Consider the following 57,671-nt stretch of genomic DNA (forward strand, 5'->3'; position numbering starts at 1 on the left):
GCGATCATCCATGGTACAAAGTAAAAGAGAAAAAGCACAGAAAACATAGAATATCTAAACGTGAAAAGCATGATAAAAATGCAACAGCAAAACGCAGTGAACGACATCAACGTTCTGAATCCTCTAATGACTAAGCCTTGCGCATAATACATATTACTAGCCCTAAAAACACAAAACTAAATTAACCAACCAATGAAAAGGACGTTATACATTGTATAACGTCCTTTTGTGTTATCCCCTATATAATTTTTCCCAAGGCTATATGAGTTATTATGTTATGCGCCAGCCTTTAGAACAGCTTGTTTCATGGATTGTACGTAATCATACAATGCTTGGTCCGCATGTTCACCGTGTTCTGCCACGATTTTAACGATAGCAGAGCCTACGATGGCTCCATCGGATACGCGCGCCATAGCTTCCGCTTGTTCTGGCTTGGAAATACCGAAACCAACAGCGACAGGAATATCCGTATATTTGCGAATCGTTTCAACAATGGATTTAATATCCGTCTTGATTTCACTGCGCATACCTGTAACGCCAAGGGAAGATACACAGTATACAAAGCCTTCTGCGTCTTTGGCAATCATTTCGATGCGGTTTTCAGATGTTGGCGCAATTAAGGATACCACTTCAACACCATGCTTATGAGCCACACTAGCGAGCTCGCCTTTTTCTTCAAATGGCATATCTGGCACGATAACACCAGAAATGCCGACCTCTTCACAGAGGGTAAAGAATTTTTCACGACCGAATACGTAAATAGGATTCAAATAGGTCATGAATACGAGCGGTATAGTCACTGCATCATCGCCTGTACGCAGACGACGCACCATATCAAAGATATCATTGATTTTTACGCCTGTGGAGAGAGCACGCGTGCTCGCCTCTTGAATAACTGGGCCTTCCGCTGTTGGGTCAGAGAAGGGAATACCAATCTCTACCATGTCCGCACCGGCTTTCACCATAATACGAATATAACGTTCTGTATTCTCAATACCGTGATCACCAGCACTAATGAACGGGATGAATGCCTTGCCCTTTGTGAAAGCGTCTTTAATTTTACTCATGAAGATCCACCCCTCTGTATTTCGCCATAGCCGCCACGTCTTTGTCGCCACGACCGGATAAACAAATAATAATGATGTCGTCCTTGCTCATGGTAGGAGCAATTTTACGTGCATGTGCCACCGCATGAGCACTTTCAATGGCTGGAATAATACCTTCCAAGCGAGATAAGTATTCAAAGGCATCGACTGCTTCGTCATCTGTAACCGGCACATATTCAGCACGACCGCTATCGTGCAAGTACGCATGTTCAGGACCGATGCCAGGATAATCAAGACCTGCAGAGATAGAATATACTGGAGCAATTTGGCCGTCTTCGTCTTGGCAGAAGTACGATTTCATGCCGTGGAAGATACCAACGGAACCCTTTGCGATTGTCGCAGCATGTTCTTCTGTATCGATGCCACGACCTGCCGCTTCACAACCGATAAGACGAACACCTTCGTCTGGAATGAAGTGATAGAACATGCCCATCGCATTGGAGCCGCCGCCTACACAAGCCATAACAGCTGTTGGCAATTTACCTTCTGCTTCAAGGATTTGCTCACGCGCTTCACGGCTGATGATGGATTGGAAGTCACGAACGATCATAGGGAATGGATGAGCCCCCATAACAGAGCCCAATACATAGTGCGTATCGGACATGCGATTTGTCCATTCGCGCAATGCTTCGGAAACCGCATCTTTCAATGTGCTAGTCCCTGTTGTTACAGGATGCACCTTAGCGCCTAGTAATTTCATACGATATACGTTAAGTGCTTGACGTTCACAGTCCTCTGCACCCATGTATACTTCGCATTCCATGCCCATCAACGCAGCGATAGTAGCCGTTGCCACACCGTGTTGACCTGCGCCGGTTTCAGCAATAACACGAGTCTTACCCATTCGTTTTGCCAATAACATTTGGCCGATTACGTTATTCAACTTGTGAGAACCAGTATGATTTAAGTCCTCACGTTTTAAATAGATTTTGGCACCTCCAAGGTCCTTTGTCATGCGATCTGCATAGTATAAAAGAGATGGACGACCTGTATATTTTTTATGTAAATCCTCAAGTTCGTGTACGAAATCAGGATCATCTTTGTACTTGTTGTACGCCTCTTCCAATTCGATGACTGCATTCATCAATGTTTCTGGCATAAATTGACCCCCAAAGGAGCCAAAATAACCATGTCTTTGTTCACTCATATAACTTACCTTTCTATATTCCATTCCTGCTAGCACGCCATATTATGGCATTGCTATTGTTCTCACAATGTTGGTGAAAGCTGTAATCTTCTCATCGTCTTTCACGCCATCTGTTTCAATACCACTACTGATATCAATGCCGTACGGTCGAACCGTACGAATGGCACGCGCCACATTGGTGCTATCGATACCACCAGCCAGCATAAATGGTCGTTCAAACTCGTCTAAGCAAGACCAGTCGAATACTTCGCCTGTACCGCCGCGCTCGTCTTTGTGGTACGCATCAAATAATAGCATATCCGCACTGCTATCAATCCACGCCTCTGCATCTGCAGCACTACGGATTTGAACAGCCTTCCAAATCTCTACATTAGTACGTCCTTTTAAGGATTGGATGAAAGCTTCATCTTCATCGCCATGCAATTGCACCACATCAAGATTGATTCCTTTAGCAATTGTAACGAGATTATCTAGCGTTTCATTGACAAAAACGCCGACAGTTTTAATCTCATCATTATTAGACTGTTCAGTACCATTGTTATATCTTTTAGTATATTGCTTATGTAGTGCTTCAACCAATGTTTTAGCTTGGTCTACAGTAACTTGTCGTTTGCTAGGAGCAAATACAAGGCCCATGTAGTCTGGTTTTGCTTCTACTACAGCAGGGATTGTTTCCACCTTTGAGATTCCGCACATCTTAACCTTTGGTGTGTAGTAGGTTGAACCATAAAGATATGCTAATTTCTCCACCTTGTTAGGAGAACGCATGAAGGTTTCCCCCATCAAAGCTACTCCGATATTGTTATCACGCAATACTTGGATGTCCTCTGGCGTTTCAAGGCCGCTTTCAGATACGAAAATCACATCGTCTTGTACGAGATTGCGCAAACGCACACTGTTTTGTACGTCTACGGTGAAGTCTTTCAAGTTGCGATTGTTAACACCGATAATACGTGCACCGCAATCAATGGCCATTTGTACTTCGTTCTCATCATGAGCCTCTACCAAGGAAGATAAGCCAAGAGAATCTGCTAGCTCACGGAACTTTGTCAGCGTCGGCATATCAAGGCATGCACAGATTAAAAGGATGGCACTAGCGCCCCAAACCTTCGCTTGGTAGATTTGGTATTCATCGATGATGAAATCTTTACGTAGTACAGGGATTTTTACGGTGCTAGCGATTTCTTGTAAATATTTTTTATCACCCTTAAAAAAGTCTGGCTCCGTCAATACAGAGATAGCCGCTGCACCAGCAACCTCATATTCTTTAGCGATGTCTAAATATGGGAAGTCCTCAGCAATGATTCCCTTAGATGGAGATGCCTTCTTTACTTCGCAAATAAAGTTGAAGTCTTGCTGACGAAGGGCTGCTTCAAAAGGAAATCCTGTATCAGATGGTAACGCTAAAGCCGCTGCTTTCACAGCCTCAGGAGACTCCACCTGTTTTTCTTGAGCTACCCGAATTTTGGTAGCCTCTATAATCTTATCTAAAATCAATGGTTACACCTCTTGGGTTGCTTTCACAAACTGTTCTAGTGTAGCAAGTGCCTTGCCAGAATCGATCATGTGTTTCGCCTCTTCGATGCCCTCTGCCAATGTAATGCCGTCTTTCGCAAGGTAAATCGCCATGCCCGCGTTAAGAACAACCGCAGTGCGTTTACCACCTTGTTCACCACCGAGAACGCGACGTGTAATCTCAGCATTCACCGTAGCATCACCACCTTCAAGCTCGGTTTTATCAGCATATTCGAAACCATATTCCTTAGGATCGAATTCGTAGTTTGTGAAGGTACCATTATTAATTTCGCATACGTACGTTTTGTTGGTAGCCGTAATCTCATCAAGGCCGTCAAAGCCGTGTACCACAGCACCGCGTTTAACGCCAAGATTAGCCAATACACGAGCCAATGGTTCTACTAAAGATTTATCGTAAACGCCCATCAACTCAACCGTAGCACCTGCTGGATTTGCCAAAGGTCCAAGGATGTTAAACACAGTACGAACGCCCAACGCCTTACGTACAGGGCCCGCATATTTCATGGCTTGGTGATATACAGGCGCAAACATGAAGCACATATTCGCTTTGTTCAACACCGCCTCGTTTTGTTCACCGTTAAGCTCTAATTTAGCGCCCAACGCTTCAATTAAGTCAGCAGCACCACATTTACTAGATACACTACGGTTACCATGTTTTGCTACAGGAATACCTGCGGCGGAAATGATAAAGCCAGATGTAGTAGAAATGTTGAACGTATTAGCCTCGTCACCACCAGTACCTACGATTTCCACAACAGTACCTTCATGAGGCACGGAGCCAGCCTTCTCGCGCATAACCTCAGCGAACGCCGTAACCTCATCTACAGTAGGGCCCTTTGCGGCAAGAGCACACAAGAAACCAGCCATAGGAACCTCTGGTACATCGCCGCTCATAATTTTGTTCATTGTATCTTTAGCAAGGTCGTAGGATAAGTCCTGACCATGCGTTACTGCATATAATGCGTCTTTAATCATTTTATATCTCCTTACTTGTTGTTCATTTTACTTCGGTTCAACGATAATAGGGCATATACCGGCGTTAATGCTACATGTGATTCACATGGACCTATGCCCTCCACTGGCCGGGTCTGACTACGGCCTGTGGCCTTCGCAGGGCCAAAGTCGGGCCTAGAACCCCGTGAACTCACATAAACACCATGACATTTAATCTTTTATATGCCCTGCTCCCTATCACACGCGCAATAAAATGAACAACAATTCAATATCTTTCAAATGATCCTGCGCATTATATGGAGTAATGCACAGGTCATTTCTTTATAAGGGGTGGGAATGGTGGTGCTTTGCACCACCTTTTCCTATATTAGGGGTTCTGATTCGCATATTTCTTTAGAAAATATAGCTACAATTCGATATATGTATTATAGAGGGGCTATTAAGTAGGTACTGCCAAGGTTGAGTTGGCAGGAAATAAGGTCTTAAGGAACGACTTGGCGGCCCCACGTAGTGGGGTTGGTGTCCATCGGAGTTCCGAGAGCCCTTATTTTTGCCTAACGTGTTAATGCTTAAGAATAGCCCCTCGAATACCTAAATTAGACAGTAGCTATTTTTCTAAGAAATTACGAATCATTTGTTCCCCGTCCGGTGTCATGATGGATTCCGGATGGAATTGGACGCCATATATCGGATAGTCTTTGTGTTCCACGCTCATTACTTCGCCGTCGTCTGTAATAGATGTGACAATGAGTTCGCTTGGCATGGTTTCGTCAATAATTGCCAAGGAGTGGTATCTAGCAACTTCGAATTGTTCAGGCAAGCCCTTAAGGATTTTGGATGGGTGTACTTGCTTCGCCACACTTTGTTTGCCGTGCATTACTTGTTTAGCGTAGGAAACGGTGCCGCCGAATACTTCTCCGATGGCTTGGTGACCGAGGCATACGCCGAGGATTGGGAATTCCCCTTTGCATTCACGCAAAAGGTCTTCGTATACGCCCGCATCAGCTGGTCTGCCAGGTCCTGGTGAAAGTATCACATAGTCTGGTTTCAAAGCGCGGATTTCTTCAACTGTTAATTCATCGCTGCGGATAACTTTAATATCTGGATTGATAGATCCTACTAATTGGTATAAATTAAAGGAGAAACTATCGTAATTATCTATAAGGAGTACCATTATTCTACCTCCTGTGCATCTGTAATTGCGGAAATCATGGATTGGCCTTTGATCAAGGTTTCATTAAACTCGCTTTCAGGAACGCTATCTCGAACGATGCCTGCACCAGCACGAACATAGACCTTACCGCCTTTATTCATAGCCATGCGAATGCCGATACATACGTCCATGTTACCAGAAAAATCGATATAACCTACGGCGCCACCATATACACCACGTGGGCTTTTTTCAAGTTCGTGTAAAATTTCTATAGCACGAATCTTAGGCGCCCCAGACAACGTGCCTGCTGGCAGTGTAGCACCGATTGCATCGAGTGCATCTTTGCCGTCTTGCATGTCACCGCTTACAGTAGATGTAATATGGATAACATGCGAGAAACGTTGCAACATATGTAACGCCTCTACTTTTACGGAACCAAATTTAGAAATTTTACCTAAATCGTTACGGCCAAGGTCAACAAGCATATTATGTTCAGCCAACTCTTTTTCGTCATTGATTAGTTTTTCTTCAATAGCAAGGTCCTCTGCTTCATTTTTGCCGCGGCGCATGGTGCCTGCAATTGGGAAGGTGTACATCTTGCCATCTGTTAATTTTACCAATGTCTCTGGAGAAGCACCTGTGAGCTCTACATCGCCACCAGATAGGTAGAACATGTATGGAGATGGATTCAAGGTTCGCAATACGCGGTATGCGTTTAACAAACTCCCCTCAAACTCGGCTTCGCGGCGGTTAGATACAACACATTGGAAGATATCCCCTTCCTTGATATAGTGCTGCGTCTTTTTAACAACTGCTTCAAACTCATCCTTTGTAAATTCAGAGGTAAACTCTGTTTTAAGGATGCCTTTTGGCACATCCGCCTCTTTGCCGTTTATAACGAGATCAGCAAGAGTTTTCAATTCAAGCTCAGCTTTGTTATAGTTGCGTTCTAAATCATTTGTGCTGATGTTGGCAATCAAGTAAATTTTATTTTTGTAGTGGTCAAAAGCGATAACCTTATCAAAGAGCATAAGGTCTACATCGTTTACCATCGCAGAGTCGTCATCTGGCGTTGGGAAATCCAATGTTGGCTCGATGTAGCGAATATATTCACATGCGAAGTACCCTACAAATCCACCTGTAAAAGTTGGTAACTCTTCTAAACGAGGACTTTTATATTGGCTCAAAATATTGCGAATTTCTGCGGCAGGATCAGAGCACTCAAAGGTACGTGTAGTACCGTCTTTGATGGTCATTGTATGGTTTTTACAGAATAGCTCAATCTTAGGATCGTAACCCAAGAAGGAGTAACGGCCCCAATGATTACTATTATCCGCACTTTCAAGCAAGTACGTATGACTGCTCACTTGTTTTAACGCTTTCAACACACTAATCGGCGTACGTACGTCGGATAAAATTTCCATATATACAGGCACGATATCGTAGCCCGGTGCGATAGCTTTCACACGGTCAAGACTAGGGAAAATCATGAGAACCTCCATCTGGCATTTGCCAATAAAAAAACTCGCCCATGACAATATAACGTCAAGGACGAGTTTATAGTTCTATTATTACAATATGATTGTATGTGCTATAAATCGCGGTACCACCTTGTTTGAATGCAGTGCATTCCCCTTTCGCAGGATACTAACATATCCCTCACGACTAACGCTCGTGTGACGTCGCACCATACTAGGAATGACTGTGAAAGTTCATTCTGTTCCATGCGCCCTCGGTGGTCCATTTAATAAGCTGCGTACTACGGGTTCTCAGCTAATCCCGCTCTCTGTGAGTGCATTTCCTATTTTTATCTCCACCTCATCGGTTTCTTTCAGGCGAGTATAAAATTATAATCTGATTATAATGTTTCTATAGAATGAAAGTCAAGAAGTTTTAATTTCTGATTGTTGTTCTATTATGGAAAAATTATTAGCATACATTCCTATATATTGCTAATTATTGCTAATAACTCATCAAAACAAGGATGATTTCTTCGCTTTATCCTTACCTTGCTCAATAATTTCTTTGACAATGGAATAGTCATCACTATCTAATTCTTCTAAGCGATTTAAAACAATAAAATCATTCCCATAGATGTTAGATAATTCTTCTAATGAGTTAGCATATTTATTAGTTCTTCCATATTTACGCACAGACTCATAATATTCATCATTTGGAATCTTTATAATTTTAGGATTTATGACATTCATCGTAATAATAGTTATCCCAGATTCTCCATAAGTGTACAATTTATTATCTACCTTTCTATAGCTATAAATAAGTCGCTCAAATCCATTATCACGCCATGTATCTTCAAATGAATAGTTAGCATGCAATTTATATCTTCCAAAAGCATAGTATTTATTATAATCATAGTTAATGAAGATTAATAAAGACTGTGAGACTATTATACCTAACAAAAAAAGTATAGCAATATATTTATACATTATATTTACTCCAATAAAAAAACTAACTTACAGAAAAATCATATGTAGTTTTGTATGCAAACGTTCGTCTATAACCTGATTGTTGTAAAATATAGGCCGCTTCATAAATTCTTGGGTATTTAATCCATTCAGCTAAAATTTTACCATGATCCCAATTATCAATTATAGTAATAACTGCTCCATTATATGCATTACCATTTTTAAATGTTGTTATTGTTGAAGCACTGCCTAATGCTAAGGCTGCATCAGCTCCATATCCATAAAAACTATGAGAATTAGTATATGTTGGCATATTCTCTGTGGTGTTGCGAGACTCATATACCGCATCTGATACTATATCTAAATTCATAGAACTATATTGTTGTGATCTAAAAATCTGATTTATTACCGAGTCGGAGCCAAATGTATAAATTGGATAACCGTGCTCAGTATAATCTACAGCAACAATACCATGTGCATTAGGATCTTCATCTAAGAAAAACCCAAGTAAGTCTCTGGCTACTGGCGTGATCTCAAATTTCTCAGCATTATTATATGCATATACCAAATCATTATAAGCTTTTTGTATATCTTCTTCACTATAAGGATTCCCTTGAGCAATCTGATCTAAATATTGTCTATCAAATAAATTTTTAAAAGCATTATATTCATTTAATCTAACATCTTTTGCATGTTCTGTTAACTCTAGATTCCACTTAGTCCCATATTGTGCCTCAGCAGCCCCAGTAATAACAGGTTTTCCTAATCCCGCATTTACTACTGCCCCTACACCGGCACTGAGCCATTGCGCCACAGCAGGATTAGTCTTGGCCACTTTTTGAATGTCACCAATTAATGCCTCATTGGTAACTCCAGCATAAAAACCGCTGCCCGCTTTATTACCGGCAACTCGAGCAGACACTTCCGCCACTACACCATGAGCAATCGCTTTAGCCACTTTCTCTTCTTTAGTTTTCGGTTCCCAATAATGCAATTGTTCAAATGCATCTTTAGCAAAAAGTCGGGCTAATTCCTGGCGTTCCTCTACTTTCTTCTTATCAAAAATCTTGTCCAGTTTATTTAGACTATTAGCGGTATCTCTAGAGATCGAACGTATATCTACAGATTCATCATGTACAGTTATTGTACCATCAGCAATAGCAGATTTGGTAGTGCTATGTGCGGAATCCTTAGATTCCGGTAATAATTTTGGTAAAAGTCCTAACGAATTATATACCGCATCTTGTCCCGCTTGACTCAGCGACTTAAAGTTTCCTATATGGTTATAACTCACACCGGTATTCTTCGAAGAGTACTCAGCCGTATTTTCTATATCTTTCATAACTAAGCGACCGGTAGATACTGTATTCTTTTCTGCAGCAGCTTTACTATCTATAATGGCCCCTTCTAATGTGGTAGTGCCTTTTGTAGTAATTGTATAACCATCCTTACCGGCAAAGATACCGGCTTGTTCTGTTACACTGGCATAGTTACTACGCGTATCTCCTTTAGAATGCTCACCGGAGATACTACCTAATTGAGTCCCATTTGTAGAAACACTAAATCCCGTATTTTTCTGTTTTCCTACATAAGTCTCTTTATCTTGTAAACTTTGAATATATAAATTACCGCCTACGTTAGCAATAACTCTATCACCTTTGACTGTAGAGCCGATTACATTCGTATCGTTACCGGAAGTCATATTAACCGTATTAGCTGTTATTCGAGAAGGCGCGTATGATACTTTCTCGGTATTTTCTCGTTGCATACCTTTATTATAGTTAGCATCAAATCCTAACACACCGCCACCATTCACACTTATATTCGCTCCTACGGACCAGCTTTTTGTATCATTATTTTCTGTTTTACGACTTGTATTAGTTGCGGCTTGTAGATTAATCGTATTATCAGCTATTACATCAACCGTCTTACCTTGTATCGTTTCACCTATAGCGGTTATCGTTCCTGTATTCGGTACATTAGATTTAGCCAACAAGGAAGTAGTATTATTGGATATAATCTTACCACCTGCATAGTCTCGATTGTGTAATTCAGTAACACTCTTGCTGTAACTGGAGCCAATACCGACATGAATATTAGCCAGCCCATCCTTCTTAGCACGCTTTTGTGCTTTATATTGAGACTGATCCCCCTGTATATCAGCCATTTCATTAAAACCTGCCTGATACTCCTGGGCACCTTCTACAGCGAACTTGTCACGCATTCCTGTTACAGTCTTAAGTTGTTTTTCAGTTAACTGTCCGGATGATGCCAACCGATCGAGTCTCGCACTGAAATCCATTTTTTGCAGTCCGGAATCCATTAAACTATCTGCATGATTAACAACATTAGCCGGCGTATACGCCCTATATTCGTTAACATTAGTAAGACCTTTACGTAGTTCTTTACCGGCCTCTACATATTCTAAGGCTGCCAATCGTTTGTCATGTCGATCTTTTCCTTTTTGTTGCAACGCATACGCACCATTAAGCGCCGATGCGATAGAGCCCCCTAGGCTTACAGTTAAACCGGATGTTTTAACTTCATGTGTCTGTTTTATATCAGCCGTATTATGTTTACCGTCAAGGATCATCTCCGGCGCCTGTACCGTTGCATCTGTACCTGCTAATATAGAAGCGCTTGTCAAATGAGCGGCCTTATTCGCATGAATCGCAACCTGTCCTTTAGCTGCCCCAATTAACGTTTCCACCTGATTCGTATATTTTCCATCCAGTGTATCCGTTACTTTTTTACTGCCTATGGTAAAGCCTATACCGGCACTCATTAAACCTGTTTTCTTGCTGTGTTCATAGATATCATCGCGCTGTCTTTCTTCACCGGAATCTGTGCGTACATCATGTCCTGCCGTAATATTTACATCCTTCGTCCCTAATACATTGGCCCCTGTTAAGGACACATCATGGTTGGCTTTCATATCGACAGCATTGCCACCGATGGTTGAAGATAGAACACCCGTATGCTCATGGTCAGTACGTAGTGTACGCACTGTTTTAGATAATAAACTCTTTTCCTTATACTTAATACCATATTCATCACGGCTATAGCTTTCACCGGCTGTCACATTCACATCATGACCGGCCGCAATAGTCGTTGTGCCTTGCTCACTATTCACGACACCGTTGCGAACAGATACATCATGTCCAGCACGAATAGCCACATCACCGTCACCTAGAATTGTTGTCCCCAATTCAGTACGACGTTCCGTACGGTTATAATTATCGCTGTTAACGGTCATATCTTTTTTCGCAGCCAGCTGTTCCGTACCAAGATTCACATCATGGCCGGCCGTAATATCCATCGTTGTATGAGAGCCACCATGAACCAACGCACCTTTGAGATGTACATCACGATTCGCGGCGATAGATAGTTGTCCTCCCGGTTCAGATACGCCGACCGTACCTTGACGAATGACCACATCCTGATTCAACAACGCCTTGACACGAGCGCCCACATTCACATCTCGGCCTGCACGAACTGCTACATTGGAATTCCCATGTATAGCTCCGGTAGTATTCACATCCTGCTTCGCTGCAACCGCCACAGTACGTCCGTCAATCGTACCGGTATTATGGATATTCTGTCCATTCAATACAATGGTATCGGCGGTCATCACACCTTGATTGTGTATATCCGCATCTGTATCGCTTACAATCGCCCTACCGCTGATGAGACCTCCCATAGCATCCAAACTCTTGGCGGATTGTTTTGCTAAATATACTTTTGGATAGAGGACTTGCTGTTCTTTACCATTGACAAGAATCGTTTTCGTTTCGAGCCATACCATATCTGTTGTTATGGCTTGCATTTGTGCATCAGACAAGGTAATGCCCGGCGTTAAATTAAATTGTTTACCATACGCAATCCCCTCCTCAAGAAGGGCTTTGTACTCCACCTCATTATCTGAGTAACCGGTCAAATATTGACGACCGGTAGCAGCGAGTATCTGCTGATTCACCAATTGTTGTTCATAAAGCCCGTCGCCTAAGCGCTTAAGACGACGTTCAGGATCCTGAATAAGGGCATCAATCATATATTGAGAGGATAAAAATTGTTTACGGTCTGTGAAAGCCGGATCAGTCTCTACCAATGCATTGGCGGTAATCTCCGGATGAATTCTGTATAGTGACTCCGTAGGTAATGACAGCCCGTCAATCATACCACTACGCTTACCATTTCCTTTTCCTAAACCATACGGATCTAAACTATCATTCACCTTAGCAATGGTTGAAGTCGACAATACATCCTCCGCATGGTCTTTGATAACACCAATAGGTTTAACATTCTGTTCGGTAATAGACGGAGTCATAAACACTTCGGCATTCCAAGCGCGACGACGTTTATGACCTATACCATGCGACTTTCTTACCCGCCTAGTATAACTTTCCTGCGTTGTACCTGTAGAAATCGTTTTCTCACTGACTTCATCAGATTGATTATCTATCGCACCGCTAGTATGTACAGTTCCCCCGGCTACGATACGACTATTTGTATTATGGATAGCTCCGGATACAGTCATATCACCTCCACTGCTGATAACTCCAGGATCATCATGAGTAATATCTGTATGCGTATGTTCAGTTTGACTACGAATAATGGTGAACTTATGAACACGATTTTCCCCTTTATTCAGTTCTTTGTTATACGCTTCATCCTTTTCACTATGTACCGGTATAACACGAGGTGTACCGTATCCACTGCTATCATCGGCATATGGGAACTCCGATTTATCAAATACTTGCCCTTCCAGTTTATGATTCGGATCATTCACTTTAAGCTTATCCGGATTCTTAGTCACATCGTCAGAAACTCTTTTAGCCCCAAACGCCGCATTCTCATTCTTTACCACAGGCGCATCAATTGTCATGGCCCCTGCGGACTTAATGGTAGCACCGGTATTCGTCAAGTCCTTTTTAGCTGTCACACGCATGGAGCCACCGCTATATATAAGCCCTCGGCCTTCATTTGTTACATGCTTCGCTTCAACATCGACTGCTTTACGTCCTGCTATAGTAGCTGACTTATGTGTTGCAAACTCTGTTTCGATAGTGTTCAACTGTATTTGTGCATCATCATATGCTTTTGTAAGATTTTGAATGCGTTGTTTGTGAGCCTCTAACTCTTCTTGCGTTTTGTACCCGGTTATATCCGCATTCCATTCATCATCAAGTGCTTTCTTTGCCGCTTTTAATGCGTCTCCAGCTGTATGATAGCGTACTTCTAATTCACGATTTGTATGGTTATTCACCTGATTCGCTTTAATAGATACAACATCCCCATACACACGTCCACCAGCATGATTATCTACCGTACTCGCTTGCACACGTGTAGTATCGCCAGAGTTAATAAGACCTGCATTATCTACCGTCGTTTGACTCTCTACGGTAGCGTTTGAATCACCTTGTATAATTCCAGATTTCCCTACTGTAACAGCTTGTCCTGATATAGCTGTATTACCATTACTCGTCACGCCACCACTAACAACAATACGTCCATCACTGGTAATATTCGTAGCTTTTGCAGCACTGACGACACCTTTCACATTCACACCCAGTCCGGTATTACTACCCTTCATGGTAATAGCATTGGCATACATGCCACCGATAGCCGCCACATCCAAGCCAACTTGATTGGATGTGCCTATACGTTGTGTATCTAACGTATTCGCATCCACAACATTCTTACCGGTACGGATATCCGCCTCATTGGCCCATACACCGGCATTAATGTGGGCCGCTTCCGTTAGAATTTGTAATGCATTAGCCCCTTTAGCGTTTAACCCTTTTCCATTAACCGATACGGCACCTTGTTCTACACGATAAGTTTGAATATTACCGTCCGCAGTAAGCTCCGGTTTCCCCGTCGTCAATACAGCACGATCGGTATTAATAAAACCGCCACCATCAACACTGATGCCATTCGGATTCGCTACCACAACAGATGCCTTTTGTCCAGCTACCTCAAGAAAGCCTTTCATAGCAGTTGGATTTGTAGATGTTACCTCATTAAGAATCACACGTGCCGCACCACGAGCCATATTAGCATTACCCGGTACATAACCGGCGAGCACAGTGTTGGACATGCCATATGAATTATTTAAAATAGTCCCGGACTCAGGAACATTAAACTTCGTATAATCGTTGCGCGATACACCGCCGGCCGTGGGCCCTGTTACATTAACTAACGTCACCCCATTAGCGGCTTGAGTAACTTGAGCCTGCCGATCTTGAGGGGCCTGGCGGTCCACTTCAATCGGATGTTCAGCATATGAAAAAGGCATCACAAGAGGATCGACAACCAACAATCCCATCGTGAGCCATATAGCAATTTTATATTGTAATGATTTCTGTTTCATACAGTTCTCTTCTCCACACATAATAACACACTATACGTTATATATCATGGCGGCATACACTATAGCATACCGCCAGTTCAAAACACATAACAACTACTGAACAAGTACAATTGCATTCACACATATACAACTATATTGTCAATGCTTAGAATCGAATACCGGCTTGGAACCCAGTCGTTACATGATCAGTTACATATCCGCTCGGTTTATATAAAGGGACTCCAACAAAAGCATCATAAAACAAACCGGACTTAAATTGACCGCGTATACCTAATGCTGTACCGGCTATAAATCGTCCTGTTAATATATCCGTACTAGGCCCATATACTGCACCGAAATCTAAATTAACATATACACTGGAATGAATACGAGGAATATAGCTAGCCACTTCATTCCGTACATACCAACCGCTTTCACCTAAAAGCGTTCGTTCCCCATCAAAACCTTGTACTGTATAGCGATTCCCAATACTCATCATATCTCGAGAAAACAACCGCTTACCGCCTAAGGTCCATTGTCCGTGAAAGGATGTAGTAATGCTGGCCGGACGATGTCCCCACCGACGTGGTATTTGATAATCTACATCGGCAAGAATTTGGGTAAATCGAGTGCTAGGTGCACCGCCGCCAAAATCAGGCTGGGAACCGAACCAACCTACACCTTGCTTTACACCTACACGAGAATATAATGTATTTTGCTTTATATAGCGCCGTTCCGACACCCCCACTTCCACAGCGGCCGTATCAGCTCGTTGTACAGCAATATCCACATCATTAATGTAATTATGTGAATTACGTTTGCTGATACTTATATCCCAACTCCGTTTAGTCGTTCGAGCACGATGGAATACATGCTGCCAAGTACCTCTAACAGATTTCACTCGACTGGAACTAATCACAGGCCCCACTATAGACTGAATCGATTGATGATACGATAAGTTACTATATCCGATACTAAAGGTATCCTTACCACGTGGAATAGAATAGCTGATGCTATGGTTTTTCGTCCCCTTTACATACCCTTCATTGGCACCATCATGATTCGCACTGATACGCAATACATCGTTTGCATTAAAAAGTCGATCAATACTAATCGCCGCATTCCATTGCAGTTTACCCGTATCCTTCATCCCCGAGTCATCCACAGAAATAACACCATGAATCGGTGGGCGTTTCGTTGTTTGTAAAACAATACGGGACGATAGCGGTCTCATTCCCGGCTCCAACTCAATCGCCACATCTTGAGAGCCGATTCGTTTCATCTGTTCCAGCCCTTGTTCAATATCCCGAATATTCAATATATCTCCTGGGCGTAATGGAAACGCATTTTCCCATGGTAAATGGGGACTCTTTTCTTTATATACGACAGATTCGATACGACCTACCTGCAAATTAAACTGTAACTGCCCTGATGCTAACGACTGTGCAGGAATGCCAATTCGTGACGTGATATACCCATGAGAAACTAATGCCATATTTAACCGTTCTGCTAATGTATTAATATCCTCAACAGTCATTTTCTGATTGACAAATGGACGTGCCGTTTTACTCAGAAATGAAAACTCCTTAGGTACATCCAGAACTAACGATGTACGCTGCGCTTCATAAAATAAAGGACCTTTAATCATGCGCGTACTTGCTGGGACACTGTTATCCAGGAAAGTTGTGGTCTCCATTGTGGAGGCCGTAATAGAATCACTTGATATAACGGTTTCCTCATGTATCGGCTCCTTCACAATACGAATATGAGACACAAAAAAAGATGGTCTTACCTGTACTGGCTGCTCTGCCGGTATAGTATGACCATCTAATGATGTACTTGATGCTGCTATAGTATGCATAGCATCTTCTTGTACATGTATACGTTCTTCTCCTAGCCGCGCCTCTCTCGCTATCTGTTCTTCTTTTGCCCGTTCCAACGGTTCCATTTGGTCCATAGTTTGTGCTTGTATGGATAATGGAAAACTCATTACAGCTGTAATTCCCAGCAATAGTTGTCTATATTTCATAAACACGCTCTTTCTATAATTACTGTATACACATTCTGTACTTATTATATGGTGATTATTTCATGAAATCAAATGAGATATACATGAAGTTACATTTATATAAATCTCATCCATTGATATTGTTTTCTCTTAAAAGATAGTAGTATACTGACAATAAATGTATCATGAAGATATTTCAATACATCCACACATATTTACCATTCAATACTAAAGGAGGATCCGCATGGAAACGTGGAAACGTACGGTGTATATAAGTTTAATATGTGTATTCTGTACATCCTTTGGGGTGAGCCAATTAGCACCTATTCTCCCTCTATATTTTCATGATTTAGGTGTGCAAACTCCAGAGGCTATGTCTCTCTGGTCAGGTTTAGCTACAGGTGCAACGTATTTGATTGTTTGCTTAGTCGCACCATTTTGGGGTCGAATAGCAGACAAAAAAGGTCGGAAAATTACATTAATCCGTTCAAGTTTTGGTATGGCCTTATGTAATCTATTAATCGCCTTTCAGACAATACCAGAAGGAGTTGTTCTCATACGTCTCATTCAAGGCCTTGTTAGTGGCTTTTATAGTGCAACTATTACACTTATAGCCTCTGAAACGCCTATTGATCGCACTGGATGGGCTTTAGGTTTATTAGCATCTGCGAATCTAGCAGGCTCACTAATTGGACCTCTGATTGGTGGCTATTTAGCAGATAGTATTGGCATACGAAACGACTTTATCCTTGTAGGCATTCTAATGGGTATATCAGGTGTACTAGCTACCGTATTTATTCACGAAAATTACAAACCTAAAGCAACTGTAGAAAAATTAACGCTTTCAAAGTTAAAAGAAAAAATACCAGAATTCAACAGCATTGTAGCATTATGTATTGCATCCTTTATTTATGCTATATGCATCATGTCCTTACAACCTGTTATCTCCGTATATATCAAAGGTATTGTTCCGAGCAACACTGAAAATCTGGCATTTATTGCAGGCGCTGTCTTCTCAGCTATGGGTATTGCTCAATTGATAAGTAGTTCACCGCTCGGTAAATTAGTTGATAAAATTGGGCCTCGCAAGGTATTAGTCGTATCTCTTATTTATGTAGGCTTATTTAACATCCCTCAAGCCTATGTTACTGATGTTTACCAACTAGCACTTATTCGATTTTTACAGGGCTTCGGCCTAGGTGGTATGTTACCGGCATTAAACACCTATCTCTCTTCAAAAACGCCTCGTGAGTTTACGGGACAAGTATTCTCCTACAACCAATCAAGTTTATTTCTTGGCTATTTCTTAGGTGCTGTCGGTGGTGCAAGCCTAATGGCTTGGCTAGGTTTTACTACCTTATTCTGGGTAAGTGGTGGTCTATTTGTAATCTCTGCCCTTTGGATTGGTTTAAAACTTAAATAATACATACATAAAGCAAAAGAAAACCCTTCTATGTATCTGATTGGTAAAAGTTATATGCTCACGCATATGACTCAATCTAATCAGTACTAGAAGGGTTTTATTTTACAATATAGTTTTATTAGACTAGAGTAACAATAGCATAATGACTACTGTCGCAATAATACAAGGCACGGCATTGCGTTTCGCCATTTCCATAGGGTTAATACCTGCCAGTCCTGCGATGATGATACCTGCACCCGCAACAGGACTCATACTACGACCGATACCAGCACCGATTTGAGCCATGGATCCAAGTTGCATAATACCATAACCAAAGTCTGCAGCATGAGGTGTGACAGCACCGTTAAAGGCAAGAGCTGCTGCATTACCAGAACCAGAGATAACAGCCAATAAGAACGGACCAAAGGCTGCTCCGATTTGAGCGATTTGTTGAGAGTTCTTCATACCATCGATGAGCGCACTTGTAAGTCCAATAAGTTGCATCCCTGCTGTAAAGCATGCTGCTGCAGCCATAAGGCCCACTACATCACACATACCATCTCCAGTACCGCGGAAGAACTTCTTAACAGCTTCTGCCACATTAGGACGCACGGCAATGATGCCAATAGCAGTACCGATGAGCATGGATACAGGAACAGAGATTTCTGGGATCACCGCCACTTGTTTACTACCTAATACAAGTAATACAAGAGGAATAATAGGAATGATTGCATAGAAATAATTTACTTTGAATTCTTTGCCTTCCTCTACAGTATCGTTTTTCATTACATACCCTGTATGCTCCTTCTTAACCATAGCTACAATATTAAGCAAAATAGCGGCTACTACGATACCGATAATTGCTTGCATGGAGAAGCTCGCAATAACTGTCATTACGTCTACCCCCGCCAGTTGTGCCACTTGAGGGTTGAACATAAGGCCTGGACTCAAGGAGCTACCCCATGTACCTAAGAAGATAGCAGAACCAGCCATCGCTGGATGTACTCCAGAACGAATGAGGGCAGGAATCAATAGCGCACCTACGGCCGCCGCACAGCCTGCCGCTGTAGGTAGTGCAATGTTGATTAAGAATGTAATAATAACGGCACCTGGGATGATGATTTTAGTCATCTTTTTGAGGCCTGCAGAAATGAAATACACCATATGCTCCGTACATTTTGTATATTCCATAACATAGCTAAAACCTAACACCGTACAGATTGTAGGCACAAGGCCTGGATTTGTAAGTTCTTTCACAAAGGCCGTCGTACCAGCGCCAAGCTGCCCACCAATAAAGCACATCAGTAAGCCCGATAATAGTAAAACGAGCCGTGTTTCAAACTGTTTAATAATAGCGATAAACGTCGCTACTACGATAACAATACCTGTAATAACCATAACTCTCCTATCCGTGTACATAGGATGCAAGATAACTATATCCCCTCAATAAACGCTTTACACCCAATACACAACTAACAACACTAAATACAATAATCCTATCTATTTCTTACACCTAATAGGCCTAACTATAGTAAAAGTAATCACTTAATTATATACAGTATAACTATATAACTATATAACTATATAACTACTTATCTATATAACTACATAAATACATAAAGAAGTATATTAAACAAGCTTTGTTTCTTCCAAGCTAAGTTTTCTAAGTACCTTGTCAAGCACCGCTGCACCCGTTACAATATCATCCATTTCAGCAAATTCTGCAGGATTATGACTGATGCCATCACGGCATGGAATAAAGATCATTCCCGTCGGAACTACCTCCGCCCAATGCATCGCATCATGACCGGCACCACTCGGTATTGTCATGTACTCCACACCGACAGACTTAACAGCTTCTTCGATTTCTCGAATCATCGCCGGGTGCATCTCTACTGGATGGTCCTGTGCAATTGTTTCAATTGTATACGATAATCCACGTTTCTCGGCAGTAATGTCAATAAATTCTTTAACAAGAGTAACTACAGAATTACGAGCTACCTTAGAAATACTGCGAATATCTACCCCTAGCTTTACAGCACCAGGAATGACATTCATCGCCCCTGGCGTAACCTCCACAACGCCAACAGTTCTCACCACGGGTGGTTCCTCTTGCGTAGATGCAATCTCCTCGATGCCGAGGATGATTTTTGAGGCTCCACATAGGGCGTCATGACGCAAGTTCATCGGCGTAGCGCCACTATGATCGGCATTGCCCCGAATGGTCACATAGAATCGCTCTGGCGCTGCAATACCAGTCACAATGCCAATCGTTTTCTGTTCGTGCTCCAGTACCTTTCCTTGTTCTATATGAATTTCTGTGAAGGACTTTACAGGTCGTTTATATTCCATTTCTTCAATCCCATCGGGATTTAAGTTGCGACCTTTCAATGCTTCGTACAAGGAAATTCCTTGTTTATCTACCAATCGGTGTAAGTCTTGTAATCTTAATTCACCACGCATGGCCTTACTACCTAGTGTAGCATTCCCAAAACGACCGGACTCTTCGCACATGAAGGATACCACAGCGATGGTATGGTCATGTTCATAACCATCGTCAGTCATGCTACGAATTACTTCAATAGCAGATAACACGCCCACCACACCATCGTAATTGCCTCCATTGGGTACGCTATCTGTATGAGACCCTACCATAACAACTGGTAAATCTGGTTTCTTACCAATCTTATAGCCAATGACATTACCAAAATCGTCTATTTCAACGGATAAACCCGCATCAGTCATACGATCTATAATATATTGACGCCCCTCCCAGTCTGCATCTGTGAAAGCAAGGCGATTTATGCCCTCACCAGGTGTTGTCAATTGGGCCATAGCATCAAAATCTTTAACTAATCGCTCTCGTTGAATCATATAACACCTCACAATCTATTACATCAATTACTGATAAACCATATGGTGCTAGTCAGTAAGCCTTATTTTAAATAGTGAGCAGCAATTGTCCCCAACGCTACAATACCGTTTAACATATCCTCTTCATCGATATCAAAGAGCGGATTGTGATGTGGCGCTTTAATAGCAGAACCTACTACCATGTAGGTTGCTCTACCGCCGCGATCAATGACACGGTTCAAGAAGTACGCACAATCTTCACTACCGCCACCGCTGTAATCGAATGGGACCTCTTTAAAGATACCAAGTGGTTCCACGATAGCTTGTACTTCATGAGCTAAATCATCGCTGATGCGACCTGCCGGAGTTTCTCCTTGTTTTGTGATTTCAAAGGTACAATCATGCATTTCTGCAGCACCTTTAATAATAGTCTTCGACCGTTCAATCATGTAATCATTGATTTCTGTAGTGGCACCACGAGTTTCTAGTTTAAGAACCGCCACATCAGGTGTCACATTGCGGCCTGTACCGCTTTCAAAAACACCTACATTCATGCGAGAGGCGCCTTGACTATGACGAGCGATGGCTTGTAAGTTAAGAACCGCTGTACAGCCGGCGAGCATTGCATTTTGTGCCTTTTCTGGAGAGCCACCAGCATGAGCAGAATAACCGTGGAATACCGCATCAAGTTTTGTAGTGGCTAAGAAGCCATGATCACTACATGCAAAGCAATTGGATAATTTTTCGTTAAACCCAATATGCATGCCAAACATCAAATCCACATCATCTACTACGCCCGCTTCCGCCATTGCTTTAGCACCGCGTACACCTTCCTCTGCTGGTTGGAAGATAAGTTTAATAGTGCCGTTGAATTCATCCTTGTGAGTAGCCAAGTATTCGGCAAGACCTAACCCCATTGTCATATGTGCATCATGACCACAAGCGTGCATTGCCTTATCGTGACAAGAACGGAATCCTTTCTTTGTAGGCACATGGCTATCCTCTTTAGCTTCGATGACATCGTTAGAGTCCATATCTACACGAAATGCTACTACAGGGCCTTCACCACCGAAGTTCATAGTTGCAACAATGGCCGTTTTACCATAGCCCATCTTTTCTACAAGCTCAAGATTTGCACCTTCTTCGATGGCTCGATCCATAGCAGCTTTCATGACCTCATCACTAGGCAAGCCCATGCGAGAGTCCAAATCGAGTACATCTGCGCCTAACGCCACATCATAGCCCAAAGAAATAAGCCTATCCGCCACTTTCGCAGCAGATCGATACTCAAGCCAAGCAGGCTCAGGGTACATATGAAAGTCGCGACGCATAGTGATTAACGCATCGCGTCGTTGTTGCACAAAATCTTTTACAGACATAAATACCTCCGTAACAAACTAATAATCACGTATATATTTACTATATGAATAGATAGGTAAATAGTCAACTAAATGGCGCATGTATACAGTATCTAAAATATACTGTATGTTATAACAAAAAACACATATACCACGAAATGATTTCTGTGATATATGTGTGCTTATCAATTTATTCTAATATTGTTTTATTCAGTTTTGTCAGTACCTCTCGTTTAATAGTTCGTTGTCTATCCCAAGCGATGATGAATACGGTGGCAAGGATACATATCATACCGAAAATACCGATAACGGTAAACTCATTCCCTAGGAGAGCCCAACCGAATAAAGCCGCAGAGATGGGTTCTAGTGATGAAAGAATGGATCCTTGTACGGCCCCAATGAGCCTTACTCCTTCCATGTAGGCATTAAAGGATACTACGGTGCCCAAAATTATGATAGCAAAGAGCCCCAATAAGGTCATACTGTCTACAACGGCTTCTGAATCAAATTGTTGGAACATGATAACAGATAAGATGCCACAGATAAACATAGCAAAGCCTACAATAGCGGTGGTGCCATATGTTTTTAATAGCTCAATAGGTTGTAATGTATATACACAAATGCTAGCTGCCGATACAAGGCCCCAAAATAAAGCTTTTTCATTAAAGGATGAAATATCCAGCCCTTTTTGCATGACAATACAGATTGTGCCCACCAAAGCAAGTAGTATACAAAATAACTCTGGCGTAGATGGCTTTTTAAAATACCGTAAAAACAAATAAATAATAATCATCGTAGGCGCTACGTATTGAAGCACTGTAGCAACTCCTACCCCTGAAATGGCGATGGCTCTAAAGTATGTATATTGAGCCAAAGCGATTCCTAGTACGCCAAATATTAATAACTTGCCTATATCTTTAGGTGCTTTAAAAATAGAGAAAATACGTTTTCCCTCTCGCAGATAAGCAAGGCCAATGGTTAATATCCCTGCTACAAGCAAACGCACCTCTAGTAACCACTCTACATTAATATGCTTTGCACTTTCAAGAAATTGTACAGATGTGCCTGAAAGTCCCCAAAACAAGGCCCCCATAATGGCTAGGCTCATGCCCTTCCATTGCTTTTCTTCCATGTGCCCCTCCCGCTCTCTAATGCAATGATAACAACGGTAGCAATAATCATAGCCATACCAATTAGCCCTAATAGACTAAATTCATTTCCTAAAAAAGCCCACCCAAAGAAAGCCGCCGAAATAGGTTCAATAGATGACAAAATAGATCCTGGTACGGCCCCAATTCGTTTAACCCCTTCTAAATAGGCATTGAAAGATACTATCGTCCCGAGGAATATGACATTGAAACAACCAATAATAGTCCATGCGTCCCACACTGCATATGAATTCGGTTGATGGAATAATATAGCGGCTACAATACCACTAATGAACATCCCGAATCCCACAATAGGCAACGTGCCATATTTGTAGAGTAAATCAACAGGAGAAATACTATATACGGCTACACCGACAGCAGATAAAAGCCCCCATACGAGAACCGCCATCGGGAAGCTTTTAATAGAAAGACCATCACCATTCCCCATCAAACAAATGGTCCCCACTAAGGCAAGTATAACAGAAACCGTCTCCCCCTTGGATGGTCGTTTACCATAGCGAACCAGCAGGTAAATAATAATCATAGACGGCGCCAGATATTGTAAAACCGTTGCAATGCCAGCTCCAGCTAAAGCAATGGATCTAAAGTATGTATATTGGCATAATGCCATTCCAAATACGCCAAAAATAATGAGTCCTAGCGTATCCTTTACACTATGAAATACATTAAAGATAGAATTTCCAAATCTAAACCATGCATAAATAACAGTTAGTAAACCTGCTGTAATCAATCGCATAGTTACTAGCCATTCCAAATTCATATCTCTAAAATTGCTTAAGAACTGTACGGATGCACCTGATACACCCCATAAAACAGCGCCTAATAAAGTTATAATAACACCAATAACTTCATATTGTTTCATGCTAGTCACCGAGCAAAGATACGTGAACTTTCACAACCACCTTACGGATTTTGATGGGTTTATCGTTTACAGCAAGCAAGGGCCGATGAACATCAGAGGGGAAGAATACGGTGTAGTACCCTTCTGGGCAATGGATTTGCCCTTCATCAACCGCTTCATTAGGATAGAAATAGCAATCTCGATCTGGATAGGACTCCACAGGTTTAACGAGACCTTTATCTACGAAAAAGCCCATGTTTTCCTCGCCGCTCACCATAAATTGGATATCTACATAATTACGATGCGATTCTGGTTTTGTAGCTTCAAATAGTTTTGTTTCTACATCATCTACGTTAGCATACATCATGTCACCCTCGATGGCATGACGCCCTCCAGGCAACGCTTTCAAATCTGTGTTTTTCAAGAAATCCAAAGCGCGCACGATGGCTTTAGGATAGCCCATTTTTGTATAATCTGCGGTAATATTAGAGAAAAACATACACAATCCTTTCACAATATCTATGGATATGGCACCACAATAAACCAATTATATTACCTTTTATGTTAGCACATATATACATAAAGAACTAGCTATTCTCTTATGTAAAAGCCCTCCATACGCTACATATATGGAGGGCCTCAGTAAAATACTATTCAAATTTATGACTTACGTCAATCATTACACTATGAAATTGTTACAGTATTAAATTGTTACATTATGCAATTGTCTATTCAGTTGTAGTGATTCAAACTGTATTAAATACAGCATGTGGCCATTACCTTATTCTTGGGTTTTATGAGCAGCGATAATTTCTTCCGCTTGCTTATGTGGAACCTCTTCATAGGTATAGAACTGACGGTTAAATACGCCTTGTCCTTGTGTAATGGAGCGCAATGCAGTCACATAATCGGACATTTCAGCCAATGGTACTTGTGCTTTAACAACGGAAATACCGGTTCTTTCACTTTGTTCCATGCCTAATACACGACCTCGACGGCTATTCAAATCACCCATAATGTCGCCCATGAAAGCATCTGGTGCAAACACGTTGACTTCATAGATTGGTTCTAATAGTACTGGTTTCGCCTTAGGAATCACATCCTTGATAGCCTGTGACGTAGCTACTTTAAATGCTAACTCTGAGGAGTCTACGCTGTGGTAAGATCCATCCAAGAGTGTCACTTGCACGCCAATCATAGGATATCCTGCAATTAGGCCTTTATCTAGGGTTTCTTTGGCACCCTTTTCCACTGCTGGTATGTATTGCTTAGGTACAGCACCACCAAAAATTTTGTCTACGAATGCAAATTCGCTACCATCATATAATGGATCCACTTGAATCTTAACGTGACCATATTGACCATGACCGCCACTTTGTTTCTTATACTTAGACTCGGTTTCAGCAGAGCCTTTAATGGTTTCGCGGTATGGAATATATGGAGCCACAAGTTTAGCTTGTACGCCGTATTTACGGTCCATTTTGTTGAGGATATGCTCAAGATGTACTTCGCCCATACAATCGATTTGTAATTGGCGAGCTTCAGCATTTTTCACTACTACGCAAGTAGGATCTTCTTCTGCCACTTTAAGAACAGCACTAGCTAATTTTTCCTCCTCACCTTTTTTCACTGGCTCCATAGCCACTGTATATAGAGGTTGAGGGAAACGAATAGCATCGTATGTTACTTTAAAGTCAGGAGCCGTTAATGTATCGCCGGTCTTAGCATTGGCCAATTTCGGTATCACTACGATATCGCCAGCTTTAGCAGCAGATACAGGGATTTGTTGCTTCCCGATAAGGGTAACCATCTTGCCCCATTTTTCTTCTACACCTTGGTTTACATCATAAAGGCGATCGCCTTCTTTCAGTTCACCAGAGAAGATACGTACAAAGCTTTGTTTGCCTGCGAATGGGTCTAACAATGTTTTAAATACGAATGCAGTTAATGGTTTATCTACATGTACAACACATTGTTCGCCGGTTTCCGCATCAGTTGCGGTCATCACTTTTTTAGTTGCATCCGGCATGTAACGGATCATACGATCCAATACTTGATCTAAGCCAATACGAGATGTGGCACTGCCACACATGATTGGGCACACACGGCCACTAATCATCCCTTCACGCAAGCCTTGGCGGATTTCCTCTAAGGATAATTCTTCGCCTTCTAAATATTTTTCCAACAACTCATCGCTACCTTCAGCCGCGGCTTCTACGGTCATTTCCCGAATTTCTTGAGCCTTTTCGATAAGGTGAGCTGGTACAGCGACCTCTGTTGGTTGGCCGTCCTTATAAGTAAACGCAGTCATTTTCGCTACGTCTACAACGCCTTCAAAATCGGCACCTTCACCGATAGGAATCTGCAATGGCATAATGCCTTTGCCAAATAATTCCCGCATTCTTTCAATAGTGCCAAAGAAGTCAGCACCATCAACATCCATTTTATTGATAAATGCCATGCGAGGCATTTGTAATTCAACTGCATAATCCCATGCGCGAACTGTGTCAGTTTCTACACCAGATGTGGAGGATAGCACCATCAACATACCATCACAAGCACGCAAAGCGGCACGAACTTCGCCATGGAATTCATTATAGCCTGGAGTGTCTATGAAGTTAACCTTATGGTCATGCCACTCACATGGCGCCATGCCCAATTGAATAGTTACATTACGTTTAATTTCTTCCGGTTCAAAGTCCATAATATGTTTATTATCTTGACCTTTACCTACGAAATCAACCGCACCAGAAGTTAACAACAAGGATTCAACAAGAGCTGTTTTACCCGCACCATCGTGGGAAACAACAGCAACGTTTCTAATTTTATCACTACTGTACTCTTTCATTGGAATCGCCTCCTTACTGGCAAATTACGGCTTTTGCTAATACACTTCGACACTACAATAGAAAAATCCTCTTTTTCTGAGAAAAATTTCTCCAAAAAGAGGATTAATATAATTCTTCAATCTATTATTCGACGAATAAAGACTCAAATTTACCAATAAGGACTTAGAAGAGTACCGTACCCGTACAGAGTATAACTAATATTGCAATACTATTCATCTATAGTTTCGACGACTTTCCTTCTATTCCTAAAGAATTTTAGTATTTCTATGTTTATAATGAAGTTAAAGATCTATTAATAAAGCCTTATTCGTAAACCTATATATAGATGGGACTAGTGCCCTTACAAAGTTATAAAAAAGACGGTCTGTACTTGTGTAGCGACATTAGGAACGAGGAGCAAGCAAGTATAGACCGTCTTTTTTAATTAAGTTGTCGTTATGTAATGGGGCCCCATCTATATATAGGCAATACTAAGGACAAAAATATAGTCAACTAAATATTTTAGTTCGAACATAGAATACTAAAATTCTCCCGTCCGTTTGCCGTAGTGTTTAGAGTCCCCATTTTGTTTCCAACCCACTGTATCACCGATGGACATTACGCGGCGTGTCAAGCAGTCTTTACATTGTTCTGCATTGTCGTCTACGCATGGTTTGTTATCGTATAGCAAATATTTTGCACGGTGTTCAGGAATGGTGATGATAGGCATTAGGATATTTGCCCCTGCGGCTAAACCTTTTTCACGGCCTAGTTTATCTAGTGCTTGTAACGCCGTCGTAGCTGCAATGTTTACGTCTTTTAAGAATAAACGAGTCAATGCAATCATCTTGAGGCCCAGTTGAACTCGTCGCAACTTACCCTCTTCATCATCAATGCCCATTGCCAATGCTTCTTGGCCCAGAGGCGTATCATGATGCACTACATAAGGACCCATACCGATCATGTCGATATCCATATCGCGATAGAACAAGATATCGTTCACAAGATCTTCCTCAGTTTGACCAGGTAGGCCAATCATAACACCTGTGCCAACTTGAAAGCCTACGCGGCGTAAACGACGTAAGCATTCTACACGCGTCTCAAAGGAGTGCAATTCATCACGAGGATGAATTTTATGGTATAAATCTGTATTAGTTGTTTCAATGCGTAATAAATATCGGCTAGCACCGGCTTCACGCATGCGGCGGTACGCCTCTTCGCTTTGTTCCCCTACACACATCGTTATGCCAAGAGAACCATCACCGATGGCTTTAATGTCACGAATTAAATCCACAACATAATCTACAAAGGCATCATCACAGCGTTCACCAGATTGGAGTGTAATGGAACCATATTCATGGTCGTATGCCCACTGCGCCATCTTGATGATGTCTTCGCGATTCATATCAAAGCGTTCCGCCTTATCGTTTTCTCGGCGGATACCGCAGTAATTACAATTTTTAATGCATCGGTTCGAGAACTCGATGAGGCCACGATAATATGCTACAGGCTTTACGTATTTTGTCTTTACTTCGTAGGCCTTTTTATATATTAACTGCAACTGTTCTTCATCAGTTACAGACATGAGAAATCTTAGTTCCTCCTCGGTCAGCCATTCATCGCCGACAAGGTCTTTTGCAAGAATGTCTTGCACTTGCAAACAATCACTTCCTTTCATAACGAATCGTCATCGATTCGCTTGGTATGGTAATGGATTTAATGTCAGTGACACAGGTAAATCCATTGATTTCGCGCGGCAAGTCCCGCACATGTTTCACTTGTCGGGTTAAACATTCATGAGCCATCACACCTCGACTTATTTTGGAGGACGTACTCATCTGCTTAAACGTGTCGCCCCGTAATTCCCAAAATTCAATGGTTACCACCTTTGGATGGTTCACCATTTTTGCATATTCTTTAGATGCTAGGTTTAGGATCCAATCTTCCTTGTGAAAGTATGCATCCACCGCTTCACGCCAGGTGTCGTATAGATTAACGCCCACCTTATCGACCATATCGAGTCGATAGTCGCGCACCCCCATATTAGGTTCAACGACACCGTACAATGCAGACAGCACAACGAGATGGCTTTCACCAAAGGTCTTGGCTTCATCAGATAAGTTCGACCAGTCCAAATATTTGAAAGCAATGCCATCGTAACTTTCACAGGCGCGACCTACGGGATGAGCCTCAAAGTCCTGGTAAAAATCAAAGACAGCCTGTGCCTTGTCATCCTTTAGCTTTAGCGCCTTACCAAGCCCAGCAATATCGAGAGATTGTATATGAGTTATAATCTTTTTCGTGATATTCGGCTGAAATTGGCCATCTCGGACTACATGATGTACTGCCTCATCGTTGCTAGCAGCATCGGCAATCGTTTTTGTCTTACTAGGAGAGAGGACGATTTTCATGAGATAATTCCGCCTTAATAGATTCCTCTGTCAAATTATCGATCAATTCAGGGTTCCACAACATGAGAGGCACCGCCACTACGTGGCTTGCTTTCAATTCTTTACATAATTTAATGCATTCTTTAAGATAATTAGAATCTTCATCTACAAGATCGCATACGATAACCACGTGACGCCCTTTAAGGTTTACACCTTCATAATCGATGCTTTCAGCAGATACTGTAAGCATACCTGTTTCCAAGCGGCCTTCACTCATATCGTTCAAACGAGACATCAATACATGCTCAAGCATAGTAGATACAGGTGTCACTACGCGGCCAATGCCGATAAGAGCCTCAGGTTGTGCATGAACGATAACCGTTTTCTTGCGTTTATCCGTTCTGAACTCAATAAGAGCTTTTTCTAAAGCGCCAAAAAATACGAATAACTGCCAAGGATCAAAAGAGCCTGTTTGGAACATATCGATAACAGAACCATCCTCATCCATATTGAGGCGCGTCAATAACTCTTCAGCAATGTCGTTAACCACAACACTAAAATCAGATTGTATTGTCTCTTGTACGTTGATTTCCTTTGCCATTAGGGCCTCCTAGTTTTCCATATATCACACTGCTAAGGAATATCCCCAACAGATATTATATTAATCTTAATTATACTATTTTTAATTGTACCATATTTTATACCCCTCTTGGGTATTCAAAGATACGCTTTTCACATAATAGATACGTTAGCAACATGACAAAAGGACCGCCATAGCGGTCCTTTGCATTTTAATTTTGTATTCTAATGTTGTACTCTAATATTATACTCTAATATTGTACTCTAATGCTGTATTCTAATTATGATTTTATAATAAACCTTTTGGTAACTAACAAAGAATGTTCTATTAGCCTACAATCAATAAGTAGATATTCATGATCGTAACGATGATACCTATGCTCCATAAGAGAATATTTGTAAATTTACGGTTCGCGTATTCTCCCATGACCTTGCGGCTACTTGTCATGTAAAGTTGCAAGAAGATGGTGATTGGTAATTGCAAGCTCAAGAACATTTGAGAGAACAATAATGCTTGGAAGGAATCTGTAATAAACACGATCAACAATAATGCTGGAACATATGTTAGTGCCAAGCCTAATCGCGTATGGAAGTCTTTCATATCGTAAGACTCGCCAAACATTCCTGCAAAGATACTTGCCCCCGCCATACCTGCTGTAGCGGATGAGGCAAAACCTGCAAATAACAATGCTATTGCAAAAATAATACCCGCTGCGGGTCCAATGAGTGGTCGCAACAACTCTTCAGCCTGTTCAAGCTCTGTTACTTCAATACCATGAGCAAAGAAGACAGCCGCCGCCAATATAATCATGGCAGAGTTAATCATCCACCCAATCCCCATAGATAACAAAGTATCGAGGAATTCATAGCGCAACTGCCGTTTCATAATCGCTGGGTCTTGTGTATTAAACTGGCGACTTTGGATGATTTCAGAGTGTAAAAACAAGTTATGAGGCATAATTACGGCCCCTAATATACTCAAAATAACGAGCATCGATGTATTAGGAATATTAGGATCCACCCAACCGATACCAGCCGCTGGCCAATCTACGTTGACCATATTTACCTCAACGAGGTACGCCAATGCGATGAGGGATACAAAGCCAGCAATGATTCGCTCTAATTTACGATAGGAGTTCGTAATGAGCATAACCGTACAGATAAGAGCCGTCAAAATGCTGCCTATCAAGATAGGAATACCAAAGAGCATCTTCAAGGCGATAGCGGCGCCAATAAACTCCGCCAAGGCCGTCGCTGCCGCCGCAATTCCTGCCGTACTAAGCACAAAGCGAGATGCATAACGCGGTAAGAATTCATAAGCACATTCCGACAAGCATTGACCGCGTACAATGCCTAAATGCGCCACATTATGCTGTAATAAAATGAGCATAATCGTAGATAGTGTGACTACCCACAATAATTCGTAACCATAACTAGCACCAGCTGCCAAGTTAGCAGCCCAGTTGCCCGGATCGATAAATCCAACGGTTACGATTATACCAGGTCCTATATATTTAAAGACCTCACTTACCTGCTGCTTACCGTTTTGATGGACAGTAAACAACTGTTTCTTTAAAAAATCAATCATTATAACCCCTTACTAAGAGTTATAGAGTGAAGGTCATCTCCGTCTGCATACGAGCATCTGTTTTAGACTTTTTATCCTTGGAATCAGCGTAACGAATACGCACTTCATTATTTACCTTAACGCGAGAATCATCAATTTTGAATTTCTTCATTTTCTCTTTGATTTGTTCATCTGTTAAAGCCCGTTCTTCCGGTTTTGCTACTTCATCGCCAGCCTTATCAAGGGCTTCTTGTTGATCCTTGGATATTTGATAGGTCTTACCAGATTTTTTAGCCCTTTCAGCACGCTTTTCATCTATTTTTTGACGGCGCTCGTCAGTAACTTTTTTATCGCGAGCAATACGGTAATCCATTACATCACGCATATTTTCTTGGTAAATACGCAATGCATATTCCCGATCATTGTCGTTCATTTGCTCACGTTTTGTGACTACCTCATCGATAAGCGGCATAAGCTCATCCTTTGTGTAGCTAGCACCATCAAAAGTAAATCCATGGGTATCTGTAATGGCACCATGTTTAATGAGCCTTTGTAACGCTGTATATGTCCAATCATTAGGCGTAATAACATCTGAGTTCACATGCTGTTGCCCTTTACTAGAACTACTAACAGTCTCTACATCAGCACTTACGCCATCCACCATAGGACGTGCACTTGGAATGGCAATACTTTCAGCATGACTAAAGCCAACAGACGCAACGAGGCATAATGTGCCAATGCCTAAGGCTCGACGGATACGATTCATTTGACGTGTATGTTTTGTATTCATAAGAGTCTCCTTAAAATTACATTTTATACAATCCATTATATGAAACCCCTAGACATACGTCAACTCTATAACCTTACACACCTGTGTCATTCAATACTAATAAGGCCTTGGACTCACTCGAATCCTCACAAATTAGGCCTATATAAATAATATAATAAATCACTATATTATACAAAAAGACCCCACATCGGGTGATGTGGGGTCTTTACATGGCGGAGGATTAGGGATTCGAACCCTAGCGACGGTAACCCGCCCTAACGATTTAGCAAACCGTCCTCTTCAGCCTCTTGAGTAATCCTCCATGCTTTACTGGGTAATCATATCATACCCAATAAGGCATTGTCAATCGTCTTATTTCAGCATAGATTCGATGAACCAGATTTGTTTTACATAGTATGCAACGTGATCTTCCATCATGCTCACGAGCAAGAAATCATCTTCTTCATCAGCGGCTGCACGAATCGCTACAGCTTGATCTTTCATGTATTTGAAATCTTTAAGAAGAATATCAATTACCTTTGCTTGAGGGATGTCTTCTTGTCCCAATTCTTCGATTTTAGTCAATTTTGCGTATTCCGCAGAATTTACCAATGGAAATTGACCTTGCATTTTCACATGTTCTGCTACGGCATCAAAGTATTCAAATGCTTCATCATAAATGGATTCCAAGTATTCATGGATGGATTTGAATTGCGGACCAGTTACATTGAAGTGTAGGTTATGTAATTTTACATTCCATACAGAAAGATCTGCTAAATATTGATTTACTTGTTGTACGTTTTTCATAATAAAACTCCTTTTTTCACTTAATTCTCAATTATAATTTGTTCTAAAACCAGAACAAGTACAGTTGGCTTCTACGCCATCAATTCGTTTATTTAATTTATAATCAATATTGATTATGATTACATTTTACCAATAATGATTTTCCATGTCAATACATGAACAGATATTTTTGTATAAAAGTTTAATGAAAACATTATAACCATACTAAATCAAACATATCCCCAATCCAATACAATCCAATACAATACATACCAAATCTAAATCCAATAATTCACGGAATCATGTTTCTTCGAATCATAAAAAACCTCTAACTACTAGTTAATCCAATAGTTAGAGGTTTGTATGATTCTATATTAAATATGATTTTATATTAAATACGTTTCTATATTAAATATAGTATTCTATGTAATTATCAGGGATTTTCTTCTCCTCTGCTTGTGCAGCAGTTGCATTGCGACTAGGTTTACGAACATACATATTTTCTGGATCTGTTTCAAAAATTACCATATCCTTAGGAATATCATGTTTGATAACGAGATTACAGCCAATCTTCGTGCGCGCCCCAATCGTAATGTCCCCTAAAATTTTTGTACCCGTACCGATGAGTACATCATTTTCAATCGTCGGATGTCGCTTTACCTTTTTAGAAGACATCCCACCTAGTGTTACTTGATGGAACAAGGTTACATTATCGCCTACAATAGCCGTTTCGCCAATAACAACCCCCATACCGTGATCGATAAAGAGGCCGCGACCAATCGTCGCACCTGGATGGATTTCAATACCCGTTACATGACGAGAATGGAGAGCCACACGACGAGCCAAGATTGGCCACCCCGCCTTATATAAACGGTGGGCAAAGAAATGCCAGAACAAAGCCGTAATATGTGGATATGTCCATATAACCATCCATACACTTGTGGCAGCTGGGTCAGAATCCATTACACGCTTAATATTATATTGAATTTTGCCCCATAAATCGCGCAAACCTTGCATCATAGTGACTCCATCTCAAATAACTCTACTTACATTCTACAGAAATATAGATATATCTAGTATACAACATATTTGGTCTATATTCCTATATATAAGGCTTTATATATAGAACCTATTCTTTTACCAATCCAAAATTCAGTATTTTTATTATCTGAAATCTATTATTTAACATATTCGTTGTTGCCAAAGTCCAATAGGGATAAATATTTCTCTACTCCATCAGGTGCAATAACAACGATATTCGCCTTAGGTAATTCACGAGCCATGCGTTTTGCCGCTACAATGGCCGCCCCCGCGGAAAGACCAATAGAGATACCACTTTCACGCATAAAGGTTTGCACCTCGCTAAAAGCTTCTTCATCACTTACAGTTTGCACGCCGTCCATCAAGCTTTGGTCAAAGTTTTCAGGAATGAAACCAGCCCCAATACCTTGTATTTTGTGAGGGCCGCCCTTACCTTCGGTAATAGCAGGAGATCCCGCTGGCTCTACAGCAATGGCTTTTAGATTAGGATTATGTTCTTTCAATCGTCTTGTAACGCCTGTGAAAGTACCACCTGTACCAATACCCGCTATAAATACATCGACATTTGGCACTTGTTCTACAATTTCATTACCCGTCGTGCGGTAATGCATATCTGGATTTGCAGGATTTACGAATTGGCCCAAGGTGAAAGCATTTGGATACTTCGCTAAAATTTCATTTGCCCGCTCAAGAGCCCCCTTCATACCTGTTTCTTTTGGAGTTAAGATGAGCTGCGCCCCATACGCCTTAATAAGCTCACGGCGTTCTTTACTCATACTTTCAGGCATGATAATCACTGTTTTAATATGTAGAATAGCACCTACCATAGCAAGAGCGATCCCCGTATTACCACTTGTGGCTTCTACGATGATACTATTCTCATGGATACGACCTTGCTCTTTTGCAGCCTGTAACATACCGAGTACGGCACGGTCTTTTACAGAACCGCCTACATTATATTTTTCAAGTTTTACATAAATATTGGTATTTGGCAATTGATATATCGGTGTTTTACCAATAAGTTCAGTTGTTTGGTTTGTTACTATACTCATCTAATTCTCCCTCTAGCGATAGATGATAAAAATCGCCCTTAGGAACATCCCAAGGACGATATTATATTTCACCTTGTTATTCACCATACACGGGGTATAACCGTTTATGTATTCCAATTAATACAACCATACTCTAACATTTGAATCATTTCATTGTCAAGAGAATGAGAACGACTTTTAAAACCCTAAAAATACAGGAAATAACTAGCTTTATCTATTTTTTTGTAAGTGCGTCAAGTACCCCCTCCCATGTAATGGGTACCATTATAATGATGAAGGCCAATCCAATAAAGGAAATTGCCCCTACCAAAACTGTAAGACGAGGGATAAGAGATATAGCCATGCTACTAACTAAGCGCGATACTTTAGTTACATCATGATGTAATGCTACATGGCCCCATAAGAAACCAGCAACTGCATAGGTGATAATGTATGGGTCGAAAATGATTAGGGTAGTCATTTCATTATCAACATGCATAATTCGGTTAATACTCGGAGACACTAGCACATTTACAAGTATGGCTAGGATTTTAAACCACACTAGGCACACGATATAAGACCACATTGTTTTTATCGTCATTCTCAGCATATAGAACAAGCCCACCAAGCTCGCTCCAAGAGAGCCTCTTTGACTCTCCATGTACTGCTCCATCCACGAAGGCTTTTGTTTACCTGCATCTACTTGGTCATAATAAAAGGATAAATCCCGTTCTCCATGGGCTAAATCAACTAGCCCTAATACTTGAAACAACACAAGCGAAAAGACTAGAATAACGCCTATTTGAAAGCTTTCACTAAAAAACATGTCCATCAGATTGAGATCAAGATAACCAATGTTAAAGAGATTACCATACACATCGTGAAACGCAATATATATACCGTTTGTTACGAGCACATCTAGCACAAATAGGAGCAACACAAACATGATATATCCGTTCCAGCGAGTCCATTTACTTTGTTCTCTTAAATAAGTGTGAGTCCCTACGATTATCGATGCAGGTTGTAAAGACAAGGTTACACCAATCATAAAACAAGTAATAAAGGATGTGACCATTGTTAAATATTCGTATGCCATATTAACGATATGCTACGCGCTCTGGCTGCATGTCGTGAAAATGAAGGCGCTCTTTTGCAGTCTTTTCCCACTCTGTACCAGGCTTGCCGTAATTTGCGTATGGATCGATGGACAAACCGCCGCGCGGCGTAAACTTGCCCCACACCTCGATATATTTAGGATCCATCAACTTCACAAGATCTTTCATGATGATGTTGATGCAATCCTCGTGAAAGTCCCCGTGATTGCGGAAACTAAACAGATATAACTTCAAAGACTTGGACTCTACCATTTTCTTATCTGGCACATAAGAAATATAGATTGTGGCAAAGTCTGGTTGACCAGTCATAGGACACAAGCTTGTAAACTCAGGGCAATTAAACTTAACGAAGTAATCATTGTCAGGATGCTTGTTATCAAACGCCTCTAACACCTGTGGCGCATAATCAGTAGGATAATCGGTCTTGTGACCTAACATCGTTACCCCTTGTAACTCTTTTTCAGATCTGCCGGATGCCATAAGGAACCTCTTTCTATAAAATATAAATTCTGCGAAATCATTCAATATAAATAAATTATATCATACGTAGTGCTAAAAAAGTCCTCCCTCAGGTCTAGTTAAACTGTTAGTAGCAACTAATGCATCTAATAACATGCTCTCAAACATCAAATCCATAAAAACTAAAAGGACACTATGGTTCCAACCCATTCAGTAATACCGCTCACTGAAGATTAGACTATAGCGTCCTTTTTTAGATTCATATACCTTATATTAGCATTATACGTTAATCAATAGATCCTGCTATATGTACGGTCAGAATATCTAATAATAGGTCAAAATATATAAATATATGTATAAAGCTACTAGAAATAACCAAACATATACGCCAGCTTTAAAATTAGACTGATATTTTTCTACTTTATCACTTTCAAACTCATCATTTTTAAGCATAAAGTACATTCCAACCAAAGAAATCCCCATACAAACTATTGTCAGAAAAAATAATATAAATACTGGGACAGATTCATGAAGTAATGCTATTCCTCCCCCAATTGCAAGGCCTAAATATGTAATAATTCTGGCTAAAGTAAGCTTACCTTTATAAGTAATAAGTTTATATATAAGGAATATAACACCTAATATTATAATAAAATCCCGAGACATTACTTATCTACATCCTTCTTTAAATTAAATTTAATTTCATCTTTAGCGTAGTTTCTAGCTTTCGTACCGACTATACCAACTACAAAAGAGCCGGCAGATTTTGCAACGTACTTTCTCAATATAGATTATATAAAAGCTACAAATCAACATTACTAAATATCTTTTCACACCTCAAATGAACGTATAAAAATGACCATAAACAAAATGCTGCTTTTAAAGAATTTGCTTACAGCCCCTTTTTTAATTATACTATCTTTCTAAACGTAGAGTTATAAAAATATCTAAACCGGATTCCACCATTAATAAATCATTTAATCTTGTCTTAAATTGTAATAAGTAATGCGACAAAATTAAATCAATTTTCTAATCTGGTGTTTTAAACTTAAGGCATTTCCTAGGTCAATTATTAATCAGCATTAGTGCTTCTGGAGACTAAGTTTGTTATAATCTGGATTTAATTAAAGCCGCTAATTGAGGTATTAAGTTTATTAGTCTTCCTTTATTAGCAGACTTACTAGTTGCTACCTGTTGTGCTTTAATCGTAGAGTATTCGTCTTTAACGCGATTTAATTCTCTTGCTACAGTAGAATGGTAGACACCAATTAAACTAGCAATTTTATGAACAGAGTACCTTTCTTTTCTTAAAATTTCTATTTGACTTCGTTTTTCTATAGCAAATCGATAAAATCATTCCTTCTTCTTTATTAGTTTTGTAAAATTAAAATTCATAATATAATATTCATATATCCATGTTATATTACCAATTATGATTTATCGTGACGTTTTATACACAATGGAGGTTACCATGAAATTAAAACAACTTATTTTATCCGGTATAGCCTTAGGAGTGCTAGCTTTTACAAGCGGAGTGGTACAGCCTGCACAGGCAGCTGTCGGTATGGATACATCTGCACCGACGCAGAGTTTAAAGAGACCTGCATCTGTGACAACACAGCATTACATCAATGTAGATGGCCTATTATTGGAGCCAATTGATAAAAAGCCAAATGTCATCTATGTTGACGGTCAGCCACTCGTAGCTTTACGTCAAGTATCAGAAGCATTAGGTTACAAAGTATCTTGGGATGCACCTACTAAAACAGCATTAATCGACATGAACATTGCTACATTAGCGGTACAACCGGACTCTAAACAAGTCGTGCGCAAGGGTAAATTGCAAATTATCAACCTCGATACATCCGAATCTTTGCTACCTGCAGCACGTATGGTAGACGGAATTCTGTATGTAAATCCGAACGCATTCAAACTCTTGTTAAATGATGTAACTATCAATAAAGACGAAATATACATCGTTCCACAACAAAGTCAATTGGCCACTGATTCAAACACGCAAAAAGGCAAACGAAACGGTATCGAAACATTTTTGCCGGATCAAGGGGATAAAGTAATTCCATACGAAGAAGAGGAAACCAAAGAAAAGAAACCTCTTATTAAGGTAAAACGAACTAATACAAAAACGAATACCAAAGACACAGAAGATACTGAATACCAACGTTCTAACGGATTAGACAGATAATAAAATCTTTCGTATAGGTAAATACAAGTTAGTACCTTATAACAAAAAGATGGCAACTCATCACGATGATGAATTGCCATCTTTTTGTTATCTTTGATACTTTATTATTTTTGATACGTTATTATTTCTTGTTGCTTTTTACTTCTCAATGTATTTTATTACTAAATGTCTTTCATTGCTTGATGCCTTTTGACAGATTATCTAAACTATCTTTTGCCGAGTCCATACTCTGCTTCAGGTCTTTTATCGATTCTTTCATATCCGGCGGTGTGAGCCCAGACGTATCGATACCCTTAGCTGATTCAGAAGCACTTTTACTATTCTCTTTAGCTTGTTTCATATCGTCTTTAATGCGAGTCATATTTTCATCAATTTCATCAAATGACTCATCATACAGAATAAAATTGCTGCCTCCATGGGACGTAATATTAAGCGGCCCCATCGTGAGCTGTCCATCATCGATACGCAGAGCATCCGTAGTGATAGTAGTGATTTTCGTATTTACTTTCACATCGCTAAAGGATAAATGTCGCCCTTTATTGTGAAAGTTTCCCGTAATGCTTTGAATCGGAATCAGCATATAGTGCCCTTCACCAGACCAGAAGTTTCCCCATACCTCCATGTCTCGAGGTTGGCCTTCACTTTTAAAGTTCAAATTTGCCGATACGGGCACAAGGAACTCAGGCGCTTTAAGGGCCACACTACTATCTAGATCTTTTGCTACACCAGTAATCGTATAGGCTCGAGTGTCCAAATTATATACACCTTTAGCCTCCAATTTACCGCTGTATACATTAGCACTAACGTTTTCAAAATTCAAAATACCATCTTGATACGTCACATCTCCTACTACATTCTCAAAGGTAAGTGCAGGGATGCGCAAAATCGGCATCGTTACCCGACCTTTAGCAAAGGGACGGTTAAAATCACCTGTTACCTTTGTAAGCAAGGTCATGGCATCATGAATATTCTCACCAAAGCCTAGTGATGATGGATCCACCCCTTTCACATCAAATTGTAGATCCAGTTGAGGCATGCGATGCTTTAAAACATCCTTTAAGTCTACACGACCTTTTAATACGAGACCATCCCCTATAGCGGTACCACCGAATTTGCCCGTCTCCATATCGATGCGAATGGCTCTCTTACTATCAAGGTCAATTCTAGCGTTTACATCCTTTATCACATAATGGCGATTTCTGTTAAAGACCTCTAACTGACTGTTTCTAAGCCTAATCTTCAAATCTAAATGTTGGCCCGCCCAATTGAAGTTACGTACTTTCTTACCTAGTTCCTCTTGCCGTTCTTGTGTAGTCTTTCTAGGTACTTTGGGACGGGGCTCTATCTCGTTAATTGGTTTATGTACATCTGGAGATATGGGCGCGAAATCTAACCGATTATTATCGTCTAAATCAACGACTACAATCGCATCATCTAATTCAATGCCCTCGATAGCAGAGGACTTAAAATTACGTGTGACCACATCCCACATATTAACGCGGACCTTCCCGCTCGGTGCATTGAGCAACTCATGCCCTTCTGGGTCTTTCCAAATCAGCCCGGTAAAAGTCAAAGTTCCCCACGGTGTGGCAGATAAACTTTCAACAGTAACCGTACCACGCATCATCGTCTGCCGAGCCATAACCTCATTAAAAATAACGCCCATTCCACGACTAGCAATGGTTGCTAGTACAAAGACTATAATCACTCCAATGGCAAGAAAGGCAGCAATGCCTTTTAGGCCTTTCTTATACAATTGTTTATATTTTGTCCAATAAGAACGTATATAATGTTTCATAGCCCTATTATAACATGTTCAAATAACAATACCCATGCGGTGTTAACTGTATCAATCATATTGACCATAAGAAACTCTTTTCCATACAAAAAGCACCTTGCTCACAGAAAACTCTGCATGCAAGACGCCATTACCTAACTATTTTATAAGAAAACAGCAAATTTATAGATTAAAAGTGCACTCACAAATGTGAGTGCACTTTATATATTGCAATAATCAATCTTATGCTTTTACTTCTTTACCGTATTTTACAAGGCTTTCAGCTTCGATTTCAGCTTGTGTCCGATAATCTTGAGGAATATTAGCTAAGCGAATCCAGCTGCGAATCGCTTCTACCAATACGATAAGAATCATGAGGAACATAGCAGCACTAAATGCTACTAGAATCCATTTGCCAGCAGGAATATAGCTGTAGAATACATTTTCATAGTCTGCAGCGATAGCCACGATAGCCATTAAGATACAAGGGATACCTGTTACCCATGCATAGCGTTTGCGTCCAAGTCTCATGATAACTGTAGTACCTACGGCCAATGTCATGGTACCTAATAATTGGTTCGATACACCGAATAGAGGCCAGATAATACCGATATTACCTTGTAGAACTAGGTAGCCCCACAAGATACAAATTAAAGCGGCACAACCATAAACGCCAGGAGCCCAATGTTGGTCGTTGAATTTAGGGTGGAAATGACCTAATAATTCTTGAAGTAAGTAACGACCTACACGAGTACCAGCATCGATTAATGTCATGATGAACAATGCTTCAAACATGATACAGAAGTGATACCAGTAACCCATCAAGTGATCCATATTAGGCAATCTGGAGAAGATATGAGCCATACCTACTGCAAGGGATACAGCACCACCAGGACGGTGCATCAAGTCTTCACCAACCATTGCAGACAATGCTGGCAATTCATGAACTTGAAGGCCTAAAGCTTTAAAAGACTCAACTGTGGAGTTAATCGCAAAGTAATCATCTGGATGCAATGCAGTAGCAGCAATCAACGCCATCATAGCGATGAAGCCTTCTGTTAACATTGCACCATAACCGATAGGTAAAATTTCTTTTTCATTAGTAAGCATTTTAGGTGTTGTACCTGTAGCAATAACAGTATGGAAGCCAGATAACGCACCACATGCGATAGTAATGAAGATGTAAGGGAATACGGAACCTTTCAATACAGGGCCGCCGCCATAGATATAAGGAGTAATAGCCGGCATCTGAATTTCAGGCATTACGATGATAATACCAAGTGCCAATGCGCCGATTGTACCGATTTTAAGATATGTAGACAAATAGTCACGAGGTGCAAGTAACAACCATACTGGTAATGCAGCTGCAAAGAAACCATACACAGCAAGCATAATTTCAATGGTTTGCAAGTCGTATGTGAACCAAGATGCATACTCGCTAGCCGCTATATTTGGGCCGTAGATGATAGCTGCGAAGATTAAAGCTACACCAATAATAGTCGCCTCTTGGATTTTACCAGGACGCAACCATTTCAAATAAATACCAATAAAAATAGCGATTGGAATGGTAGCAAATACGGAGAAGAATCCCCAAGGAGAGTTATGCAATGCATTAGCTACTACTACAGCCATACCAGCAAGGGTAATGATCAATAGGAATAAGGTAGCGAGCATAGCACCAAAACCAGCAAGTTTACTGATTTCTTCTCGAGCAATATCCGCAATCGATTTACCATCGTAACGAACGGAAGCAAACAAGATAACCATATCATGCACAGCACCGGCTAATACAGAACCAATTAGGATCCATAATGCGCCAGGCAAATAACCAAACTGTGCTGCGATAACAGGACCTACCAGTGGACCTGCACCAGCAATTGCTGCAAAGTGATGACCAAAGGTTACCCATTTGTTGGTTGGCACGTAATCGTGACCATCATTGTGAACCATAGCAGGCGTTGGACGATATTGATCCAATGTCAGTACCTTAGCCGCTATAAAAGCCCCGTAAAAGCGGTACGCTAAAATTAGAATACACGCGGAGGCAATAACTAAGTAAATACCATTCATAACCATATAAACACCTCCAATAATCACGTGACATGGAGTATATGAATATTACTGATAAAACTTATGTATCGTATCCATGCCACAATGGCTTCCTAAAATGTTAGTACTTACAACATTATTGTATAACTAATCAACAAGGTGTCAATTATTAATTTCTCATTTTGAAAGTTAAGTATAACTATAAAGCATAATAACGGCATTCTCCACCTATGAGATGCCGTTATTATCCTAGATATATTGGTTACTGAATGACTTATTCCTATCTGTAATGAAAGATAGCTATATCCCTATTCTCCTGCTGCTCTATAAGTTTTTGTAATAGTCCCAAATGTACGCAACAAATTTAGACCTACGACACCACTTTTTTCAGGATGGAATTGCATTCCATATACTCTACCTCGTTCTACAATTCCAGGTACATCGATACCATAATTTGCAGTAGATGTAATATATTCAGGATCTGTATCCACATAATAGGAATGAACGAAATATGTATATTGATCATCTACATTTCTAAAAGCACTATGAGGCTGGTGTACTACATTTTTATTCCAACCCATATGAGGCACGCTAAGACCTAGATCGCGAGGGATTTCTTTTACCTTACCTGGAATAAGTCCTAAACCAGGAGTTGGGCCGTATTCTTCAGATTCTTCAAATAAAAGTTGCATTCCTAAACAAATACCTAATAAAGGAATTTCACGCTTTACTACCTCATGAATGACATCAACTAAACCATGCTCTTTTAGAACTGCCATCGCTGGCGCATATGCGCCTACACCTGGCAAGAGAACGCCATCAGCATTTAGTATTGTCTCAGGATCTGCCGTTAGCACTGCCTCAAGACCGATGTAAGCTAAGGCTTTCTGGACATTGAAGGTATTCCCTGCATCATAATCTATAATGGCAATCATAATAAACTCCATTCTATAGGGTAAAACACGATAAGATAAAATAAAACGTATTACAAATTATACATTATTCTGTACAAATTAATTCATGAAATCTCTTAATATCTTGCGCATAACATCCCCATCTTGAGGCATTGGAATTGTAAGGCGTAACCATCCTTCTCGTTGACCTCGGCGCACTTGGTAACCTGATTTAAGCCAAGCATCTGCAAGGCCTTCCGCATCAGGCGATGCAAAGAAAATAAAATTTGCTTCGCTTTTATAGTAGTGAATACCTAGTTCATCAAAGAGGCTTTCCCATTTTGTCCGTTCCTCTGCATTTTGAGAGACCGTTCTCGCCAAGAATTCTTGATCATCGAAAGCAGCTTCTGCAGCCACTTGAGATAAGGTATTCAGATTGTACGGCAAGCGAATGGTTTGCATATAATTTGCCAATTCTAAAGGTGTCATCATGTAGCCTACACGGTAGTTGGCAAGGCCATAGGCCTTCGAGAAGGTACGCATGATAGCCACATTAGGGAACTCATCCAAGAGCGCACGTGCCGTAGGAACTGCTACGGAAGTGACAAAATCGATATACGCCTCATCTATGATGACCAAGGTATCCTTTGGTACAGCTGCTACAAATTTGCGGATATCTTCAACAGACTCATAGGTACCCGTTGGGTTATTAGGATTACAGATCCACACGAGGCGTGTCGTTTCATCTACAGCATTCACGAGAGCAGAAAAGTCATACTGCCCCGTTTCAAAATCAGCTGGCACCTCGCGAATCTCAGCACCTTCCACGAAACCATTCAAGGCATATTCCGAAAAGGCTGGCACGCTTACTACGATAGAGTCACCAGCGGTAATCAATGTTTTATTGACCATGGCGATCACCTCATCTAGACCTACGCCGATGACGAGTTGCTCAGGTTGCACCTGCCAGTAATTCGCTAATTTCATGCGCAAATCGGTAGCATTACCATCCGGATAGTAGTTGGCATCATTATGTGTTACATAACTAAGGATAGCCTCCCGTACCAATGGCGATGTGCCGTATGGATTTTCATTCGCCGACAAGCGCACCAATCTGTCGATACCAAGGCGCTCTTTCACCGCTTCAGCCGGCTCCTCAGGTATATAAGGCTTCAATGTGCGAATTATCTCTTTCATAGGCTATCCTTTCTATCTATTCCTTAACGCATATAACGCATATAACTCATATAACACATAAAAAACACATATGAACTCCACCAGAGCTCATATGTCTGAGCTCATAATAGGATATACATTATAAATTTGTAATTTCTGGGCGATCCGTAGTCTTGCTAACGACCCCTTCGCGGCTCGCTAGTTCAGCTTCAATGGCTTCGTAAGGAATATTTTTCTCCACTAATAACACGAGCAAGTGATATAATACATCTGCCGTCTCGTAAATCAGTTCTTGAGGGTCATCATTTTTTGCGGCGATTACTACCTCTGTAGCCTCTTCACCAACTTTTTTCAAGATTTTATCAAGTCCTTTGTCGAATAAATAATTCGTATAAGACCCTTCCTTTGGCTGTGCCTTGCGATTTTTAATAATTTCGTATAATTCGTTCAGTGTTTGCTGTGCCATGTTTAACTCCGTTCTACTTCATTAAAGAAACAGCTTGTACGCCCAGTGTGACAGGCAGGCCCTTCAGGCTTAACTTGAATGAGCAAGGTGTCTCCATCACAATCGAGGGCCATACTCACCACATGTTGCACATTACCGCTGGTGCCACCCTTATGCCATAGTTCTTGACGAGATCGAGACCAAAACCACGTTTCCCTTGTTTCTAGTGTCTTGTGAAAGCTTTCTTCGTTCATCCACGCCACCATGAGGACGTCCTTAGTCTCCGCATCCTGCACAACCGTTGGCAACAAGCCATTTCCTTTTTCAAAATCCGGTTTCATATTCTATCCTTTTTTTTAAGTAATCAATAATCTGTTATCCTATATCAGCTTGTATCTCTATCTATTACTATTTCTATTTTCTGTTTATCTATGAACAAACTATTTAACTAACTCTGAACATATAGACTAGCAAAGAGTTTACGAGAGATAGTAATTTTTTAAATCTATTTTAGCGTACTGTAATTCCGTGAGCTCGTAATTCAGCTTTAAGATCAGGAATTTTGATTTCTCCAAAGTGGAATATAGATGCTGCCAGTGCACCGGTAACACCGGTTTGCTTAAAGAGATTTACAAAATCCTCAACCTTACCCGCACCTCCAGATGCTATGATAGGTACATTTACGACAGACTCTATGGCCTTATATAGTTCAATATCAAAACCGGATTTTGTACCATCTTTATCCATACTCGTTACTAGCAATTCCCCTGCTCCACGAGCTACGGCCTCTTTTGCCCAATCTAAAGCTTTCCATTCTGTACGCTTACGACCGCCGTGAGTATAGGCATACCATTCGCCAGTTTCTTCATCTGTTTTCACATCAATGGCTACCACCATACATTGATTGCCAAACTTTTGAGCCCCTTCTGTAATGAGCTCAGGGTTAGCAAGCGCCGCAGAGTTCAAAGATACCTTGTCCGCACCAGCTTTCAGCAAAGCCGTCATATCATCAATACTCTTGATACCACCACCCACGGTGAGTGGCATAAATACTTGTGTGGAGATTTCTTGTACCACATCGCGCATAGTAGTCCGTGCATCAACAGTGGCCGTAATATCTAAGAATACCAGCTCATCTGCCTGTTGCTGTTCATAGGATGCCGCAATATCTACGGGACTGCCTACATCTACGAGATTAACAAAGTTAACCCCTTTTTTTACGCGCCCATCATCTACATCTAGGCAGGGAATAATCCGTTTCGCTAACATAAATCTCCTTTCCATCGAGTGTCACTCAATATAATTCAGCGGTTACGCCCAATACATTTCAACCGTTATACTCAACATATTTCATTGACTATACACAATATATTTATTGATTATGCACAATATTCCATTGGTTACAGCCAATAATTAATTTGAGAGCATCACATTTATTTCTATTATTTCTGCTGATTGTACTCGGCGATTTCCTCTAACGTAATCGTGCCCTCGTACAGAGCCTTACCAACAATACTATCCATAACGCCTTTTTGTTCTAGCGATTTAATATCCCCTAGATTACGAACGCCCCCAGAAGCAACGATGCGTGCTGTAGGAAATTCTTTTTGCAAATTTCCAAGTAACTCTTCATTGGCGCCCTGCATCGTACCATCCCTGTCTACATCGGTAACGATAAAATACTTTGCGCCACCTTCAACCATGGCACCGATTAAATCACTCATAGGAACATCGGATTGGTCGAGCCACCCTTCAGCAGCAACCTTGCCATGTTTTCCATCTACACCGATAACGATGCGCTCCGCACCGTATTCAGTGATCACCTCTTTTGTAAGCGCTGGATTTTTAAGTGCTACAGATCCTAAGATAACCCGATCTACGCCCAAACTCAAATAGAGGTCAACGGCCTCTTTATCTCGGATGCCGCCTCCAATTTCAAGGATGCCTGTGAAAGCTGCACGCACTGCTTTTACAATGTCTACATTTACAGGCATGCCCGCCTTGGCACCATCTAAATCAACGAGGTGCAAGGCTCCCACTTTAGCTGCCTCATATTGTTTCGCTTGATCTACTGGATCAGGATTGATGACCGTTTCCTGTGCGAAATCGCCTTTATACAAGCGAACACTGCGCCCATCTTGTAAATCTATAGCTGGAAAAATCATGCATTCTCCTTTATTAAATAACGCCCTTTGTAGAGTTAACCCCTTGGATATCCGGATTAATAGCAACTGCTTTGCGCAATGCACGGCCCGTTGCCTTAAACATGCTTTCAATAATGTGATGTGTATTGCGACCATATAAATTGCGCACATGTAAGTTCATAGCTGCGCTCATAGCAAGAGCTTGGAAAAAGTCCTCCACCAGCTCTGTTTCAAAGTTGCCACCTAAAATCGGCGTGCTCCATTCACCTTGGAATACGAGGTATGGGCGACCGCTCAAATCGATTACAACTTGCGTCAATGCTTCATCCATAGGAACCCACGCATCGCCATAGCGCTCAATGCCAGCTTTATCGCCAAGGGCTTTCACCAAGGCCTGCCCTAAGGCAAGTCCAACGTCCTCAACCGTATGATGAGCATCCACATATGTATCGCCCTTTGCCTCTACCACAAGGCCAAAACGGCCGTGCTTCGCTAAGAGCGTCAACATATGGTCAAAGAAGCCAATTCCGGTCGAGATGGAGCTCGTTTGCGCCCCATCAAGGGTAATTTCTACTGTAATATCTGTTTCTTGAGTGGTGCGTTGCACCGTGCCTGTGCGTATCATAACGACCTCTATACTCCAAATCTATTTCTGTAATCTATATTTCCACTCTATATTTTAAATATTTATATAAATATAGATGCCAAATATATACCAAATCTATTTTCTAATATTTTTTATAAACTATTTTTCAAATCGTACTTCAATGGCGCGAGCATGCGCTTCGAGCCCTTCCGTACGAGCCAACGTAGTAATGTGTTTTGCCACTTCTTCTAAACGTTCTTTTGTAAATTGTGTGAAAGACGTACGTTTCACGAAATCATATACGCCTAACGGAGACGAGAATCGCGCTGTACCGCTAGTAGGCAATACGTGGTTCGTACCACCCAAGTAATCGCCCAACGGTTCAGATGCATAAGCACCGAGGAATACAGAGCCCGCATTTTGAACGAGGCTCATGTAGTTCATTGGGTCTGGCAATTGGATTTCCAAATGCTCTGGCGCCACTTCGTTCATCACCGTAAACATGTCTTCAATGCTGTCCATAACGGCAATATAACTATTATTTTCAATGGCTGGACGAGCGATGCTTTCACGAGGCAACAATTTTAATTGTCGTTCTACTTCATCAGATACGGCATTTGCTAACGTTTCACTAGTAGTGACCATAATAGCGCGCGCACGAGGATCATGTTCCGCTTGGGATAAGAGATCTGCTGCAAGGTGAACTGGATTAGCACTATCATCGGCGATAACACCGATTTCACTTGGGCCTGCAATCATGTCGATATCGACTTGGCCGAATACTTGGCGCTTCGCTGTGGCTACGTAAATATTGCCAGGGCCTACAATTTTATCTACCTTTGGAATTGTTTCCGTACCATAAGCAAGGGCCGCCACGCCTTGGGCACCGCCCACTTGATATACCGCATCAACGCCGGCAAGCTTTGCAGCACCTAATACGGCAGGATTAATGCCATCCTTTTGAGGAGGTGTCACCATAACGATTTCTTTTACCCCTGCAATCTTGGCTGGCAATGCAGTCATGATAATGGTCGAAGGGTACGCAGCTGTACCACCAGGAACGTAGAGACCAACACGAGCCAAGGGAATGACCTTTTGACCGCGGATAATACCCGGTGTATCCATGTCCACAAAGCCCTGCTCGATTTCTCGGCTATGGAACTCCGTAATATTAGCCTTTGCCTTTAATAATGCGGCTTTTAACTCATCAGATAAAGACTCATAGGCTGCATCGATTTCCTCTTGAGGCACCTTGAAATCTTCGATGGATACGCCATCAAATTTTTCAGAATACGCTTTGAGCGCCGCATCACCGTTAGTCCGGACATCCGCGATGATATCGTACACGCGACGCTCAATCTCCATATCTGTAGTTTGCTGTGTGTAATCTCGTACGATGGCAAGCATCGCCTCTAGTGATTCTTTATATATTTTCATCTGTCATCCTTCTTCCTACTTGAGCTATCAGTATCACTAGTTAGACCTATTATTCATTTTCTATTATTCATTCCATATATTAATAGTTTTATCTGCTATTAATCCTAGATCTTACTAGCTGGATATATGATTCACTCTACGTCTTATTTATTAATTGCTTCTGAAAGCTGATCAATGAGTTTAAAAATAGTATTTCTCTTTTGTTTTAAAGCTAATGGATTGGCTACGAGGCGTGTAGATATGGGCTGCAACCAGTCGAAAATTTCTAAATTATTCTCACGCAAAGTTGTACCCGTTTCCGTAATATCTACGATAGCATCAGCTAGCCCTACGAGTGGAGCCAACTCAACGGAGCCTTCAATTTTGATGATTTCTACATCTTGAGCTCCAAAGTATTGTTTTGTAACAGTTGGATATTTTGTACCAATTCGTTGACGGCGACCTTCTTTAGGGTCATAGCTTGCTAAGGACGCCAAAATAAATTGGCATTTACCCGTTTGTAAATCAAGCATTTCATAGCTCGTATCGTCTTGTTCATCTAATACATCACTGCCGACGATACCGAGGTCCACAACGCCGTTTTTCAAATATGTCGTTACATCCGGCCCCTTTGCGAGGATGACCTCCATAAAATCTCCCAAAGAGATAATGAGCTTACGCGCCTTATTATGTAATGGCTCGCAATCAACGCCACATGCTTCTAGGAGTGGAATAAAATCCTTTTCTACGCGCCCCTTCGTAAGAGCGATGCGTAATGTATCGTTATCTTGAACTTTGCTTTTACCTTGCAAGGTAATCTCAGTCAAAACGTCAATGTTGAAAGCCATCCCAACGGCCGGCATCGGTGTACCATCAAAGCTAGATAACAGTCCGTCATAACGACCACCACTGACGATATATTGAGACACGCCGTCCACATAACCTCTAAAGGTAATGCCTGTGTAATAAGATTGAGGCGGTTCTGTAGACACATCGATGCAAACCTGTTGCCCTGTTTGCTCCACTTGGTTTGCCATGTCTATGAGATTATCTAAAATGCGCTGCGCCGCTGCAGGCAAGATGATTTGGTTCAACTCATCCTTGATATCTTGAACCATACCAAATAAACGAGGCCACACATTGAGGAATGGGAACAACGCACTATTTTTAAAGTCAGCAATCAACTCGTTGTAACGAGGTAAATATTTAGTGAACAAAGCCTCGAGGAGTTCTGTTCTTTCCTCATCACTGAGCCCTAGGGCATCGGTGATAGCATGAGAGAATCGAGCATCACCAATTTCGAGCAACAAGCTACCACATAGCTGCGTTTCATTTACCTCTTTAATGATCTTGAAGCACTCTTGCTCTGCCTCAATGCCATCATAGCCCACCATCTCGATACCACCTTGCGTCACCTGGTTCACATCGCCGCGGTGCTTTTTATGTTTCATGAACACATCGCCCAAGTAGTAGAACGTGCGAGGCAATTCAATATTTGTAGTCGCCAAGAAACGACCGATAGGCATAGTCAAATCGGGACGAATTACGACGGATGCTTCAGAACTATCCATGAATTCGTACATATGTTGACCGCGTCCCATTGCATAGCCATTGAATACGTCTTTATACTCTACGAGAGGCGTAGAGATCTTTGTGTATTGACGATTTCGACAAAGACCGAGCACATATTGACTCACATCATCCTTACGCTCTGCTACGATCCCTATATCATCACGGAAACCAGTAGGTAATTGCTGCTGTACCATCGTAAACATCCTTTCTGTCAATTCATTTATATTATTTCTCATGTTTTTGAAAGCTATATATCATCTGTATTAACCATTTAAGTTATATGACGGTTTAAGTCATCTAGCTATTCAGTTTGTTATGAGAAAAAATTTACCTATATCGATACTTTTCTATTTTATCGCTTTACTTTATTAAAGTATGAAATTATAATATAACGGTTCTATAGAATTGTCAATAGAACCGTTATAAATTCATGTATTTACTATAATAATGATTTGATGCTATCCCCAAACGTTTTCTATATCTGCCACACTATGTGCATCAGATCCCAGTACAAATGGCACACCAATGATAGCCGCCATACCTTGAATAAAACGGCTTGGGTACATTTCACGGCAGTCTGGCTTGAAGAAGCCACTCATGTTGTAGTCTAGTTCGCGACCTTGGACGCGCATAATATGCAAAATATCGCTCACCACCTGCGCATTGCGACGATCTAAATGACGTTCAAAGCCAAAGTGATGTTGGTATTTCTTGATTAAATCAAAGTGACCTATGCGTTTAGGTGTATATTCACCGAGGTCAGCTCGCACGGCTTGGCGCACTGTGGAATAATACTTGTAGTACAACTCATATTGCTTTTCAATCCACGGTCCGAAACCTTTTTCAAATTCTTCAGGACTGTAGTCTAAGCAGAAAAAGGCATTATTAACACCTTCCATAAAGTGAACGGATAAAATATTATCATCCGTCAACGGACCATAGCGATCCAAGAACTCTTGAATGTCTGATTCAAAGCCTGGAATATAATCGACTTCAAAACCGAGGGAGATATCGATATGTGTACCATAAGCGCGTTGTAATTGACGTCCTAGTTCTAAGTAGGCATCAACTTGATTCAATTTCAAAGACGCTGTATCATAAGCCTTTTTATCACCACCGTATTCAGCAACAAAAGCTGTTGGCAATGGTGCATGTTCTGTAAGGCATACCTTTTCTATACGCAACTCGATGGCCTTTTCAATCATCATCGCAGTTCGGTCCCCACTACCATGTGGACACAATTCCGTATGTACATGACCGTCCACGAGACGGCTGCGATACTTACTGTATCCAACGAACTGCCGTTCATCTTTCATGTTCATTCAATCACCCCTATTCGCCCTAACCCCTGGCGAATCCTTATCTATAATCTATACATTATTAGTATATCGTATTAATATCTATGTTTTCCTATACTAATTATTATACCAATAATGCGTATGTTTCGGTATCCTGATATTTACCATGTTTGAATCCCACTTGAGGAGTTAGTCCACAATAGGTAAACCCAAATCGTTCATGTAGTACTGTACTTGCCGCATTCCCTGCAGTAATGACAGATACCACCGTATGTAATGTTTCCGTTTCTTTCGCATGGTCTAATATATGAGCCATCAATTTAGACGCCAAACCTTTACCACGATACTCTTGATGGATATAAATAGATAGCTCCACCGTACTTTTGAAAGCATCTTTTGTTCTATATGGTGAAAGCGATGCATAACCTACCACAAGATTATCCATAAGGCCTACAAAAATGCAATGTTCCGACGTTTGATGTGCCTCATACCACTCCTGCCATTCTGGCAACGTGCGAGGTTCAAGATCAAGTGTGGCTACACCGTTCACAACCTCGTAATTATAAATAGCTAAACAAGAAGCTATATCATCCTTTGTAATTGGTCGTATTGCTAATTCACTCATAAGTATTCCCCAAAACAGTCGGTATCCTAAAAAAATATTATTTCTATTTAACATACTATAATAAAAAGAATACAAATAAGCAAGAAAAAGGATGAACTGTTCGTATGACATACCATTTGACTTTTCTGCATTTTTTAAAATGTAAAAATTATATATTTTACTTCTATATCCCCAATACAACAAAACTGAGTGGTAAAAACAACGATTTTTACCACTCAGTTTATACATTTTGAAGTATATATAAGTAAAAAGCTCTTATTTTACTTATATACTTTCATCATATTTTTTATTATAACTATTAGAACTAATACACTTCTATAAGATCAAAATTAAACGCTTGCTTAATTTATAAAAAGATTAAACAACTAAGAATAAAAGTACTGTAATAGCAATTAAAGCACCAATCACAGTATAGTCGATTCTTTTCAATCCTACAGAGGCAGCAAAGCTGTGTGTTGGACCACCGAAGCCACGTAGTTCTAAGGACAAGGCCATTGTTTCGGAGCGCCCCAAGGATTTTAACAGCAATGGTTGGATAACGGACGCATAGGATTTGATTCGTTCAATGAAGTTACCTTCTAAAGACAAACCACGACACGCTTGCGCCTCTTGTACAGCATGGCTTTCAGCAATGAAATCAGGTACGAAGCGAAGCGCAGCAGTGAACATAAAAGCATATTCATAAGGAATTTTACATTGTGTTACGAGAGCTGCCGTAAGATCTTGCAATTTTGTAGTTGCCAACAGTCCAATGAACACAAGTGTCATAGCGAGCATACGTAAGCCAGATACGATGGCAGATGTCACATCGCCGCTACCGAGGAATTGGACGAGGCCAAGGAATACGGCAAAGCTAGTCAATGCTAATACGGCTTTATGTTGTTTAAACAACAAACCCGCTACAAACAATACACCGAGTTCTACTACGACTAATACCAATAGAGATACCCAATCGCGCAACAGGATGGCCCACACGGATACAGCGAGGGTCATCAAGATTTTTGTTAACGGTACTAAACGTTCCATATGTCCCTCCTATTTTCCGCTCAACTGAGCCACTAACTTAGATTTCAATTCATCCATAGATTTGCAATAGCCCAAGGATGGTACCGCTAGTGAAAGTTCCACACTTGGCGGCTTCGTAAGGCCTAAATCTTGCAATTCATCCGTAGATTTTTTGAATAATTCTTCTGGACTGCCGTCAAAGGCTACGGTTTGGTTGCCCATGATGATAGCACGGCTACATTCGCTAGCCATGATTTCCATATCATGAGTAATGAGAAGGATCGTGATGCCTTCTGCATTGAGCTGACGCAATAATGCTAGTAGCTCTTTTGTTTCCTTACCATCTTGACCACTTGTTGGCTCATCGAGGATGAGGATTTTAGACTTCATAGCCAACGCGGAAGCAATGGCTACGCGTTGCTTTTCACCACGACGCAATGTCGGCGGGTATGCTTCACGCAAGTGGGCAATACCTGTACGTTTCAATACTTCATCAACAATGCGTTTCACTTCGGATTTAGTACGACCCAAAGACTCAGGGCCAAAGGCAACCTCAGTGGCTACAGTGGGTCTAAACATTTGACAATCTGGCTGTTGGAATACATAGCCGATAAATTGCCCCCGTTTAGACGGCGGCATGGACGTAATGTCCCTACCGTTATAATACATGCGGCCTTCGCTAGCCTTTTCGAGGCCTACGAGCAAACGAGTAATGGTCGTTTTACCGCAACCATTACGACCACCGATGGCGATATATTCGCCCCCTTCGATAGTGAAAGTCACGTCTCGGAAAATATCTACGGATGGCACATAGCCAAAGCGGATGTTTTCAACCTTAAGCATGAGCGCCACCGTCCTTTCCTGGTACATCATCAACACGTTGAACTGGTTGTCTATTTTCTACTATATTAGAATGATCAGCAAAATTATCTACTATATTTCTTTGATTAGCTGGAGAGTTGCTTTCACCATGCACCTCAGTTTGAATAGCATGAGCCATTTCAATTTGGTGCAAGCCCTTGATAGCAGACTCGATGCTGAGCCAAGGTTCATCACTGTGGAAGCCAGCCTGTTCCAGTTCCATATACGTAGTAAACACGGATGGCAATGCATCGACGTGAATGTTGTGCTCGTACATGTAACGAAGCGTAGTAGGTACATCGTCATCACAAGCGATAGAGCCATCCACCATGAGGGCCATGCGGTTTGCATACGGCAATACAGCATGCAAGTCATGGTCGATAACGACAACGGTGATACCGTCTTTTTGGTTCAAGTCACCTACGAGGCGATATAATTCAGCGGTCCCATCTGGATCGAGGGAGCTAGTCGGTTCATCAAGAACAAGTACGGTTGGGTTCGTAGCCAAAACGGAAGCGATAGCCAAACGTTGGCGTTGACCACCAGATAGACTTGTAATCTTGCGGTCTTCTAATCCCACAAGACCAACTTGTTCAAACACCTCTTGAGAGCGAGAGGTAATCGTTTCACGGTCGTAACCACGGTTTTCCATGGCAAAGGCTACTTCTTCACGAACCGTCATCGTTACGAGCTGTGTATCGTAATCGGCGAGAACTACACCGATATGGTTCGCTAATTCTGGAATTTCCATTTGTGTGGTCGCATGACCATCTACAAAGACCATGCCTTCTAAGCGTCCACCATAGAATTTAGGCACCGCCCCTACCATCGCCATACAAAGGGTGCTTTTACCACAACCGGCAGGACCTGTAACAACGAGGAAATCACCTTCATTTACATCGAGATTGATGTTTTCAAGGGATGGGGTAGTCGCCTTTGGATGATAGTAATTAACGTGCTCAATAGAGATCTTAGCTTGGCGCTCAGGCAAGATAGTCAAGCGACTATGATCAGATGTCAATTGATCCGCATTTGGCAACATGCCACGTTTAGAAAATAGACGTTGTGCCGGAATATACAAAATTGGCGTAATGGCACCATTCAAGGCACCTATGATGAGTACCAATGGCCACATACCATACATGTACACATTATTTGGCAGACCAAGCACTTGCCACAAAATAGTAACAAAGATACCACCAGATACAACAGTTGCTAAGAAGCCAGACACGACAGGCGTTAAATCAAAACCACCAATTTTACGGAACTTCATGGACAACATAGCACGCGTTACTAGAGCCGCCGTCAAAGCACCACCTGGCTCAGACAACAAGTTGCCGTAAGGGAACGCTGACTTAGACGTCAATACATTGATGAGGGCCGCCACGAGGCCAATCCCCAAGGTTTGACTCAAACTAGGACGAGTCAATAAAATAGCTACGCAGTACGTAGCAATCGTCCAGTTCGGCGTTACCCCAGCCACACTAGGGCTCACCAAATGCAAAATCGTGCCCAATGCGAGCATCAATGTGCTAACAGTAACCCATCTAAACTGGCCACCCTGCACATGCGTGTACACAAGATCCTGAATCCGTTCCATAATAGCCTCATTTCTATAAAAATATATATGGATTTATTTTATCATTCTTCGAGAATTTGTGAAAGCCTAGAGACTATCCGTAATGTTAATCTACGATTACCTAATTCATAAATAGACATATAAGAAATAATTTTCTACATTCTCCATTTATACAAAAGAAAGAGGCTACGTAAGTAGCCTCTTATCAAAACTTTAATATACTATCAAAAATATTGAAACTAGAAAATACTATGCCATATATCCAAATCTAGTATATACATACTCAAAGACTTCTCCACGACAAACTTCTATTTGTTGTTCATCGTAGCTTTCTGGAAGTTCTCTCCAAAGAATATCACGAATTAGATTTTGTATTTCTGCTGTTGTTTCATCCTTATCCGTCCAATGATCCATCCTTGAAATGGCTTCTGTTATTTTGTTATACATCTCTGTAGCAGTACCTTTTAGTTTCTTAATATCTGCTTTATTAGGATTGTCTCTTTTTAACAAATCAAAAATAGCCAATTCATCATCAGTAGTAAAACCTTCACGGATATAACGAGATTCTTCTTCCGTTAACTCTTTTACTAACTGTATTAATGCTTCAAATGTTTTTTCTATATTAGAACGGTCTTTTCCAGAGTTATAATCTTCAATAATTTGTCTATAGCGCTCAAAGTAATCCCTACGGTTAGGATTAGTTGCTACCAGTCTATCCAAACTTTGTTCAATAAAATCCCCTAAGTCCTTAAATAATAAGTTCTTATGTTTGACTCTTATAAACTCTTTACGCAAGATATTAAAATTGATAGCACTTATATCAATACGGGTTATATACTCTGAACCGATTGCATCTTCTGTTTGTCCTAAAGATTCTTTCATCCCTATATGTTCACTAATAATAGCATTTATAGTAACCATCAAGTCAGTAGTATCTACATCTCGTCTTTTAGGCTTTAACATCCGATGAATTGCTGCAATTGTCTCATATACTCTTCGTGTATCCACTGAAATATCATCACGTTCAATATATTTAATCAACTTATGCAACTCTGAGGCACAGGCAGTAAAGGTTTGTTTATCTGCTACAGTATCGCAGACAGCATTAGCGGCCTCATTTAAATTAGATAATCTACTAAAAGTATTAGTTTGTGCATCAGAAAAATTTTCTA

The 57,671-nt window shown here is 41.0% G+C and carries 47 protein-coding genes, 1 tRNA gene and 1 pseudogene (2 of these 49 running past the window's edge); 3 read left to right on the forward strand and 46 right to left on the reverse strand.

The window, feature by feature from the left end; all coding sequences use genetic code 11:
* Nucleotides 1-134 carry the end of a hypothetical protein gene (locus NE668_RS05260; RefSeq protein WP_221741456.1) on the forward strand. It extends 157 nt beyond the left edge of the window, so the window shows 134 of its 291 coding nt (coding positions 158-291); the start codon falls outside the window, past its left edge; it ends in the stop codon at nucleotides 132-134.
* A 141-nt stretch (nucleotides 135-275) separates the two neighbouring features.
* On the opposite strand, the gene trpA is transcribed toward NE668_RS05260, so the two are convergent.
* From trpA to NE668_RS05305, 9 genes are all read right to left on the reverse strand, one after another.
* On the reverse strand, nucleotides 276-1,067 hold the full coding sequence (gene trpA, locus NE668_RS05265; RefSeq protein WP_221741457.1) for a tryptophan synthase subunit alpha: 792 nt from the start codon (nucleotides 1,065-1,067) through the stop codon (nucleotides 276-278).
* Entirely contained in the window at nucleotides 1,060-2,253 is a 1,194-nt protein-coding gene (trpB, locus tag NE668_RS05270) for a tryptophan synthase subunit beta (RefSeq protein ID WP_021147632.1), read from the reverse strand. Before trpB ends, trpA begins: the two co-directional genes overlap by 8 nt.
* 42 nt (nucleotides 2,254-2,295) lie before the next feature.
* A complete protein-coding gene (gene trpCF, locus NE668_RS05275) occupies nucleotides 2,296-3,750 on the reverse strand; it encodes a bifunctional indole-3-glycerol-phosphate synthase TrpC/phosphoribosylanthranilate isomerase TrpF (protein ID WP_227037583.1) in 1,455 nt (484 codons plus the stop codon).
* Between the two features lie 3 nt (nucleotides 3,751-3,753).
* On the reverse strand, nucleotides 3,754-4,764 hold the full coding sequence (gene trpD / locus NE668_RS05280; protein ID WP_128114267.1) for an anthranilate phosphoribosyltransferase: 1,011 nt from the start codon (nucleotides 4,762-4,764) through the stop codon (nucleotides 3,754-3,756).
* 586 nt (nucleotides 4,765-5,350) lie between these two features.
* The gene (locus tag NE668_RS05285) at nucleotides 5,351-5,917 is read right to left on the reverse strand and encodes an anthranilate synthase component II (RefSeq protein WP_227037581.1); all 567 of its coding nucleotides are present in this window, start codon (nucleotides 5,915-5,917) and stop codon (nucleotides 5,351-5,353) included.
* On the reverse strand, nucleotides 5,917-7,386 hold the full coding sequence (locus tag NE668_RS05290; RefSeq protein ID WP_227037579.1) for an anthranilate synthase component I family protein: 1,470 nt from the start codon (nucleotides 7,384-7,386) through the stop codon (nucleotides 5,917-5,919). Before NE668_RS05290 ends, NE668_RS05285 begins: the two co-directional genes overlap by 1 nt.
* A gap of 483 nt (nucleotides 7,387-7,869) precedes the next feature.
* Nucleotides 7,870-8,343, reverse strand: coding sequence for a hypothetical protein (locus NE668_RS05295; protein WP_012863755.1), 474 nt, complete (start codon nucleotides 8,341-8,343; stop codon nucleotides 7,870-7,872).
* A gap of 22 nt (nucleotides 8,344-8,365) precedes the next feature.
* A complete protein-coding gene (locus tag NE668_RS05300) occupies nucleotides 8,366-14,695 on the reverse strand; it encodes a two-partner secretion domain-containing protein (RefSeq protein ID WP_227037577.1) in 6,330 nt (2,109 codons plus the stop codon).
* Between the two features lie 145 nt (nucleotides 14,696-14,840).
* Entirely contained in the window at nucleotides 14,841-16,703 is a 1,863-nt protein-coding gene (locus tag NE668_RS05305) for a ShlB/FhaC/HecB family hemolysin secretion/activation protein (protein WP_227037576.1), read from the reverse strand.
* Between the two features lie 223 nt (nucleotides 16,704-16,926).
* Between NE668_RS05305 and NE668_RS05310 the strand changes: the two genes are divergently transcribed.
* Nucleotides 16,927-18,105 (forward strand): MFS transporter, encoded by a 1,179-nt coding sequence (locus NE668_RS05310; RefSeq protein ID WP_227037574.1) that lies wholly within the window; start codon nucleotides 16,927-16,929, stop codon nucleotides 18,103-18,105.
* Between the two features lie 123 nt (nucleotides 18,106-18,228).
* On the opposite strand, the gene dcuC is transcribed toward NE668_RS05310, so the two are convergent.
* The 20 genes and pseudogenes from dcuC to NE668_RS05410 form a co-directional block, all read right to left on the reverse strand.
* Entirely contained in the window at nucleotides 18,229-19,482 is a 1,254-nt protein-coding gene (dcuC, locus tag NE668_RS05315; RefSeq protein ID WP_227037572.1) for a C4-dicarboxylate transporter DcuC, read from the reverse strand.
* Nucleotides 19,483-19,713: 231 nt separating this feature from the next.
* Entirely contained in the window at nucleotides 19,714-20,958 is a 1,245-nt protein-coding gene (locus tag NE668_RS05320) for a M20 family metallo-hydrolase (RefSeq protein ID WP_227037570.1), read from the reverse strand.
* A gap of 62 nt (nucleotides 20,959-21,020) precedes the next feature.
* Nucleotides 21,021-22,316, reverse strand: a complete 1,296-nt coding sequence (locus NE668_RS05325) for an amidohydrolase (RefSeq protein ID WP_227037568.1) — start codon at nucleotides 22,314-22,316, stop codon at nucleotides 21,021-21,023.
* Nucleotides 22,317-22,485: 169 nt separating this feature from the next.
* Entirely contained in the window at nucleotides 22,486-23,427 is a 942-nt protein-coding gene (locus NE668_RS05330) for a DMT family transporter (protein ID WP_227037567.1), read from the reverse strand.
* Nucleotides 23,400-24,326: a DMT family transporter gene (locus tag NE668_RS05335; RefSeq protein ID WP_008715178.1), complete on the reverse strand. Its 927-nt coding sequence runs from the start codon at nucleotides 24,324-24,326 to the stop codon at nucleotides 23,400-23,402. Before NE668_RS05335 ends, NE668_RS05330 begins: the two co-directional genes overlap by 28 nt.
* Nucleotide 24,327: 1 nt before the next feature.
* A complete protein-coding gene (locus tag NE668_RS05340; protein ID WP_008603192.1) occupies nucleotides 24,328-24,804 on the reverse strand; it encodes a NanQ anomerase/TabA/YiaL family protein in 477 nt (158 codons plus the stop codon).
* A gap of 282 nt (nucleotides 24,805-25,086) precedes the next feature.
* Entirely contained in the window at nucleotides 25,087-27,153 is a 2,067-nt protein-coding gene (fusA, locus tag NE668_RS05345; protein WP_008603194.1) for an elongation factor G, read from the reverse strand.
* Nucleotides 27,154-27,674: 521 nt separating this feature from the next.
* Nucleotides 27,675-28,811, reverse strand: a complete 1,137-nt coding sequence (gene hydE / locus NE668_RS05350; protein WP_227037565.1) for a [FeFe] hydrogenase H-cluster radical SAM maturase HydE — start codon at nucleotides 28,809-28,811, stop codon at nucleotides 27,675-27,677.
* A complete protein-coding gene (locus NE668_RS05355; protein WP_227037563.1) occupies nucleotides 28,798-29,544 on the reverse strand; it encodes a YaaA family protein in 747 nt (248 codons plus the stop codon). The genes hydE and NE668_RS05355 overlap by 14 nt, the downstream gene beginning before the upstream one ends.
* The gene (locus NE668_RS05360) at nucleotides 29,522-30,124 is read right to left on the reverse strand and encodes a hypothetical protein (protein ID WP_004694153.1); all 603 of its coding nucleotides are present in this window, start codon (nucleotides 30,122-30,124) and stop codon (nucleotides 29,522-29,524) included. Before NE668_RS05360 ends, NE668_RS05355 begins: the two co-directional genes overlap by 23 nt.
* Before the next feature lie 306 nt (nucleotides 30,125-30,430).
* The gene (locus NE668_RS05365; protein ID WP_227037561.1) at nucleotides 30,431-31,690 is read right to left on the reverse strand and encodes an Nramp family divalent metal transporter; all 1,260 of its coding nucleotides are present in this window, start codon (nucleotides 31,688-31,690) and stop codon (nucleotides 30,431-30,433) included.
* 19 nt (nucleotides 31,691-31,709) lie between these two features.
* A complete protein-coding gene (locus NE668_RS05370; RefSeq protein WP_227037560.1) occupies nucleotides 31,710-32,459 on the reverse strand; it encodes a hypothetical protein in 750 nt (249 codons plus the stop codon).
* A 210-nt stretch (nucleotides 32,460-32,669) separates the two neighbouring features.
* Nucleotides 32,670-32,760, reverse strand: a tRNA-Ser gene (locus NE668_RS05375).
* 50 nt (nucleotides 32,761-32,810) lie between these two features.
* Nucleotides 32,811-33,245, reverse strand: coding sequence for a Dps family protein (locus tag NE668_RS05380; RefSeq protein ID WP_227037557.1), 435 nt, complete (start codon nucleotides 33,243-33,245; stop codon nucleotides 32,811-32,813).
* A gap of 387 nt (nucleotides 33,246-33,632) precedes the next feature.
* Nucleotides 33,633-34,244 carry a serine O-acetyltransferase EpsC gene (epsC, locus tag NE668_RS05385; protein ID WP_021147613.1) on the reverse strand — a complete coding sequence of 204 codons (612 nt, stop codon included), beginning with the start codon at nucleotides 34,242-34,244 and terminating at the stop codon, nucleotides 33,633-33,635.
* Nucleotides 34,245-34,402: 158 nt separating this feature from the next.
* Nucleotides 34,403-35,317: a cysteine synthase A gene (gene cysK / locus NE668_RS05390; RefSeq protein WP_021147612.1), complete on the reverse strand. Its 915-nt coding sequence runs from the start codon at nucleotides 35,315-35,317 to the stop codon at nucleotides 34,403-34,405.
* A 214-nt stretch (nucleotides 35,318-35,531) separates the two neighbouring features.
* Complete coding sequence (locus NE668_RS05395) at nucleotides 35,532-36,392, reverse strand: hypothetical protein (protein WP_012863739.1); 861 nt, start codon at nucleotides 36,390-36,392, stop codon at nucleotides 35,532-35,534.
* A 1-nt stretch (nucleotide 36,393) separates the two neighbouring features.
* Nucleotides 36,394-36,891 (reverse strand): preQ(1) synthase, encoded by a 498-nt coding sequence (gene queF, locus NE668_RS05400; RefSeq protein WP_004697960.1) that lies wholly within the window; start codon nucleotides 36,889-36,891, stop codon nucleotides 36,394-36,396.
* A gap of 303 nt (nucleotides 36,892-37,194) precedes the next feature.
* The gene (locus NE668_RS05405) at nucleotides 37,195-37,536 is read right to left on the reverse strand and encodes a hypothetical protein (protein WP_012863738.1); all 342 of its coding nucleotides are present in this window, start codon (nucleotides 37,534-37,536) and stop codon (nucleotides 37,195-37,197) included.
* 444 nt (nucleotides 37,537-37,980) lie between these two features.
* Nucleotides 37,981-38,208, reverse strand: a pseudogene (locus NE668_RS05410) (helix-turn-helix domain-containing protein); the annotation flags it as partial.
* A 133-nt stretch (nucleotides 38,209-38,341) separates the two neighbouring features.
* On the opposite strand from NE668_RS05410, the gene NE668_RS05415 reads away from it, so the two are divergent.
* A complete protein-coding gene (locus NE668_RS05415) occupies nucleotides 38,342-39,073 on the forward strand; it encodes a stalk domain-containing protein (protein WP_227037555.1) in 732 nt (243 codons plus the stop codon).
* A gap of 172 nt (nucleotides 39,074-39,245) precedes the next feature.
* Here the strand turns inward: NE668_RS05415 and NE668_RS05420 are convergent, their stop codons facing one another.
* The 17 genes from NE668_RS05420 to NE668_RS05500 form a co-directional block, all read right to left on the reverse strand.
* Entirely contained in the window at nucleotides 39,246-40,871 is a 1,626-nt protein-coding gene (locus NE668_RS05420; protein WP_227037553.1) for an AsmA family protein, read from the reverse strand.
* A gap of 222 nt (nucleotides 40,872-41,093) precedes the next feature.
* On the reverse strand, nucleotides 41,094-42,926 hold the full coding sequence (locus tag NE668_RS05425; protein ID WP_227037551.1) for a carbon starvation CstA family protein: 1,833 nt from the start codon (nucleotides 42,924-42,926) through the stop codon (nucleotides 41,094-41,096).
* A gap of 281 nt (nucleotides 42,927-43,207) precedes the next feature.
* The gene (gene hisH, locus NE668_RS05430; RefSeq protein WP_227037550.1) at nucleotides 43,208-43,834 is read right to left on the reverse strand and encodes an imidazole glycerol phosphate synthase subunit HisH; all 627 of its coding nucleotides are present in this window, start codon (nucleotides 43,832-43,834) and stop codon (nucleotides 43,208-43,210) included.
* Between the two features lie 78 nt (nucleotides 43,835-43,912).
* On the reverse strand, nucleotides 43,913-44,989 hold the full coding sequence (gene hisC, locus NE668_RS05435; protein WP_012863733.1) for a histidinol-phosphate transaminase: 1,077 nt from the start codon (nucleotides 44,987-44,989) through the stop codon (nucleotides 43,913-43,915).
* 118 nt (nucleotides 44,990-45,107) lie between these two features.
* Entirely contained in the window at nucleotides 45,108-45,434 is a 327-nt protein-coding gene (gene hisE, locus NE668_RS05440) for a phosphoribosyl-ATP diphosphatase (RefSeq protein WP_227037548.1), read from the reverse strand.
* A 2-nt stretch (nucleotides 45,435-45,436) separates the two neighbouring features.
* Complete coding sequence (hisI, locus tag NE668_RS05445) at nucleotides 45,437-45,754, reverse strand: phosphoribosyl-AMP cyclohydrolase (RefSeq protein ID WP_012863731.1); 318 nt, start codon at nucleotides 45,752-45,754, stop codon at nucleotides 45,437-45,439.
* Nucleotides 45,755-45,923: 169 nt separating this feature from the next.
* Nucleotides 45,924-46,682, reverse strand: coding sequence for an imidazole glycerol phosphate synthase subunit HisF (gene hisF, locus NE668_RS05450; RefSeq protein ID WP_227037546.1), 759 nt, complete (start codon nucleotides 46,680-46,682; stop codon nucleotides 45,924-45,926).
* A gap of 173 nt (nucleotides 46,683-46,855) precedes the next feature.
* Nucleotides 46,856-47,578, reverse strand: coding sequence for a 1-(5-phosphoribosyl)-5-[(5-phosphoribosylamino)methylideneamino]imidazole-4-carboxamide isomerase (hisA, locus tag NE668_RS05455; RefSeq protein ID WP_227037544.1), 723 nt, complete (start codon nucleotides 47,576-47,578; stop codon nucleotides 46,856-46,858).
* Nucleotides 47,579-47,591: 13 nt separating this feature from the next.
* The gene (gene hisB / locus NE668_RS05460) at nucleotides 47,592-48,182 is read right to left on the reverse strand and encodes an imidazoleglycerol-phosphate dehydratase HisB (RefSeq protein ID WP_227037543.1); all 591 of its coding nucleotides are present in this window, start codon (nucleotides 48,180-48,182) and stop codon (nucleotides 47,592-47,594) included.
* A gap of 120 nt (nucleotides 48,183-48,302) precedes the next feature.
* Entirely contained in the window at nucleotides 48,303-49,580 is a 1,278-nt protein-coding gene (hisD, locus tag NE668_RS05465) for a histidinol dehydrogenase (protein WP_227037542.1), read from the reverse strand.
* Nucleotides 49,581-49,723: 143 nt separating this feature from the next.
* Entirely contained in the window at nucleotides 49,724-51,325 is a 1,602-nt protein-coding gene (gene hisG / locus NE668_RS05470; protein WP_227037884.1) for an ATP phosphoribosyltransferase, read from the reverse strand.
* A 264-nt stretch (nucleotides 51,326-51,589) separates the two neighbouring features.
* A complete protein-coding gene (hisJ, locus tag NE668_RS05475; protein ID WP_227037540.1) occupies nucleotides 51,590-52,453 on the reverse strand; it encodes a histidinol-phosphatase HisJ in 864 nt (287 codons plus the stop codon).
* A gap of 100 nt (nucleotides 52,454-52,553) precedes the next feature.
* Nucleotides 52,554-53,054 carry a GNAT family N-acetyltransferase gene (locus NE668_RS05480; protein ID WP_227037539.1) on the reverse strand — a complete coding sequence of 167 codons (501 nt, stop codon included), beginning with the start codon at nucleotides 53,052-53,054 and terminating at the stop codon, nucleotides 52,554-52,556.
* A gap of 357 nt (nucleotides 53,055-53,411) precedes the next feature.
* A complete protein-coding gene (locus NE668_RS05485; RefSeq protein WP_227037538.1) occupies nucleotides 53,412-54,080 on the reverse strand; it encodes an energy-coupling factor transporter transmembrane component T family protein in 669 nt (222 codons plus the stop codon).
* Between the two features lie 9 nt (nucleotides 54,081-54,089).
* Nucleotides 54,090-54,902 (reverse strand): energy-coupling factor ABC transporter ATP-binding protein, encoded by an 813-nt coding sequence (locus NE668_RS05490; RefSeq protein ID WP_227037537.1) that lies wholly within the window; start codon nucleotides 54,900-54,902, stop codon nucleotides 54,090-54,092.
* The gene (locus NE668_RS05495; RefSeq protein WP_227037536.1) at nucleotides 54,895-56,520 is read right to left on the reverse strand and encodes a tryptophan transporter; all 1,626 of its coding nucleotides are present in this window, start codon (nucleotides 56,518-56,520) and stop codon (nucleotides 54,895-54,897) included. Before NE668_RS05495 ends, NE668_RS05490 begins: the two co-directional genes overlap by 8 nt.
* 228 nt (nucleotides 56,521-56,748) lie before the next feature.
* Nucleotides 56,749-57,671, reverse strand: the 3' end of a protein-coding gene (locus NE668_RS05500; protein WP_227037535.1) for a type I restriction endonuclease subunit R. 2,242 nt of this gene lie beyond the right edge of the window; the window shows 923 of its 3,165 coding nt (coding positions 2,243-3,165); its start codon lies off the right edge, out of view; it ends in the stop codon at nucleotides 56,749-56,751.

Origin of the sequence: Veillonella parvula (assembly GCF_024461875.1) — a bacterium.
Taxonomy (GTDB): Bacteria; Bacillota; Negativicutes; order Veillonellales; family Veillonellaceae; genus Veillonella; species Veillonella parvula_I.

Coding starts and splice junctions, on each gene's coding strand:
- trpA (WP_221741457.1), bottom strand. CDS start 1,067: ATGAGTAAAATTAAAGACGCTTTCACAAAGGGCAAGGCATTCATCCCG.
- trpB (WP_021147632.1), bottom strand. CDS start 2,253: ATGAGTGAACAAAGACATGGTTATTTTGGCTCCTTTGGGGGTCAATTT.
- trpD (WP_128114267.1), bottom strand. CDS start 4,764: ATGATTAAAGACGCATTATATGCAGTAACGCATGGTCAGGACTTATCC.
- NE668_RS05285 (WP_227037581.1), bottom strand. CDS start 5,917: ATGGTACTCCTTATAGATAATTACGATAGTTTCTCCTTTAATTTATAC.
- NE668_RS05290 (WP_227037579.1), bottom strand. CDS start 7,386: ATGATTTTCCCTAGTCTTGACCGTGTGAAAGCTATCGCACCGGGCTAC.
- NE668_RS05295 (WP_012863755.1), bottom strand. CDS start 8,343: ATGTATAAATATATTGCTATACTTTTTTTGTTAGGTATAATAGTCTCA.
- NE668_RS05300 (WP_227037577.1), bottom strand. CDS start 14,695: ATGAAACAGAAATCATTACAATATAAAATTGCTATATGGCTCACGATG.
- NE668_RS05305 (WP_227037576.1), bottom strand. CDS start 16,703: ATGAAATATAGACAACTATTGCTGGGAATTACAGCTGTAATGAGTTTT.
- NE668_RS05310 (WP_227037574.1), top strand. CDS start 16,927: ATGGAAACGTGGAAACGTACGGTGTATATAAGTTTAATATGTGTATTC.
- dcuC (WP_227037572.1), bottom strand. CDS start 19,482: ATGGTTATTACAGGTATTGTTATCGTAGTAGCGACGTTTATCGCTATT.
- NE668_RS05320 (WP_227037570.1), bottom strand. CDS start 20,958: ATGATTCAACGAGAGCGATTAGTTAAAGATTTTGATGCTATGGCCCAA.
- NE668_RS05325 (WP_227037568.1), bottom strand. CDS start 22,316: ATGTCTGTAAAAGATTTTGTGCAACAACGACGCGATGCGTTAATCACT.
- NE668_RS05330 (WP_227037567.1), bottom strand. CDS start 23,427: ATGGAAGAAAAGCAATGGAAGGGCATGAGCCTAGCCATTATGGGGGCC.
- NE668_RS05335 (WP_008715178.1), bottom strand. CDS start 24,326: ATGAAACAATATGAAGTTATTGGTGTTATTATAACTTTATTAGGCGCT.
- NE668_RS05340 (WP_008603192.1), bottom strand. CDS start 24,804: ATGTTTTTCTCTAATATTACCGCAGATTATACAAAAATGGGCTATCCT.
- fusA (WP_008603194.1), bottom strand. CDS start 27,153: ATGAAAGAGTACAGTAGTGATAAAATTAGAAACGTTGCTGTTGTTTCC.
- hydE (WP_227037565.1), bottom strand. CDS start 28,811: ATGAAAGGAAGTGATTGTTTGCAAGTGCAAGACATTCTTGCAAAAGAC.
- NE668_RS05355 (WP_227037563.1), bottom strand. CDS start 29,544: ATGAAAATCGTCCTCTCTCCTAGTAAGACAAAAACGATTGCCGATGCT.
- NE668_RS05360 (WP_004694153.1), bottom strand. CDS start 30,124: ATGGCAAAGGAAATCAACGTACAAGAGACAATACAATCTGATTTTAGT.
- NE668_RS05365 (WP_227037561.1), bottom strand. CDS start 31,690: ATGATTGATTTTTTAAAGAAACAGTTGTTTACTGTCCATCAAAACGGT.
- NE668_RS05370 (WP_227037560.1), bottom strand. CDS start 32,459: ATGAATACAAAACATACACGTCAAATGAATCGTATCCGTCGAGCCTTA.
- NE668_RS05380 (WP_227037557.1), bottom strand. CDS start 33,245: ATGAAAAACGTACAACAAGTAAATCAATATTTAGCAGATCTTTCTGTA.
- epsC (WP_021147613.1), bottom strand. CDS start 34,244: ATGATGCAAGGTTTGCGCGATTTATGGGGCAAAATTCAATATAATATT.
- cysK (WP_021147612.1), bottom strand. CDS start 35,317: ATGAGTATAGTAACAAACCAAACAACTGAACTTATTGGTAAAACACCG.
- NE668_RS05395 (WP_012863739.1), bottom strand. CDS start 36,392: ATGGCATACGAATATTTAACAATGGTCACATCCTTTATTACTTGTTTT.
- queF (WP_004697960.1), bottom strand. CDS start 36,891: ATGGCATCCGGCAGATCTGAAAAAGAGTTACAAGGGGTAACGATGTTA.
- NE668_RS05405 (WP_012863738.1), bottom strand. CDS start 37,536: ATGTCTCGGGATTTTATTATAATATTAGGTGTTATATTCCTTATATAT.
- NE668_RS05415 (WP_227037555.1), top strand. CDS start 38,342: ATGAAATTAAAACAACTTATTTTATCCGGTATAGCCTTAGGAGTGCTA.
- NE668_RS05420 (WP_227037553.1), bottom strand. CDS start 40,871: ATGAAACATTATATACGTTCTTATTGGACAAAATATAAACAATTGTAT.
- NE668_RS05425 (WP_227037551.1), bottom strand. CDS start 42,926: ATGGTTATGAATGGTATTTACTTAGTTATTGCCTCCGCGTGTATTCTA.
- hisH (WP_227037550.1), bottom strand. CDS start 43,834: ATGATTGCCATTATAGATTATGATGCAGGGAATACCTTCAATGTCCAG.
- hisC (WP_012863733.1), bottom strand. CDS start 44,989: ATGAAAGAGATAATTCGCACATTGAAGCCTTATATACCTGAGGAGCCG.
- hisE (WP_227037548.1), bottom strand. CDS start 45,434: ATGGCACAGCAAACACTGAACGAATTATACGAAATTATTAAAAATCGC.
- hisI (WP_012863731.1), bottom strand. CDS start 45,754: ATGAAACCGGATTTTGAAAAAGGAAATGGCTTGTTGCCAACGGTTGTG.
- hisF (WP_227037546.1), bottom strand. CDS start 46,682: ATGTTAGCGAAACGGATTATTCCCTGCCTAGATGTAGATGATGGGCGC.
- hisA (WP_227037544.1), bottom strand. CDS start 47,578: ATGATTTTTCCAGCTATAGATTTACAAGATGGGCGCAGTGTTCGCTTG.
- hisB (WP_227037543.1), bottom strand. CDS start 48,182: ATGATACGCACAGGCACGGTGCAACGCACCACTCAAGAAACAGATATT.
- hisD (WP_227037542.1), bottom strand. CDS start 49,580: ATGAAAATATATAAAGAATCACTAGAGGCGATGCTTGCCATCGTACGA.
- hisG (WP_227037884.1), bottom strand. CDS start 51,325: ATGGTACAGCAGCAATTACCTACTGGTTTCCGTGATGATATAGGGATC.
- hisJ (WP_227037540.1), bottom strand. CDS start 52,453: ATGAACATGAAAGATGAACGGCAGTTCGTTGGATACAGTAAGTATCGC.
- NE668_RS05480 (WP_227037539.1), bottom strand. CDS start 53,054: ATGAGTGAATTAGCAATACGACCAATTACAAAGGATGATATAGCTTCT.
- NE668_RS05485 (WP_227037538.1), bottom strand. CDS start 54,080: ATGGAACGTTTAGTACCGTTAACAAAAATCTTGATGACCCTCGCTGTA.
- NE668_RS05490 (WP_227037537.1), bottom strand. CDS start 54,902: ATGCTTAAGGTTGAAAACATCCGCTTTGGCTATGTGCCATCCGTAGAT.
- NE668_RS05495 (WP_227037536.1), bottom strand. CDS start 56,520: ATGGAACGGATTCAGGATCTTGTGTACACGCATGTGCAGGGTGGCCAG.